The sequence below is a fragment of the Staphylococcus sp. 11511212 genome, assembly GCF_011394755.1.
Lineage (GTDB): Bacteria > Bacillota > Bacilli > Staphylococcales > Staphylococcaceae > Staphylococcus > Staphylococcus chromogenes.
On record NZ_JAANBQ010000003.1, the window covers coordinates 173,014 to 230,684 of the forward strand.

Genomic DNA, 57,671 nt, shown 5'->3' on the forward strand with positions numbered 1-57,671 from the left:
TGTTGTTGTTGCACCTAATGCTAAGCCACCTGTTGCTCGTATAATGGACTATGGTAAGTACAAATTTGAGCAACAAAAGAAAGAAAAAGAAATGAAAAAGAAACAAAAAATCATCAATGTTAAAGAGATTCGTTTAAGTCCAACAATTGAAGAACATGACTTCAATACAAAACTTAAAAATGGTCGCAAATTTTTATCTAAAGGTGATAAAGTTAAAGTTTCAATTCGTTTCAGAGGGCGTGCCATTACACATAAAGAAATCGGACAACGTGTTTTAGAAAAGTTCGCAGATGAATCTAAAGATGTTGCTACTGTGGAACAGAAGCCTAAAATGGAAGGCCGTCAAATGTTTCTTATGTTAGCCCCAATTAACGAAAAATAAACAACGATTAATAGGAGGAACTCACTATGCCTAAAATGAAAACTCATCGCGGAGCAGCGAAACGTGTTAAAAGAACTGGATCTGGTCAATTAAAACGTTCTAGAGCTTACACTTCTCACTTATTCGCAAACAAATCTACAAAACAAAAACGTCAATTACGTAAAGCATCATTAGTTTCTAAAAGCGATGCAAAACGTGTAAAACAATTATTAACATACGTTAAATAAGATATTTTAAATGGTATGAGCTGCATACCCCAGAGATAAAAGGAGGAATTTATTATGCCACGTGTTAAAGGTGGAACAGTAACAAGAGCGCGTCGTAAAAAAACGATTAAATTAGCAAAAGGTTACTTTGGTTCAAAAAGTACATTATATAAAGTAGCAAAACAACAAGTTATGAAATCAGGTCAATATTCATTCCGTGACCGTCGTCAAAGAAAACGTGATTTCCGTAAATTATGGATTACACGTATCAACGCTGCTGCACGTCAACATGACATGAGCTATTCTCGTTTAATGAACGGCTTAAAAGTAGCTGGTATCGATATTAACCGTAAAATGTTATCTGAAATTGCTATTTCAGACGACAAAGCTTTCGCTGAATTAGTTAACAAAGCAAAAGACGCTTTAAAATAATAATGACAATTAAACGCTTTTCACAGTGAAGAAGAATTCTTTACGTGAAAAGCGTTTTTGTACATAGTGTGAGTACGTCATACATAAAAATTCTTTCAGCTTAAGGGTTTCTTTGATACCATTAAGAAAACATGTTAAAAAGGAGAAAATGATGTCTAAATTTGATGAGCAAATTACTGTAGTAAAACGTCAAACACTTTTTGATGATGAAAAAAATGCATTCAATGGCTTCATTGCAAAACATAACCCTAAAAGTACAGAAATTTTCGAAGCCTTAAATGAATATGAGATAAAACGTCGAGGTGATATGGAAGAGGATCCTTCTTATAAGCAATTGATTTCTTATTGCTTGCTAGAAAATGAACTAGGGGAAATTCTAGTTTATGAACGTTTGTCAGGAGGGGGAGAAGCACGTTTACACGGACAAAGTTCTATTGGTGTGGGAGGACATATGAATGACGTTCCTCACGCTCAAAACATCTCATCGTTAATTACAGTGAATGCGAGTCGTGAACTTGAAGAAGAAGTGGGTCTCGTGGTGACTGACGCGAATGCATTAGAGCATATAGGATTTATTAATGATGACTCAAATGAAGTAGGGCAAGTGCACATTGGTGTTGTGTTTAAAATAAAAGTCAATTCGAATAAAATAGAGGCAAAAGAGACGGACACTTTAAAAATAGAATGGAAATCTTTAGATAAAATAAATGATTTTAACGAATTTGAATCATGGAGTGCTCTAATTTTAAAAGAAATGAAATAGGTGATCATGATGAGTGATATTATCCCGTTTCCTAAAAGAAGAGAGAAAATAGAACATGATATAGCCACTTATTTTGAACAAGAGCAATTTGAAAAGGTTTATGATTTATTTATAGAATATGAGAAACATTATGAATTAACACCTTCTCTTGCGATAAAAAAATGTCAAACTTTGTGGGAAGTGCAAGCTTACTTAGAACTTAAAGAAGAAGCGAACATACTTATGATACAAGGATATCAACCTTATGACACATTGATGATTTTTTACGTAAAAAGCTTGTTTCAATTACAGCAATATCGTGCAGTGGTCGATGTCATTGAGCAAGTAATTGATGAAGTCAAAGAGCATCAGACGCGATTGATTTTTCTACCTATCAAAGATGAAGCAAACGCTAAGCTCAACCAACGTTACGACTTTATGCAACATCAATTACAGAAATTTGTTCAACTCTCAACACAAGAGCAAGCAAAACTCATTTTAGATTTAATTGATGATCAAGCCTATCAATTTACAGAAACATTGGCATTTTATTTGAACTATGAAGCATTAAATTATCGGATTATCACATTAATTCTTGAATATTTAACATTTGCTCGTTATAATCAAACCGTTCGAATTGAAAAATTTGAAAATGAAATTGAAGTTAATCCATCTTCGTTATCGGGTGTTTCACACACGGACTTTAAAAATACGCTCATGCCTCGTGTCGTCGACAAATTAGAAAAAGATATGCCATCGTTAGTAAAAGAAGCGTACGTCCACTTAAATACGCATAATATTGCATTATATCCAATCGAACTTTCAACAATTGCATCTATTGAAGATTGGATAGAAGGTTATCACATCTATTTTAAATCGCTTATAGGTGAACCAATAGATTCTGAGCAAAACTATAGCGAAGTGGTGGATTTTATTAAAATGTTAAATACATAGGCGCTTGGGTTTATCCCCTTGCCAACCTATGCTATAATAAAGAAGTTGAAAAATTTTAATAGGATATCATGGAGGTTTATACACATGACAGCAACTTGGGAAAAGAAAGAAGGCAATGAAGGGTTATTACAAGTAACTGTTCCTGCTGAAGAAGTAGATAAAGCATTAGATCAAGCTTTTAAAAAAGTAGTAAAACAAATTAACGTACCTGGTTTCCGTACAGGGAAAGTACCACGTCCAATTTTTGAACAACGTTTTGGCGTTGAAGCTTTATACCAAGACGCAGTAGATATTTTACTACCTAAAGCATATAGTAATGCTGTAGAAGAAGCAGGTATCAACCCTGTTGATCAACCTGAAATTGAAGTCACTCAAATTGAAAAAGGGAAAGAATTTAAATTCGACGCAACAGTGACTGTTGAACCTGAAGTTGAATTAGGTGACTATAAAGGTTTAGAAATTGAAAAACAAGATACAGAATTAACAGACGAAGAGGTTGAAACAACAATCAACCAACGTCTAGAAGCTATGGCTGATATGGTCATCAAAGAAGATGGTAAAGTCGAAGAAGGCGATACTGTCAACCTTGACTTTGATGGTTATGTTGATGGCGAACAATTCGAAGGCGGCCAAGCTGATGGTTACGACTTAGAAATCGGTTCTGGTATGTTCATTCCTGGTTTCGAAGAACAACTTGTTGGTTTAAAAGTTGGCGAGGAAAAAGATGTTGAAGTCACATTCCCAGAAGAATACCACGCTGAAGAATTAGCAGGTAAACCAGCAACATTCAAAACGAAAATTAATGAAATCAAAACTAAAGAAGTTCCTGAATTAGACGATGAACTTGCAAACGAGTTAGATTCAGAAGCAAACACTGTAGATGAATACAAAGAAAACTTACGTAAACAACTTGCAGAATCAAAAGCGACTGAAGCTGAAAATGTTCAAAAAGAAGAAGCGATTACTAAAGCAACAGATAACGCTAAAGTAGATATTCCAGATGCAATGATTAAAACTGAAGAAGATCGTATGCTTCAAGAATTTGCGCAACGTTTACAACAACAAGGATTAAATCTTGAAACATATTTCCAAATCTCAGGTCAATCTGAAGAAGATTTACGCGGTCAAATGAAAGAAGACGCAGAACAACGTGTGAAAACGAACTTAACATTAGCTGCGATTGCAGATGCAGAAAACATTGAGGCATCTGATGAAGATGTTGAAAAAGAACTTGAAACCATGAGTTCACAATTTGGTATTTCTGTTGATGATATTAAGGCTACATTAGGAAATACGGATATTGTTAAAAATGATGTTCGTGTTAAAAAAGTCATCGATTTATTAGTCAATGAAGCTAAATTCGTGGAAGCAACGCAAAAAGAAGACGACGAAAAATAAGTCTTACAATTCGCTAATAAATCCAATAGCAATTAAATAAATGAACGTTGCGGGGTGAGTGATTGAAGCCAAGTTATGCACAAGGGTTTCACACTCACTCCTATCTTATTTTATGCAAATAACTTGAAAGTATTTCTGGTTGCGTAATAAAATGCATTTTAGTATAGTCATAGAAGAACAGGGGTGTAATCAATTATGTTTAAATTCAATGAAGATGAAGAAAACTTAAAATGTTCTTTCTGTGGTAAAGATCAAGACCAAGTCAAAAAGCTTGTAGCAGGTAGTGGCGTTTACATTTGTAACGAATGTATCGAACTTTGCTCTGAGATAGTTGAGGAAGAATTGAGTCACAACGAAGCAGAAGAACTTACTGAGTTACCTACACCAAAAGAAATAATGGAACAATTAAACAATTATGTAATTGGTCAAGATAAAGCTAAAAAATCATTAGCTGTTGCGGTTTATAATCACTATAAACGTGTAAAACAATTAGGGCCTAAAGATGATGATGTTGAATTGCAAAAAAGTAATGTTGCGTTAATTGGTCCAACAGGTAGTGGTAAAACATTATTAGCTCAAACTTTAGCGCGTACACTTAACGTGCCTTTCGCAATTGCTGATGCGACGAGCCTAACAGAAGCAGGTTATGTTGGGGAAGACGTTGAAAACATTCTATTACGTCTTATTCAGGCTGCTGATTTCGACATTGATAAAGCAGAAAAAGGAATTATTTATGTCGATGAAATCGATAAAATTGCACGAAAATCAGAAAATACGTCAATTACACGCGATGTTTCTGGTGAAGGTGTTCAACAAGCCTTGCTTAAGATTTTAGAAGGTACAACTGCAAGTGTACCGCCACAAGGTGGACGTAAACACCCAAACCAAGAATTTATCCAAATTGATACGACGAATATTTTATTCATTTTAGGTGGCGCCTTTGATGGTATCGAAGAAGTTATCAAACGTCGCCTCGGTGAAAAAGTGATTGGCTTCTCTAGTAGTGAAGCTTCAAATTATGACGATGCTTCATTGTTAGAACATATTCGTCCTGAAGATTTACAAACTTATGGGTTAATTCCAGAATTTATTGGACGTGTGCCAATTGTTGCAAATTTAGAGACTTTAGATGTTGAAGCATTGAAAAATATTTTAACGCAGCCTAAAAATGCACTTGTTAAACAATATACAAAAATGTTAGAACTTGATGATGTTGTACTTGAGTTCACTGAAGAAGCACTTGATGCCATTAGTAATAAAGCAATTGAGCGTAAAACAGGCGCTCGAGGACTTCGTTCAATCATTGAGGAAGCATTAATTGATATTATGTTTGATGTGCCTTCAACTGAAAATGTTGCAAAAGTCGTCATTACAGAAGAAACAATTATAAACGAAACTGAGCCTGATTTATATGATTCAGAAGGTCACTTACTTAACGATAAGAAAACTTCTGCATAAACAATAGGCATTAATATTGGCCTAAGCTGAATGTAACGATTCAACTTAGGCTTTTTTTATGAGGTGAAACAATGAATATCAATCCAAACAATGTAGAAATTTTAATTAGCGCTGTAAAACCCGAACAATATCCAGAATTAAATTTACCAGAGGTTGCTTTAAGTGGGCGTTCAAACGTAGGGAAATCTACATTCATTAATAGTATGATTGGTCGAAAAAATATGGCAAGAACATCACAACAACCTGGGAAAACGCAAACGTTAAACTTTTTTAATATTGATGAACAACTTATTTTTGTGGACGTGCCTGGGTATGGATACGCAAAAGTAAGTAAAAAGCAAAGAGAAGCTTTCGGAAAGATGATAGAAACCTATATCACCGAACGTGAACCTCTGAAACTCGTGATTCAATTAGTGGATTTAAGACATCCACCGACTGAAGATGATGTGTTAATGTACGATTTTCTAAAATACTATGAAATTCCAACGCTTATTATCGCAACAAAAGAAGATAAAATTCCTAAAGGTAAAGTACAAAAGCATATTAAAATTATTAAAGAAAAATTAGATCTCGAGGCTGGTGATCAAATTATCAGTTACTCTTCATTACAAAAAACAAAGCAAGACCTCATATGGAAGGCCATATCACAATATACTGAAAATTGAGTTTGACGAAATGTTGACATTCTTATAAACGCCACATAAATTTAGGCAGTTTTAATTAGAATGACTCTCATCTATGTTATAATTTGGGTATTGTAGAAATAACGGGGGCGTTATCATGTATATTATTTCTGTGAGTGTGAACCATCACACTGCGAACGTATCATTGAGAGAAAAATTAAGTTTTAATAACGCGGATATGGGGCGCGTACATGAAACGTTATTTGAAACAAAATCAATTTTAGAAAATGTGATTTTATCAACTTGTAATCGTACAGAAGTTTATGCGGTAGTTGATCAAATCCATACGGGTAGATATTATATTCAACGATTTTTAGCGCGAGAATTTAATTTTGATGTTGATGAAATTAAGCAAATTAGCGATGTGAAAGTTGAAAATGAGGCAGTTGAACATTTGTTTCGAGTAACATCCGGTCTAGATTCGATTGTTCTTGGGGAAACCCAAATCTTGGGTCAAATGAGAGATGCTTTCTTTACTGCACAACAAGCAGAAACAACAGGAATTATATTTAATGAATTATTTAAACAAGCGATTACATTTAGTAAAAAAGCACATCATGAAACAGATATTGCTGATCATGCGACAAGTGTCTCTTACGCCGCAGTCGAATTAGCTAAAAAAGTCTATGGAAAGCTACATCGTCGCAACGCCTTGGTCATTGGCGCAGGCGAAATGGCTGAACTTGCTATATTGAACTTAAAAGGGGCGGGTGTGAGTCAAATCACTGTATTGAATCGTACGGTTGAACGTGCGGAAGCCTTGGCTTCAAAACATGGCATTCAATCTTCATCATTGCGTAATTTATCCCACTTTTTACCGCAATCGGATATTGTGATTAGTTCAACAAGTGCTGAAGGATTTGTGATTACGAAAGAAATGATTGAGTTGAGCCATGATATTAATAAAAATGCGCAACAACTATTCATCGATATTGCTGTACCTAGAGATATTGAACCTATCGATAGTGTTAATGCAAATTTATTTATTTACGACGTCGATGATTTAAAAGGACTTGTTGATGCAAACATGAGAGAACGTGAAAAAGCAGCTGAGAAAATTGCTTCACTCATACCAGCAGAAATTGAAAAACATAACGAATGGGTGAAAATGTTAGGGGTTGTGCCAGTAATTCGTGCTTTACGTGAAAAAGCGATGACTATTCAGCAAGATACAATGGCTAGTCTTGATCGTAAATTGCCACATCTCACAGAACGTGAACGTAAAGTTATTTCTAAGCATACTAAAAGTATTATCAACCAAATGTTAAAAGATCCTATTAAACAAGCAAAAGAAATCAGTGACGATCACTATTCAGAAGAAAAATTAGCATTGTTTAAAACGATATTTGATTTAGATGTATCTACAGACTACAAAACAGAAGCAGCTGAGAAAAAGAAACTAAAATTAAAACAAAGATTTTTTCTACTCGATAATTAAAGAATGGTGATGCTATGGAAGAAGTTTTTTTAATTCGCTTCCACGAAGGAATCTTTATTATTTATTTGATAAGCGTTATTTGTTTAACATTAGATGTATTGCAAAAAAATAGTAAGTTTCAAAATATTGGTTTTTATACGTTAGGGTTAACGTGGGTGCTTCAAACGATTTCGCTTGTATTATATATCTTTTGGATGGGTCAACTCCCGCTAACATCTATTATTGAAAGCTTTTATATTCTAACATGGCTCATCCTGACGATTACATTTATATTTTCAGTTTTTAGAAGTTCAGAATTTATGATAGCATTTTTAAATCTTTTAGGATTTTTATTTATGGCTATTCATACTTTTCATCCAAATCAATTTAGACTTGATGGCACGCGCTTAAATGCTGTCAATGAATTACTCGTTTTTCACATTTCGTTTGCATTATTAAGCTATGTACTCTTCGCGATTGCATTTGTGAATGCGTTGCTTTATTTGATTCAGTTTCGCAATCTCAAAGAAAAGCGTTTTACTCAAGAATATTTTAGAATTGGAAGTGTCGCAACGCTTGAAAAAGGGGTCTTTTATAGCTCTTTTCTTGGTGCTATGCTACTTTTTGTAAGTCTCATTCTTGGGGTACAATGGGGACTTATATCAGTGGGTACCCCAATTTTTTACGATTTAAAAGTCATTTCGTCTTTATTGATTTTAATTTGTTATATTGTTTATATCACATCAAGATTATTGCGCAAGTTTTCGTCACTTGCGTTAATTTATGGTAACATTGCATTATTTTTCTGTTGTATGATTAATTTGATATTAGTCACTCAATTATCAAATTTTCACCAATGGACTGGTGTTTAAATCAGGGTTGGAGGATGAATTATGCGTAAATTAATAGTAGGTTCAAGACGTAGTCAATTGGCACTTACACAAAGCCAGCAATTTATTGATAAATTAAAGTCAGTTGACCCGTCCTTAGAAATCGAAATAAAGGAAATTGTAACGAAAGGAGATCAAATTGTTGATCGTCAATTGTCGAAAGTAGGAGGAAAAGGTTTATTTGTCAAAGAAATCCAAAATGAACTGTTTAATCATTCTATCGACTTTGCCATTCACTCATTAAAAGATGTCCCAAGTGAATTACCTTCAGGATTAACGATTGGTTGTATTCCTGACCGTGAACTTCCCTATGATGCCTATATCGCTAAAAATCATATACCGCTAGATAAGTTGGCAGCGGGGAGTATAGTTGGAACTAGCTCTCTTCGTCGAGGTGCACAAATATTAGCAAAATATCCGCATTTGGAAATTAAATGGATTCGAGGCAATATTGATACGCGATTGCGCAAATTGAAAGAAGAAAATTATGATGCTATTATTTTGGCTGCTGCGGGATTAAAGAGAATGGGTTGGTCTGACGATATCGTTACCACATATTTAGATGAACAACTTATGGTACCCGCTATCGGTCAAGGGGCATTAGGAATAGAATGTCGCGAAGAGGATCATGATTTATTAGAATTATTACATAAAGTCCATAACGCGTCTGTTGCGCAATGTGTGACTGCCGAACGTACATTTTTAAAAGAGATGGATGGAAGTTGCCAAGTTCCAATTGCAGGTTATGCACAAATGACGCCAGAGGGCAACATCCGCTTTAAAGGTTTAGTTATGTCTCCAGATGGCTCACAACGTTATGAAGATGAAAGAATAGGTTCAGATCCTGTTGATTTAGGCAAAAAAGTAAGTGAACATTTAAAAGCACAAGGTGCTGACGCAATTATAAAAGCTTTAAACGATTCTTATTGAGGTGTTTTAGATGAAGCCAATTGTATTGATGACACAAACCCATGAATATCAAGATCAACGTGTAGCGATTAAGCATGTACCTTTAATCGAAACTGTTGCGTTAGACTTTGATGACAAGGCGTTGTGTCCACATTATGATTGGCTTATTTTTACGTCTAAGAATGCGGTGAAATATTTTTATCCGTATTTAAAACTTATCAAATATGATCAACTCGCCGTAGTGGGCGTCAAAACAAAACAACTATGTGATAAGATGAAAATAGACGTAGATTTTTGTCCAACAGATTTTTCACAAGAGGGGCTATTCAACCAACACCCTTTTAAAAAGGGAGATCGTGTACTGATACCCTCAAGTCGTCAAGCAAGAACGTTCCTGCAAAATGCTTTAAAAGAAAGCGGCATACAAGTGACTAAAATTGATTTGTATGAAGTTCAACCCAAATATGAAAGCATTCAAGAGATTCTAGATACGATGATGCATCGACAAGTAGATGCCATCACCTTTGCGAGTTCCTCAGCAGCACATGCTTTTTTTGAGGTGAAACCACCACATAATGAAAATATCTATTTTGCTATTGGACAACAAACAGCGCAAACAATACGAAAGTTAGGTTATTCATGTTTTGTCGCAGAGGTCCAAACTCTTGAAAGTATGATTACTAAAATTGTTGAAAAGAGGTTTTATAATGATGGAATTTGATAGACATAGACGCCTACGCGTTTCACCAACTATGAGAGCAATGGTAAGAGAAACGCATTTAAGAAAAGAAGATTTAATTTATCCTATTTTTGTTGTAGAAAAAGATGACGTCAAAAAAGAAATTGCTTCTCTTCCAAATGTATACCAAATCAGTTTGAATTTACTTCACGAAGAGATAAAAGAGGCTTATGATTTAGGCATTAGATCATTTATTTTTTTCGGAATTCCAAATGAAAAAGATGAGTGCGGAACAGGTGCGTTTATCGATAATGGTGTCATTCAACAAGCGACGCGTATTGCTAAAAAATTATATGACGATATTCTCGTTATCGCAGATACTTGTTTATGTGAGTATACAGATCATGGCCATTGTGGTTTAATCGATGAACATACACATGATGTAGATAATGATAAAACATTACCATTACTTGTTAAAACTGCCATTTCTCAAGTAAAAGCAGGCGCTGATATTATTGCTCCAAGTAATATGATGGATGGCTTTGTGACTGAGATTAGACATGGATTAGATGAAGCCGGTTTCCAACACATTCCAATTATGAGTTATGGAATCAAATATGCTTCAAGTTTCTTTGGACCATTTCGAGATGCAGCTGAATCCACTCCTTCTTTTGGAGATAGAAAAACCTATCAAATGGACCCAGCGAATCGCTTAGAAGCATTACGCGAGTTAGAAAGTGATTTAAAAGAGGGTGCGGATATGATGATTGTTAAGCCTGCACTCAGTTATTTGGATATTATTAGAGATGTGCGTAATCATACTAACATTCCCGTGGTTGCCTATAATGTCAGTGGTGAATACAGTATGACTAAAGCAGCAGCTTTAAATGGTTGGATAGACGAAGAAAGAGTTGTTATGGAACAAATGATTTCTATGAAACGTGCAGGTGCAGATTTAATCATTACGTATTTCGCGAAAGATTTATGTAAATATATCGAGAATCAATAGGAGGCAAACGTTATGCGTTATAAAAAGTCTAGTGAAGCATTTGAAATTGCAGAAAAATTAATGCCTGGAGGTGTTAATAGTCCTGTCCGCGCGTTTAAAGCTGTCGACACACCGCCTCTATTTATGGAGCGTGGAGAAGGTAGTAAAATTTATGATATAGATGGAAATGAATATATCGATTATGTTTTGAGTTGGGGCCCCCTCATTTTAGGGCATCGCAATCCTAAAGTGATAGATGCCATTCATAGTGTAGTTGACAGAGGAACGAGCTTTGGGGCATCCACATTAGAGGAAAATCGTTTAGCGCAACTCGTGATTGATAGAGTGCCCTCTATTGAAAAAGTAAGAATGGTTTCTTCTGGTACAGAAGCCACATTAGATACGTTAAGACTTGCGCGTGGTTTCACAGGTAAAAATAAAATTATTAAATTTGAAGGGAATTACCATGGCCATAGTGACTCTTTATTAATTAAAGCAGGTTCAGGTGTAGCCACATTAGGATTACCTGATTCGCCTGGTGTTCCAGAAGGTACTGCAAAAAATACGATAACAGTCCCATATAATGATTTGGAAGCTGTTCAATATGCTTTTGATCAATTTGGTGATGATATTGCAGCTGTAATTGTTGAACCAGTTGCAGGAAATATGGGAGTTGTGCCGCCGGTTGAAGGGTTCTTACAAGGATTAAGAAAAATAACAACGGATAATCAGGCACTCCTTATTTTTGATGAAGTGATGACTGGATTTCGTGTGGGATATCACTGTGCACAGGGTTACTTTAACGTTACACCAGATTTAACATGCCTAGGAAAAGTGATTGGTGGCGGCTTACCTGTGGGTGCATTCGGAGGAAAGAAAGAGATTATGGATCATATTGCCCCAAGTGGGGAGATCTATCAAGCGGGTACATTGTCTGGAAATCCATTAGCGATGACAAGTGGTTATATGACATTAAGCCAATTAACACCAGAAAGCTATGACTATTTTAATACACTAGGCGATATGTTAGAAGAAGGATTAAAAGCGACGTTCAAAAAATATAATGTTCCAATAGTGATTAACCGTGCGGGATCGATGATAGGATTCTTTTTAAATGAAGGCCCAGTGACTAATTTTAAACAAGCCAATCAAAGCGATTTGACAATGTTTAGTCATATGTACCGCGAGTTAGCGAAAGAAGGTATCTTTTTACCACCTTCACAATTCGAAGGTATGTTCTTATCAACTTCACATACGAAAGAGGATATACAAAAGACTTTAGATGCATTTGATGTTGCACTAAGCCGCATTGTCTAAAGATATTTTACTGCCTTTTTTAACTTATTTAAGTTGCATGAAAATAGCCATCAAAATTTATCTAAGCGTAAATTTTGATGGCTTTCTAATGATAAGTGAGGGTGATCTCCTTTACATGGTTAATGAATGTGTTGTTATTTCAAGGAGTGATGGGGGTCTACTATGAATCATTTACTAAGAAACAATATCATCTTGTTTGCTTTAACATTAGTCTGTAGTTTTGTGCTTTATTCACTTCATATCATGTTACCTTGGATGTTTGGACCTATTATAGCAAGTATTATTGTTGTTCGTGTTTTTAAATTAGAGGTTAAATGGCCATGGATTTTAAGTGAATTGGGGCTCATTTTATTAGGTGTTCAAATTGGTAGCGGCTTTACTGTTAGCGTACTTAACGATATTAAAAATGAATGGTTGTCGATAATTTTAGTAACGATATTATTACTTGGCTTAGCATTACTCGTTTCGATTGGATTTAGACGTATCGCTCATGTTAACACAGAAACAGCGCTCTTAAGTGTCATACCAGGAGCATTAAGTCAAATGCTTGTGATGGCTGAAGAAAATAAAAAAGCAGATATTCTTGTCGTTAGTTTGACACAGACTTCACGTATTATATTTGTAGTGATTTTGGTACCACTCATATCTCTCGTTTTTAGGCAAGACACCAATTCAACACTAGAGGTTCACCAAAATTTAACAGAGGTCTTAAAACTACAAGACATCATAATCCTTATCATTGGGATTGCGCTTATTTATTTTTTGATGGCTTTGATCCATTTCCCAACAAAAATGTTACTCGCGCCTATTGTCGTTTTGATCATTTGGAATTTAATCACACAACATACTTTTACTCTAGATTATCCGATTATTGCTATTGCTCAAATGATATATATGATTCGCGTCGGCATTCAGATAGCACACTTAATCGAACGAATGAAAGGGCGTATTGCCTTAGCCATTGCATTTCAAAATATATTATTAATCTTAGGCACATTTTTGATGGTGTTATGTATTCATTTTATAAACAAGGCCTCTATTAATGAACTTTTTTTAAGTGCAGCGCCTGGAGGAATGAGTCAAATTGTGTTAGTAGCACTTGAAACCGGTGGAGATGTTGCAATGATTTCAAGTTATCACATCTTCAGAATATTTTTTATTTTATTTATTATTGCACCGTTAATCGCATATTATTTAAAATTTCGTGAACGTCGTCAACAACGTTTAGAAAAGCTACAAAAATAAAAAAAGGGGGACTGTGGTCTCCCTTTTTGATTGCTACCGGTTAGGACAGTCCACCAAATGGCTATTGTACATGCCACAGGCCTCCATAAATGAAAAGGCTGTGACAGGTCCAATAAATTGAAAACCATAAGATTTAAGGTCTTTAGAAAGCTGTTTAGCAGTGTCATTGACCGTAATGCGTTCTTCTGGTTTTTCGTATTTAAAATCTATCGGAACTCCATCAACGTAGGACCATAAAAAATCGCTAAAACTTCCATAAGTATTCTCAATGGCGATATAGCCGCGTGCTTGTGCGACAATCGCTTCTAATTTTTTACGGTGATGAATGATATTTGGAAACTGCATTAATGCATCAATATCTTTATCAGTCATTTTAGCGATTTGATGAGGATCAAATGCTTTAAACGCATGTCGATAAGCCTCTTTTTTCTTTAAAATGGTTAACCAAGACAGTCCGGCATGCTGTGATTCTAAAGCAAGTAGCTCAAACAAGGCTTGACTATCATATAAAGGCTTACCCCAAACGTGATCATGATAGTCCAAATAGATAGGATCGCGTGTACCAAATGCACATGGGTTCATAAAAATTACTCCTTTTATTGACTTCATTATGAATTCAGTATACTATAATAATGAATTAAATATCATATTGGGAAGAGTAAATAAGTCGCTTTTTTAAGAGAGTGCATGGCGCTGTGAATGCATAAAAGTCTTATCGAAGGTAGCCCACTTGAACTTTGATTGAACATTTTTAGTAGGTCAAAGCGTTTCGTGAGCGTTAATCATTAGAGTGCAATAGTTGTTGAACTATTGAAAATAGGTGGTACCACGGAACATCCGTCCTATATGAGGACAGATGTTCTTTTTTATGTTATCGGAGGGATTTTAATGGAAATGAAACCAAAATATAACCCGCAAGAAGTTGAAGCGGGACGTTATCAAAATTGGCTGGACAAATCACTATTTAAGCCAACTGAAGATCAGGATAAACCTACATATACAATTGTAATTCCACCACCAAATGTGACTGGGAAATTACATTTAGGTCATGCTTGGGACACGACATTACAAGATATTTTAACACGTATGAAAAGAATGCAAGGATACGATACTTTATATCTTCCTGGAATGGATCACGCAGGTATTGCAACGCAAGCTAAAGTAGAAGCCAAAATGAAAGAAGAGGGTATTTCTCGTCATGATATAGGGCGTGAAAAATTCCTAGAAAAGGCTTGGGAATGGAAAGAGGAATATGCAGATTTTATACGCCAACAATGGGCTAAATTAGGGCTTGGGCTTGATTACTCGAGAGAGCGATTCACACTTGACGAAGGTTTAAGCCAAGCTGTACGTAAAGTATTCGTAGATATGTACAATAAAGGATTAATTTACCGTGGAGAACGTATTATAAATTGGGATCCAGAAGCCCGTACAGCGCTTTCAGATATAGAGGTTGTCCATGAAGATGTAAATGGTAAGTTTTATCATTTTAAATACCCTTTTGCAGATGAAGCGGGCTATATTGAAATTGCAACGACACGTCCTGAAACGATGTTAGGAGATACAGCGATTGTTGTAAATCCTGAAGATGAACGTTATCAAGATGTCATTGGTAAAAAAGTTATTTTACCTCGAGTAGGTCGAGAATTGCCTATTATTGCAGATAATTATGTAGATAAAGAATTTGGTAGTGGTGCGATGAAAGTAACACCTGCACATGACCCGAATGACTTTGAAATAGGCAATCGTCACGAATTAGAACGTATTATAGTTATGAATGAATCTGGTCAGATGAACGAAAACGCTGGGGAATATGAAGGCTTAGATCGGTTCGAATGTCGTAAAAAACTAGTGAAAGATCTTGAAGCTGAAGGCCTTGTGATTAAAATTGAAGATCATGTTCATTCAGTAGGTCATTCAGAACGTACGGGAGCAGTTGTAGAACCTTATTTATCAACACAATGGTTTGTCAAAATGGAACCCTTAGCACAACAAGCGTTACAAAATCAAAAAGGTGAGGGACGTATTGATTTTATTCCAGCACGATTCGAAAAGACATTTAATCGTTGGATGGAAGAAATTCGCGATTGGACGATTTCAAGACAGTTATGGTGGGGCCATCAAATTCCTGCATGGTACCATAACGAAACAGGCGAAATATATGTTGGAGAGACAGCTCCTGAAGATAGTGAGAATTGGACGCAAGATGAAGATGTACTAGATACATGGTTCTCAAGTGCGCTTTGGCCATTTTCTACTTTAGGTTGGCCAAATGAATCTGCAAAAGATTACAAACGATACTATCCAACGAATGTATTGGTTACTGGCTACGACATTATTTTCTTCTGGGTTGCACGTATGATATTCCAAGGATTAGAATTTACAGGTCAAAAACCGTTTAATGACGTTTTACTTCATGGTTTAGTGCGTGCTGAAGATGGTAGAAAAATGAGTAAATCATTGGGTAATGGTGTTGACCCAATGGATGTCATTGATCAATATGGTGCAGACAGTTTAAGATTTTTCTTGGCGACAGGGTCTTCACCTGGTCATGATTTACGTTATTCGACAGAAAAAGTAGAGTCTGTTTGGAACTTTATTAATAAAATTTGGAATGCTGCGCGCTTTAGTTTAATGAATATTGGTGATGAATTTAAGTTCGAAGATATTGATCTGTCTAAAAACTTATCTGTTGCAGACCAATGGATTTTAACGCGTTTAAATGAAACAATTGAGACAGTCACTCAATTAAGTGATAAATATGAATTCGGCGAAGTCGGTAGAGTGCTTTACAATTTCATATGGGATGAGTTTTGTGACTGGTATATTGAGATGAGTAAAATTCCAATGAACGGCGAAGATGAAGCCCAAAAAGATGTTACGCGCTCTGTACTTAGCTATACATTAAATCGCATAATGAGATTGTTGCATCCTTTCATGCCATTTGTGACAGAACATATTTGGCTGAACTTACCACATGAAGGTGAGTCTATCGTGACAAGTGCATGGCCAGTGGCTGATGAAAACTTAATTTTTGATGATAGTAAACAAATCATGCAACAATTAGTTGAGATTATAAAATCGGTGCGTCAATCTCGTTTAGAAGTGAACACACCTTTATCAAAAGAAATTCCAATTAAGATCCAAGCTAAAAATGAAGCTACACGTGATTTACTCAATGAAAATCGTCATTATTTAGAACGTTTCTGTAATCCAAGTGAGCTTGAGATTGAAACTCAAGTGACGATTCCTGAAAAGGCAATGACTTCTGTTGTCACAGCTGGAGAAGTTGTGTTACCACTCGAAGGTCTCATTGATATGGATAAAGAAATTGAACGTTTAGAAAAAGAACTTGATAAATGGCAAAAAGAGCTTGATCGTGTTAATAAAAAATTAGCGAATGAAAACTTTGTGAATAAAGCACCAGAAAAGATTATTAATGAAGAACGTGCGAAACAAACGCAATATCAAGAAAAATTTGATGGCGTTAAATCAAGAATCGAACAATTAAAAGCTTAGGAGTTTAAAATATGAATTATCTAGATAGTTTATATTGGATTCACGAACGTACTAAATTTGGAATAAAACCCGGTGTGAAACGCATGGAGTGGATGTTAGCACGTTTAAATAATCCAGAGCGGAAGGTAAAAGCTATTCATGTTGGTGGAACTAATGGCAAAGGCTCTACAGTCGCGTATTTAAGATCAGCTTTAGTGAATAATGGTTATGAAGTGGGGACATTTACTTCTCCATATATCGAAACTTTTAATGAACGTATTAGTATTAATGGTGTCCCTATTTCTAATGAAGCTATAGTAGAACTTGTTGCTCGAGTAAAACCCGTCAGTGAAGCACTGGATGCTGAAACTGAGCTCGGTGTGGCGACTGAATTTGAAATCATTACAACCATGATGTATTTATACTTCGGTGAAATGCATCCCGTTGATTTTGTCATTGTGGAAGCGGGTCTTGGTGTAAAAAATGATTCGACAAATGTGATCCAACCTATATTAAGTATCCTGACAAGTATAGGTTTAGATCACACTGACATTTTAGGCAATTCTTATTTAGATATTGCTAAAGATAAAGGCGCTATTATTAAACCGAACACCCCATTTGTGTATGCTGTTAAAAATGAAGAAGCATTAAAATATTTAAGAGATCTTGCTACAGAATTAAATGCGCCAGCGATGGAATTTGATCGAGATATTCTCGTTGTTTCAGAAGACGATGAATTTACGTACCGATACAAAGACTATGAAATGGAAAATATCGCTCTTACAATGTTGGGAGAACATCAAAAAGAAAATGCATCACTAGCGATAACCGCACTCATCGAATTATATGAGCGACAAATTATAGATATTGATTTTAATAAGATGATTCAAGGTATTGAAAGTGTGCAATGGATAGGACGTATTGAAAAAGTTTCATCATCACCATTAATTATCATTGATGGGGCTCACAATAAAGAAAGTGTAGATGCGCTTGTCGATACAATGGGCCGTTATTATGCTTTGGATAAAGTGGATATTCTTTTTTCAGCGATTAAAGGTAAGCCTATTGGAAATATGTTAAACGCTTTTAATACGATTGCTAATCACTTTTATGTCACAGAGTTTGATTTTCCAAAAGCGTTACCGAAGCAAACGCTTTATGATGAAGTCGAATTTGAGAATAAGTCACTCATTGAGGATTATGTCTCTTTTATAAAAAATTATGATGGGGATGCATTACTCATTACAGGTAGCTTATATTTTATCAGTGAAGTAAAAGCGAAATTAGGTTACTAAAAAATTTATGTTTACAAGAAACGTGCTTATGAGCTATGGCTTTTATAATAAAGTCATTGCGATTGAGCACGTTTTATTTTTTATAAGGAATCTTAATAAGCATCTTTTCAAAAATAGTGATTAGGTATTAAACCCATTCGTCCGTATAATAATACCAAGGAGGTGTTTTATGTTTATCATGTGCTATTTGGGGAGTTGTATCATGAGTTTTCTACTGCAATTTTCAATTGGTGATCCACTTTCCAAATTCAGTATTTTTACTCGTTCAAAATGTAAACAATGTCAAAAAACATTACAGTGGTGGATGGTGTTACCGATTTGGAGCTATATTTTTTTAAGGGGGAAGTGCCATTACTGTCAAAAGGCAATTCCAAAGTATTTATGGGTCGGTGAATGTTTAGGAAGTGTTGTGAGTTTTTTTATTTTATCAAGACATTTTGAAATTTACTGGTTCTACCTCTATTTTCTAATATTAGTTTTTCTCTCTTTAGGTTTGATTGATATCCAATATTTTATTGTCCCTCATAGGTTGTTGGCGTTGCTACTATTATTGACGCTCGTATTGATGCCGCAATTTTTAAAATTTTCTTTGGTCAAATTACTTTTAATCAGCATACTCTTTTTAATAGGGATATTATTTCAACGTTTTATCGGTTTTGGTGATATTAAATTGTTTATTATAATAAGTTTCATTTTTCCTATGCATTTTTCAATTTATGTGATATGGCTCACTTTTCCAATTGCACTGCTGACATACCCCATATTTTATTTTGGATTTCATTATAAAAACACGATTCCCTTAGTCCCCTCAATTGTAATCGCATTTTCTATCGTTGCATATATGTATCCTGTACTTAATAGTTGGTTTGGAGGTTTATAATGCCAAGAATAAAAGATCTTTCTCCAGATGAAATGCCCAAAGAACGCTTATTACAAAATGGTGCTAAATCTTTATCGAATACTGAATTAATCGCCATATTAATTAATACAGGTAGTAAAGGTTATTCTAGTATCGATATCGCTTCAAGATTACTCTCTTACAGCCAAGGACTTCAATCTCTAAAAGATTTATCATTACAAGAGTTACTCTCATTTGATGGCATAGGTCAAAGCAAAAGTACTACCTTACTTGCGGCCTTTGAAATCGCGCACCGCATTAATGCACGTACGACTTCTACTCAATTAGTTCCCATAAAAAAACCTGATCAAATTGCTGAAATGCTTTATCATGAGTTAACGTCACAAAAACAAGAAAACTTCATTGTATTTGTTTTAAATACTAAACATCATATTTTGCATAAAGAAATTTTATTTAAGGGTACCTTGAATAGTGCAATCATCCATCCTAGAGAGGTATTTAAAATTGCATTAAAGCATTCTGCCCATGCAATCATCGTTGCTCATAATCATCCTTCTGGTGATCCAACACCATCTAAGGCAGATGTTGATACAACATTACGGTTAAAGTCATGTGGAGAGACAATGGGAATCCAATTATTAGATCATATTGTCGTAGGAGATCATAAGTTTGTTTCAATTATGGGAGAGATAGAAGAGAATATGTAAAAACGTTACACAACAAATAGCTGTGTAACGTTTTACATTAAAGTTGAAAATTTTCAGCAAGCAACATAAATAATTTATAACACAAATAAATAAATAGTACAAATATACCAGCTTTTATCAAAAAGCGAATGATGGAAACACTCACTCTAAATAGCAATACAACTAGTAGAATAATAAGAAATATGGAAATTATGCTCAACAGTTGTCACTCCTTTACTCTATCATACTGATTTTAGATAATAATTGCATCCGTCTTGCGCTCGTGATTAAATTAAGTCTGGGGAATGAGGCGTTAGATATAAGGTTTCGTATATAATAGATGTGATAAAGGAGGCAACCTATGAGAGCGATAATAAGTTTATTCAAAATAATAACTCTAATTTTTCTATTGGTTATATTATGCTATTTTGTATTTAAACATGTACCTGTTATTAAAGATGCTCATTGGAATCCTCTCAATGCCTATACACAAAAAAATGTAGATGAAGAAGGCTACAACATCCCTCCACAAGGTCAAAAATATGTGGCCGAGGATAATGAAATTCTGCGTAATGTCCCTCCAAATCAAGCTAGACAATTTTTTAATTGGATTGATAAATATGAGTTTATGCAAGTCAATGCATTTAGCAGAATGGGTTATGATAATGATTATTTAATTGCTGAACGAGATTCACAGTATATCATGTATAAGTTTGGAAGTAACAAAGTGAGAGTATATACGACAGAGCACGATTTATACTATGATTTAAATCAACTTGGCCATCAAATCAATATGCGTCCACTTCCATCTTTTCGGTAAATAAACATAATTTGAAATATCCTATCACATACGTTAGTCTATAGAGGTAAAAATTTTAAAAGGGTGAAGTCATATGTCTACTGAAAATAATGCGCAACAAAGTAATGAACAATTAAAAGCGCAGAAATTATTTGCACAATGGCGAAAAGACGAAACTTTATATAAAGAAGACGAAAAAAACTCCGAGAATCAGACGAAAAAAGATCATTAGTCTTTTCGTTTTCGCTGTGAACATCCATGAGGTTGGGACATAATTAATTTCGTGTATTTGATTGTTCCAAAAAGCCTCGCTTTTCTAGGCGCCTCACCTCTGCATGAAGACGTTACGAATGAAATGAGTTACGTATTCAGTACACCTATGAACATGGGTGAATAGGTGATCCATAGTTTAAGATTGAGATTATCTCAATCTTAAAATGGATTTTCGGTTTCGGCTAGATGCCTCAGAAGTCTCGGCTTAGGAATCAATCAAAATTACTATATTTATTCACAACTCTAAAGTTATAAGCTTTACTTTACCAATTCAATTTTATTGAATTAAGTTATACCAAAATAGCCATCCAAATTTATAATCAGGTAAATTTGGATGGCTTTCTAATTATTGGTAATCTTTATGTCCCAATCCCTTTTTTTATTGAGTGTTGCGTCGCTGTGATGGAAATTTATATAAAAATACAGCTGATACTTTATTTAAACCAGTGAGTGATATAAAATAATGAGTGTTATTTACAATTACATATTGAGGTGTTGAGGTTGTCCCATTTTTTTAAAAACAATAAGTTAATCGTTTTATTTTGTGCACTTATCATTTTTATTGCTTTGATAGGGTTATCTTTACGTTCGCACTCACAATCTATACCAGAACAATATGCGAGTGATACGATATCGTTCGGTCAACGTATTTTTACATATCCTGTACAAGTCGTTTCTGGGACTACACGTGCAATATTTCAAAACGATGCCAAACCCACTGAAAAAGAAAATCAATTAAAAGCTGATAATCAACGACTTCAATCAGAAAATAACAAACTGCGAAAAGAACTCAATGTCAGTGATATTTCTAAGTATGATCCTCTTGCTGTGAATGTCATTGCGCGTCATCCTGATCAATGGATTAATACGATTATTATTGATAAAGGAGAAAAAGCCGGGATTAAGGAAAATATGGCAGTACTTACATCAGATGGATTAATTGGCCGTGTTAGCAAAGTGAACGCTTTTTCTTCTCAAGTGAATTTAATTTCGACAAAAGGGCGTACGAATAGACTTTCAGTTCATATTCAAAATAAAGATGAAGAAGCATTCGGCTTAATCGATCATTATGATGAAAAAAATGATAGACTCATCATTTCAGATATTGATAATAGTCATAAAGTGAATGAAGGAGATAAAGTCATTACAAGTGGTCTAGGTGATCAATTACCTAAAGGGATCTATGTAGGTAAAGTTGAAAAAGTTCAAAATGATCAATACGGACTATCTAAACAAGTGGTTGTTAAGACAGGTGCAGATTTAAACCAAATAGGAACAGTATATGTGGCTAAGCGTGATCCTAAAACGATAAACCCTTCAGCAGGTGATGCCTCATGAAGCACGCTTTTCTATACTTTATCTTAGGAATTTTGTGCTTTTATGTAGACACATTGCTCACATTAATTTCACCGATTCATATATTTAGTCTTCATTTTGTATTCGTTCCTAGACTGACATTGATGTTTTTACTGCTCCTTACTTTTTACAGAAACTTATATACGGCACTTATATTAGGTGTCCTACTTGGTCTGATGACAGACATTTATTTTGGAGAAATTTATGGAGTTTATCTCATTACTTATTTACTATGTATCTTGATTGTCGAAAAGTTTTTTTCGTTATTTTATCGTGATCATGCGATTGTATTTTTAATCGTATTGTTATCAGTTATCGTGATTGACATTATCGTTGCCATCATCTATTCGATGGTAGGTTTGATACAGTTTAATTTTATTCAATTTATCCTTTTTCGAGTTCCTTCAACCTTGTTACTTAATGCTATCTTACTTATCTTTATCTTTTCTTATCTTGACCACCGTCAAAAAAAGAAAAGAGATATTGACATGAAAATTAAGTAATGGTATGATGCAGTAGTTGAGTAGTTTTAGCTACATACAACCGCTCAAATATAGGTTATAAGTACATTCGTCACCTATATATGGCGTGACTTAATTATAGGAGGTGCAAAGTATGTTTGCTATTATTGAAACAGGTGGAAAACAAATCAAAGTAGAAGAAGGCCAAGAAATTTACGTTGAAAAATTAAACGGCAATGAAGGCGATACTTTTACATTTGATAAAGTCTTATTCGTAGGTGGAGACAACATCACTGTTGGTGCCCCAACAATCGAAGGTGCAACAGTATCTGCGAAAATCAATAAACACGGTCGTGGTAAAAAAATCACTGTATTTACTTACCGTCGTCGTAAAGACTCAAAACGCAAAAAAGGTCACCGTCAACCATATACTAAGTTAACTATCGATAAAATCAGTTTATAATTATGATTAATGTCGATATCAAATTAAATGATGACGGACAGGTCACAGATGTGATAATGGATGGACATGCTGACTTTGCTGAGCACGGACAAGATATTGTGTGTGCAGGTGCCTCAGCTGTACTTTTTGGTAGTGTTAATGCTATTATTGGATTAACTTCTGAAAGACCTGATATAGATTATAGTGATGACGGAGGCTATTTTCATTTCCGTAGCGTAGATACATCTAATGAAAAAGCACAGTTAATCTTACAATCTATGTTAATCTCATTGCAAACGATTGAAGAAGAATATAAAGAATTCATTAAACTAAATTATAAGTGAGGTGTAACTCATGCTTAAATTAAACTTACAATTTTTCGCATCTAAAAAAGGGGTAAGTTCTACAAAAAACGGACGTGACTCTGAATCTAAACGTTTAGGTGCTAAACGTGCTGATGGTCAATATGTTACTGGTGGATCTATTTTATTCCGTCAACGTGGAACAAAAATTTACCCAGGTGAAAACGTAGGTCGTGGTGGCGATGATACATTATTCGCTAAAATCGATGGCGTTGTAAAATTTGAACGTAAAGGTCGCGACAAAAAACAAGTATCTGTATACGCAGTTGCTGAATAATTTGTCAATATACTCACACCAGAAGGTTACTTCTGGTGTTTCTTTTTTATCTAAGCTTTTTAAAAACCATTTTGATAATGTAAGATGGAAGAAAACATAGCTTGAATATATTGAGAGGAATACATAGAAATTTGTAAGCCAGTGGAACCTTATAAATAATCATGTGGTAAGTTTCACTTATCGCTTTATAGCTATGTAGGAAATGTATAAAATGAAAAAGAGGTGAAATCATGTTTGTCGATCAAGTAAAAATATTCTTAAAAGCAGGCGACGGTGGAAATGGTATTACTGCGTATCGTCGTGAGAAATATGTTCCCTTCGGTGGACCCGCTGGAGGAGATGGCGGTCGTGGGGCGTCTGTCGTTTTTGAAGTTGATGAAGGACTAAGAACATTAATGGACTTTAGATTTCAGCGCCATTTTAAAGCTAAAAAGGGTGAGAATGGCCAAAGCAGTAATATGCACGGGAAAAATGCACAAGATCTTATCCTCAAAGTCCCTCCAGGAACGATTGTTAAAGATGTCGAAACAGAGGAAACATTGGCGGATTTAGTAGAACATGGTCAACGTGCAACTATCGCTAAAGGTGGCCGTGGCGGACGAGGGAATTCTCGATTTGCGACCCCTAAAAATCCCGCACCAGATTTCAGCGAAAATGGTGAGCCAGGTGAAGAAATAGAAGTCACATTAGAACTTAAATTACTAGCTGACGTTGGTTTAGTAGGTTTTCCAAGTGTTGGTAAATCCACATTGTTGTCGATAGTATCTCAAGCTAAACCTAAAATTGGTGCCTATCACTTTACGACGATACAGCCAAATTTAGGCGTTGTTACTACGCCAGATCAACGAAGCTTCGTAATGGCAGACTTGCCAGGATTAATTGAAGGTGCATCTGAAGGAATCGGGCTAGGACATCAATTTTTACGTCATGTTGAACGAACAAAAGTAATTGTTCACGTTATCGATATGAGTGGTATGGAAGGCCGTGATCCTTACGAGGATTATTTAACAATAAATAAAGAAATGCGCGCTTATGAAGAAAAACTAGAAAAAAGACCACAAATTATCGTAGCGAATAAAATGGATATGCCAGAGGCTGAAGATCAACTTGAATTGTTCAAATCTCAATTGGAAGAAGACTATCCAATTATCGCTATTTCAGCATACACTCGTGAAAATATTGATCAGTTACTTTACGAAATTGCAAATACACTCGAATCAGTGAAAGACATCGATTTCAATGCAGAAGAAGATGATCCAGGCGTGAACCGTGTTGTTTATAAACATACGCCTTCACAAGATAAATTCACGATTTCACGAGATGATGATGGTGCGTACGTTGTGAGTGGAAATGCTATTGAACGACTCTTCAAAATGACTGATTTCAATAGTGACCCAGCAGTAAGACGATTTGCACGCCAAATGCGATCTATGGGTATTGATGATGCGTTACGTGAACGTGGTGCAGAAAACGGAGATATCGTACGTATTTTAGGCGGCGAGTTCGAATTTGTAGAATAATAGGAGCGAATCAGCATGAAATATCAATATTATTTAATTCGTGAAGATGTATTGCCCTATGTGGTATCTAAGGTACTACGTGTCAAAGAAGCGCTCAATGATAATCCTTCTCTCACTGTGCAAGAAGCTGTAAAAATACATGATTGTTCTAGAAGTGCTTTTTATAAATACCGTGATACAATATTTCCGTTGGATGAAGTGAAAAGTGCTTCCAAGGAATTTACAATTATTTTATTTGTGACGGATAAGGTAGGCACACTAGCTACAATTCTTGAAAAAATATCACAATTAAAATTATCCGTTTTAACGATTCATCAAAGTGTGCCAATAGATAAAAAAGCCTCTATTACTTTATCTTTAAATGCAAGTAAATCGGAAATGAATGTCTATGATATTATCAATTCGTTAAGACAAATGGAAAATGTATTTAATGTTGATATTATAGGGATGAATATGTAAGGAGAAGCCACTATGTATGCATATATAAAAGGGAAACTACAACATTTGTATCCTACACACGTCGTTATTGAAACATCAGGCGGCATTGCATTTGAAATCCAAACGCCTAATTCGTATCGGTTTCAAAGTCAGTTACATCAAGAAACGACAATATTTACAGCGCTTATTGTACGTGAAGATGCGCAACTTTTATATGGTTTTAGCGATTTAGAAGAAAAGGATATGTTTTTAAGTCTTATTAAAGTTACAGGGATTGGGCCTAAATCTGCACTTGCCATTTTAGCTGCAAGTACACCTAATCAAGTGAAACGTGCGATTGAAAATGAAAATGACGCCTATTTAACGCAATTTCCAGGTATCGGTAAAAAAACTGCCCGTCAAATTGTCCTTGATTTGAAAGGCAAAGTCGTTATAACTGAAGAAAGTGAAGAAATGCTTGTAACACATGAGATGCCTTCTAAACATGCACAAATTAAAGATGATGCTTTACTCGCATTAGAAGCGTTAGGTTATTCTAAACGAGAACTTACTAAAATCGATAAAAAAATGGCGAAAGAAAACTTTGAATCTGTTGACGAAGCAGTAAAATTTGGATTACAACATCTCATCTCTTAAAAGGGGGATTTCTATGGATGATAATCGAATGGTAGATGGTCATGAAAACACAGAGAAGCACGAATTTGAACTCTCGTTAAGGCCCGATCGCTTACGCCAATATATTGGACAATCTTCCATTAAATCTAACTTAGAAGTTTTTATCAAGGCGGCACAACTTAGAAAGGAACCACTAGATCATGTTTTATTGTTTGGGCCTCCTGGGTTAGGTAAAACAACACTTTCACATATCATCGCAAATGAAATGAATGTAAATTTAAGAACGGTGTCTGGTCCTTCGATAGAGCGTCCGGGAGATTTAGCAGCTATTTTAACTGGACTCCAACCAGGCGATGTATTATTTATTGATGAAATTCATCGTTTGAGTAGTGTCGTAGAAGAGGTACTTTATCCAGCAATGGAAGATTTTTTCCTAGATATCATCGTAGGTAAAGGGGAAGAAGCTAGAAGTATTCGTATCGACTTACCCCCATTTACATTGGTGGGTGCGACAACGCGTGCTGGAAGTTTAACAAGTCCACTACGGGATCGTTTCGGAGTCCATCTTAGATTAGAATACTACAAAACGCACGAGCTACAGCAAATCATTACACGTACTGCAGAAGTTCTAGGTACGACGATTGATACAGAAAGTGCGCTTGAAATTGCGAAAAGAAGTCGTGGAACTCCTCGAATTGCGAACCGACTTTTAAAACGGATACGAGATTTTCAACAAGTTAATGAAGATGATCAAATTTATATTGAAACAACGAAATATGCTTTAGATTTACTTCAAGTTGATGAAGAAGGTTTGGATTATATTGACCATAAAATGATGGCTTGTATTATCGAACAGTATCGAGGAGGCCCTGTGGGATTAGATACAATTGCAGTTTCTATCGGCGAAGAGCGTATTACGATTGAGGATGTTTATGAACCGTTTTTAATACAACAAGGTTTTATTGAACGTACGCCTCGAGGTCGTAAAGCGACGCCAAAAGCATACGCACATTTTAATTATCCTATTTAAGCGAGGGACCATTAAGCATGAATATAGAAGAATTTAATTACTATTTGCCAGAGGCGTTAATTGCGCAAACTCCTCTTAAAGATCGTGATACGAGTCGACTACTCTATTTAAACCGTCAGACAGGTGATGTAAAAGATTTACACTTTAAAGATGTTGTATCATTTTTTGAACCTGGCGATACTTTAGTTTTGAATGATACAAAAGTGATGCCTGCGCGCTTGTTCGGTGTTAAAACTGAGACAAATGCAAAAGTTGAAATGTTAATGTTAACGAATATTGAGGGTGACGATTGGGAAGTCCTTTTAAAACCGGCCAAACGTATTAAAGTCGGACAGTCTATTTCTTTTGGTAATGACAAAATAATAGCAACCTGTATCAAAGAATTAGACCAAGGGGGAAGAATTATGCGGCTCACCTATGAAGGGATTCTTCAAGAGCGTCTAGATGAATTAGGTGAAATGCCGCTACCGCCATATATTAAAGAGCGTTTAGATGATCAAGATCGTTATCAAACTGTGTATGCAAAAGCCTCAGGATCTGCAGCTGCACCAACTGCTGGCTTGCATTTTACGGATGAACTTTTAAATGAAGTGCAACAAAAAGGTGTTAATATCGCTTTTGTCACACTACATGTAGGATTAGGAACGTTTCGTCCTGTCAGTGTAGAAAATATAGATGATCACGAAATGCATAGCGAATATTACACAATGACACAAGAAACAGCAGACATTTTGAACACTACTAAAGCAAGTGGACATCGTATTATTTCTGTTGGAACGACTTCAACACGAACTTTAGAAACAATAATGAGAGATTTTGATACATTTAAAGCGACAAGTGGATGGACAAATATTTTTATTTATCCAGGCTTTGAATTTAAAGCAATAGATGGTTTGATTACTAATTTTCATCTCCCAAAATCCACATTAGTCATGCTCGTTTCAGCATTTAGTTCAAGACAATACGTGTTAAATGCCTATGCGCATGCAGTAGAATCAAAATATCGCTTTTTCAGCTTTGGGGATGCAATGATTATTATTTAATATAGAGAGGGTTTGACTATGCCAGCTGTAACATACGAACATATAAAAACGTGCAAGCAATCTGGGGCGCGACTTGGAATTGTTCACACACCACATGGTTCATTTGAAACGCCGATGTTTATGCCTGTAGGCACTAAAGCAACCGTAAAAACAATGAGTCCAGAAGAATTGAAACAAATGGAAGCCAAAATCATTTTAGGCAATACGTATCATTTATGGTTACAACCAGGTAATGATATTGTGAAAAAAGCGGGAGGCTTACACCAATTTATGAATTGGGATGGGCCTATTTTAACCGATTCAGGTGGTTTCCAAGTGTTTAGTCTTAGTGATTTAAGAAAAATCACTGAAGAAGGCGTGGAGTTTAGACATCACGCAAATGGTTCAAAACTATTTTTATCACCGGAAGATTCTATACGTATTCAAAATGATTTAGGATCAGATATTATTATGGCATTTGATGAATGTCCACCTATGCCAGCCGAATACAAATATGTCAAAGATTCAATTGAACGGACAACGCGATGGGCAGAACGCTGCAAAAAAGCGCACCAACGTCCAGAAGATCAAGCTTTGTTTGGCATTATTCAAGGTGGAGAATACAAAGATTTACGTCAACAAAGTGCAGAAGATCTCGTGAAACTCGATTTTCCTGGTTATGCAATAGGCGGATTATCTGTTGGGGAACCAAAACCTGTCATGTATGATATGGTAGAGCATACAGTTCAATTTATGCCCGAAAATAAACCGCGTTATTTAATGGGCGTCGGTTCACCTGATGCGTTGATTGAATGTAGTATCCGTGGAATGGATATGTTTGACTGTGTACTTCCAACACGTATCGCCCGTAATGGAACGTGTATGACTTCCGAAGGGCGCCTTGTTGTGAAAAACGCTAAGTTTAAAGATGACTTTCGACCACTTGATGAAAATTGTGACTGCTATACATGTAAAAACTATACGCGAGCCTATTTAAGACATTTAATTAAAGCAGATGAAACGTTCGGTATACGTTTAACTACTTATCATAACCTTCATTTTCTGCTAAAATTAATGGAGAACATTAGACAAGCAATTCGAGAAGACCGTCTTTTAGATTTTAAAGAAGAATTTTTCGAACAATATGGTCTTAATGTTAAAAATCCGAAAAATTTCTAGATAGGAGTTTATTTTATGTCTTCATTACTTAGTTTATTACCATTAATCCTACTCTTTGTGGTTATGTGGTTCTTTATGATTCGTCCGCAACAAAAGCGTGCGAAAGAACACCGTGAGATGGTGTCTCAGTTACAATCTGGACAACGTGTCACAACGATTGGTGGCATTAAAGGGACGGTTCGTGCTGTTGATGAAACGACAGCAGTTGTCATTGTGAATGGCAAAGGAACAGAAATGACATTTGAAAAACAAGCCATTAAACAAGTAGATCCATCGTAATTTAAAGGTTACAATGGCTAATTCGGGATGAGACATCGCTTTACGCAAAGTGGATGGTTCAATCCCGTTTTTTTATGGCATCAATATTAAACAAAATTGGGCAATTATTTGAAATTAAAAGATAAAAGGCGTACAGTTGTTAACTGGTTAAATATCAAAATCAGATACGATAGTTTTCTATTTTAAAATAGTTGGTTTTAAAAAATAACTGACTGTTGTTAAGGAAATGGCTTCAATAGGCCAAATTAGAAAAAAGCTGCGATTCTAATGACTAAATATTTAATTAATATTAAAGGATATTAAAATCACTTGCGCGCGTTACTACAACTAAAGTATGCTAGTTTTATAAGCTAAAAAGAGGTGTTTATGTGAAAAAAGTCAGTAGACTCATTGCATTTTTATTATTAGTCGTACTGCTGTTTGGTGGAATGGCGGCGACATATAAAAATGTGATTAAAGATGTTAATTTAGGACTTGATTTACAGGGCGGATTTGAAGTTTTGTATCAAGTAAAACCATTATCTGATGGTGATAAGATTGATAAAACCGCCGTACAATCTACCGCTAAAACGTTAGAACGCCGTGTCAACGTTTTAGGTGTCTCTGAACCGAAAATTCAAGTTGAAGATCAAAATCGAATTCGTGTACAACTTGCGGGTGTTAAAGACCAAGAACAAGCGCGAAAAATTTTATCTTCTCAAGCAAACTTAACAATTCGGGATTCTGAAGACAAAGTTAAACTTACAGGTAAAGATTTAGTTCAAGGTTCTGCTAAACAAGAGTTTAAACAAAATACAAACCAACCCGCTGTTACTTTTAAGTTGAAAGATAGTGATAAATTTAAAAAAGTAACAGAAGAAATTTCAAAAAAACCAGAAAATGTTATGGTCGTTTGGTTAGACTATCAAAAAGGAGATAGTTATCAAAAAGAAAAAACAAAAGAGAATCCAAAATATGTTTCTGCAGCTTCTGTAGATCAACCTATCAATTCTCCTAACGTAGAAATTTCTGGAGGATTTCAAGGTGAAAAAGGTGTCACTGAAGCGAAACAAATTGCCGACTTACTTAACTCAGGTTCTTTACCAGTTAAATTAGACGAAATTTATTCTACCTCTGTAGGTGCACAATTTGGTCAAGATGCGCTTCAAAAAACAATTTTCGCCTCTATTATTGGTATTAGTATTATTTATTTATTTATGTTGTTCTTCTATCGATTGCCAGGACTCATTGCAGTCATTACATTAACAACATACGTGTATTTAACACTAGTTGCTTTTAACTTTATTTCTGGGGTGCTCACGCTCCCTGGACTGGCTGCGTTGGTCCTTGGTGTCGGGATGGCAGTAGATGCCAATATTATCATGTACGAACGTATAAAAGACGAGTTACGTATAGGAAGAAATTTAAAGCAAGCCTATAAGAAAGCGAATAAGTCCTCATTTATAACGATTTTAGATGCCAATTTAACGACAGTATTAGCGGCTACCGTTCTTTTCTTCTTTGGTGAAAGCTCTGTTAAAGGTTTTGCCACAATGCTATTATTGGCCATCTTGATGAGTTTCGTAACAGCTGTATTTTTAACAAGAATATTATTATCGCTTATTGTTTATTCTAATTTCTTTAAAAAGAAATTATGGTGGTTCGGCGTTAAAAAATCTCAAATTCATAATATTAATGAGGGTAAAGATGTTTCTGAATTAACTACGCCTTATGACCGAATTGATTTTATGAAATTAGCAAAACCATTATTTGCATTAAGTGGACTGATTATTGCTACTGGTATTATCATATTGTTTATTTTCAAACTGAACTTAGGTATAGATTTTACCGCAGGAACACGTATTGATGCTGAAAGTAATCATGCATTAAAACAAGCCGATGTTGAGAAGAAAATGGACAGCATCGGATTAAAACCTGATCAATTATCTATCGGGGGCAATAATGATACTAAAGCTTCAATGCAATTTAAGCATGATTTATCGAAAGAAGAAGTTTCAAAAGTAAAATCTACAATTAAAGACGAGTTTGGCCATGAACCAACAGTCAATACAGTATCACCTGTGATTGGTCAAGAATTAGCCAAGAACGCTATGTTAGCTGTATTGCTCGCTTCAATCGGTATGATTATTTATATTTCACTCAGATTTGAGTGGCGTATGGGAATTTCATCAATTATTTCATTACTACACGATGCATTTATGATCATTGCAGTGTTTAGTCTTTTCAGACTTGAAGTTGATATTACATTTATTGCTGCAGTTTTAACGATTATTGGTTATTCAATTAATGATACTATTGTAACCTTTGACCGAGTTCGTGAAATGCTACGTAAAGTTAAAGTGATTACTAAAGAAGAGGAAATTGATTACATCGTCAATAGTGCGATACGTCAAACATTGACTCGTTCTATCAACACTGTATTAACAGTGGTCGTAGTGGTTGTAGCACTCTTAATATTTGGTGCATCAAGTATCTTTAACTTCTCACTTGCATTACTTATCGGTTTAGTTTCAGGTGTCTTTTCATCTATCTTCATTGCAGTACCGTTCTGGGGTATTTTGAAAAAACGAGAATTACGTAAATCCGATAATCATAAACTCGTGGTTTATAAACGTAAACGTACAAACGAAGAAAAAGTCATTGTGTAACTTTTAAATGTCCTTTCCTAATATTTCATTTTATATGAAAGTTAGGGAAGGGCTTTCTTTTTGAGGAAATTAAGTTCAGAGGGGAGATATAAAGCTCGCTAGCAATTAGAAAGCTATAGAATTTTAATCACTGTTAAATCCTGTGTCTACTTTAATGCAATATAAAAAATGAATACGAAGAATGAAGATGCTAGCATTTTTTTGTTATAATGTTTTTGATATGAAATGAGGCGGGGTTTTATGATTAGTTCTAAATTTAAATGGGTTTCTAGGTCTCCTCAAGGGGAGATTTCTAAAGAAACGCTTGAAAGTTTTAAAATTACATCTTTAATGAAAGTGATTTTGGAAAGTAAAGGGATTGTGTCACACGAGGAAATCGAGCAATTTTTAGCTCCTACACCTATAAGTCACGATTCGTCTTTACTTAGTGATATTGAAAAAGCGACACAACGTATTCATCAAGCGATTGAAGCAGAGGAACCAATTTTAGTTTATGGTGATTATGATGCTGATGGTGTCACGTCAACTACTATTTTAGTGCAGACGTTAGAAAAGATGGGAGCAATTGTAGGATGGTATATCCCCAATCGCTTTTCTGAAGGTTATGGACCAAGTGCTGAAGCCTTTAAACAAGCTTATGAGGAAGGCGTAAAACTCATCATCACTGTTGATAATGGAATACAAGGTCATGAAGAAATTGAAATGATTCAACAACTGGGTGTGGATGTGATTGTCACGGACCACCATGAAATAGGGGCAACATTGCCTAAAGCCTATGCTATTGTCCATCCTATGCATCCTGATTTCGAATATCCATTTCCGTATTTATGTGGTGCGGGTGTTGCTTTAAAAGTAGCTCAACATTTAACACCAGATATCCCAGATGAATTTTGGATTTATGCGATGATTGGGACAATTGCTGATTTAGTACCGATGATAGATGAAAATCGAAGCATTGTTAAAAGCGGCTTACGTTTGATGAATCGTGAGGTGCCTATTGCACTTAAAGCACTTTTAAATGAAGCGCGTTATGATGACGTGATTACTGAAGAAACAATTGGATTTACAATTGGCCCCCGCTTAAATGCGGTAGGACGTTTAGATGATGCACGATTAGCTGCGGAATTGCTAATGTGTCATGATGAAAATGAAGCATTATTTTTAGCAGAGCAAGTTGAACATTTTAATCAAGAACGAAAATCTATTGTTCAAACTGTGACTGAAGAGGCCTTAGTTATAGCAGATGCGCAAATAAAAGAAGGCGCCCAATTTTTAGTTTTATATAAAGAAGATTGGCATGAAGGGATTTTAGGTATTGTCGCTTCACGGATAGTTGAACAATATCAAAAGCCAACAATGATTTTGAATATTGATTATGACAAACAACATGCAAAAGGTTCGGCAAGAAGTATTTCTCAAGTATCCATGTTTGATATATTGTCTCAACAATCCCAACTGATTGAAAAATTTGGAGGGCATCATGCTGCAGCGGGTTTGACACTGACTATTGAGCAAGTTGAACCACTGAAAGAAGCTTTAAATGCATATATGAAAGCACAATTTACAGCGTCAGAGTTGCAACCTGAGAAAATCATCGATGCGCTCATTGATCAAGAGGATATTACTGTAGACAATATCAGTTCTCTTGAACGGTTACGTCCATTTGGCATGCAATTTGAACGACCGCTATTGCGTATTAATCAACTGACAATAAAAGAGGCTAAAGCGATAGGTCAACAAAAAAATCATTTAAAAATTTCCTTTAAAGAACAAAAGCTACAAGGACTATTTTGGAATGAAGGCCACCGCATCCATGAACTTATGCCAGATCAATCTTTGAATGTTATTGGCGAATTACAAATTAATGAGTGGAATGGGAATAGAACACCTCAATTTATTCTAAAGGATATGCATAGTCAGGGGCGTCAAATTTTAGATTATCGTAGTAAAAATAAACGTCTACCCAATATGATTGAGGACGCTAAAACATGCTTTCTAATACATCCAAATCGTGAAAAACAACATGATAATGAGTATTATTATGGCGAACCGATAACGCATTCATATGACAAGTGTGTATTACGTGACCTTCCTCTAACTATTGACGATTTTAAAGTATCATTACACAAAATTAAAGCCTCTCAAATTTATTTACAATTTTCGCATGATAAATCGATTTATTTTGAAGGATTTCCCAAAATGGAAACGTTTAAATTGTGCTATAAAACGCTATTACAAAAAGGGAAGTTTGATTTAGTACAAGAGGGTGTGTCATTGAGTCAATATTTAAACATTGAGCCACAGTTATTAAAATTTATACTAAAAGTCTTTCTTGATTTGCATTTTATTCGACAAAATGATGGTATAATTGAAATAAATACGACTGCTCCAAAACAAGAGATTACTTCTAGTCGAATATACCAAGGACGGTTGCATAGAATTGAAGTTGAAAAGCAGTTATTATATGCAGATTTTCCATCTATTAAAAATTGGATGGAAGATGAAATGCGCGAAGACAAATGAGGAGGAAAAGCATGGATTTAAAAAAATATGTCTCAGAGGTCCAAGATTGGCCTAAAAAGGGAGTAAATTTTAAAGATATTACAACAATAATGGATAATGGTGAGGCATATGGGTATGCGACTGATCAAATTGTAAAATATGCGAAAGAAAAGAATGTTGACATTGTTGTCGGCCCTGAAGCACGTGGCTTTATCATTGGATGTCCAGTTGCTTATGCCATGGGTATCGGTTTTGCCCCTGTTCGCAAAGAGGGTAAACTCCCTAGAGAAGTTATACGATATGAATATGATTTAGAATATGGTAGTAATGTTTTAACGATGCATGCTGATGCTATCAAACCAGGTCAACGTGTGTTGATTACAGATGATTTACTTGCAACAGGAGGCACAATTGAAGCGGCGATTCATTTAGTTGAAAAACAAGGCGGCATAGTGGCAGGAATTGCATTTATCATCGAATTAGCATATTTAAATGGTATCGAAAAAATAAAAGACTACGACGTAATGTGTTTAATTTCTTACGATGAATAAGTCATCATGATAAATGTGAGTTAAAACTTTGTTAACTTTTTTAGTGGGAGTGGGACTGAAATTATTTTAGATTTCGTAGTTCCACTCCTATATTAATTTGTAAAAATAGAATACAGTTCAATTCTTGATAATCATGTAGTATGATAGAAGTATTATTTAAAAGATTGGGGTGCCCTGTATGAATAACGAATATCCTTATAGTGCTGATGAAGTTTTATATAAAGCAAAAACGTATTTAGATAAGAGAGAATACGAGTACGTTTTAAAAAGTTATCAGATTGCCTATAAAGCACATGAAGGTCAATTTCGTAAAAATGGTTTACCTTATATTATGCATCCCATCCAAGTTGCAGGGATACTTACAGAAATGCGACTCGATGGACCAACCATTGTAGCGGGCTTTTTGCATGATGTTATTGAAGATACACCTTATACATTTGACGATGTTGTTGATATGTTCAATGAAGAAGTCGCAACAATTGTGGATGGTGTAACAAAATTAAAAAAAGTTAAATATCGTTCTAAAGAAGAGCAACAAGCAGAAAATCATCGTAAACTTTTCATTGCAATAGCTAAAGACGTACGCGTTATTTTAGTAAAATTAGCTGATCGTCTGCATAATATGCGTACACTTAGAGCAATGCCTAGAGAGAAACAAGTTCGTATTTCAAAGGAAACATTAGAAATCTATGCGCCTCTAGCGCATCGATTAGGGATTAACACGATTAAATGGGAACTTGAAGATATCGCATTGCGTTATATTGATAATGTTCAATACTTTAGAATTGTCAATTTAATGAGAAAAAAGCGTAGTGAACGTGAAGCTTATATCGATAACGCAATTGAAAATATAAGAAAAGAAATGAACATGATGCAAATTGAAGGAGATATAAGCGGTAGACCTAAACATATCTACAGTATTTATCGCAAAATGATGAAGCAAAAGAAGCAATTCGATCAAATTTTTGATCTTTTAGCAGTGCGCGTCATCGTTTCATCAATTAAAGATTGTTATGCAGTATTAGGTTTAGTTCATACACTTTGGAAACCTATGCCAGGCCGATTTAAAGATTATATCGCAATGCCTAAACAAAATATGTATCAATCATTACATACCACTGTCGTTGGACCTAATGGAGATCCTCTAGAAATTCAAATTCGTACATACGAAATGCATGAAATTGCAGAACATGGTGTGGCGGCGCATTGGGCATATAAAGAGGGGAAAAAAGTCGATAAAGATAGCGAAACTTACCATAAAAAATTGAACTGGCTAAAAGATATCGCTGAACAAGACCATACCTCTTCCGATGCACAAGAATTTATGGAATCTCTTAAATTTGATTTACAAAGCGATAAAGTGTATGCATTTACACCTGCGAGTGATGTAATTGAATTACCTTACGGCGCGGTTCCTATAGATTTCGCCTATGCGATTCATAGTGAAGTAGGTAATAAAATGATAGGTGCCAAAGTTAATGGCAAAATTGTGCCTATAGATTATGTACTTCAAACTGGTGACATTGTGGAAATTCGCACGAGTAAACATTCTTATGGCCCGAGTAGAGATTGGTTGAAAATAGTGCGTTCTTCAAGCGCTAAAAGTAAAATTAAAAGTTTCTTTAAAAAGCAGGATCGTTCTTCAAATATTGAAAAAGGGAAGTTCATGATTGAAGCAGAAATTAAAGAGCAAGGATTCAAAGTAGAAGAAGTCTTAACAGAGCGCAATTTGAAAGTGGTCAATGACAAATATAACTTTGCTAATGAAGATGATTTATACGCAGCCGTTGGATTTGGTGGTGTTACATCGAGTCAAATTGTTAATAAACTCACAGAGCGTATTCGAATTGAAAATAAGCAAAAAGCTTTGAATCAAGCACAATCAGTGACAAAGTCTGTTCCTATTAAAGATCATATCACGACAGACTCAGGCGTGTACGTGGAAGGATTAGATAATGTTTTAATCAAACTTTCAAAATGCTGTAACCCTATTCCAGGTGATAAAATCGTGGGCTATATTACGAAAGGACATGGCATTAAAGTCCATCGTACAGATTGTCCTAATATTCAAAACGAAACGGAAAGACTCATCGATGTGGAATGGGTGAAATCCAAAGATGCCTCTCAAAAGTATCAGGTGGATCTTGAAGTCACAGCCTATGATCGTAATGGTCTACTTAACGAAGTGTTACAAGCCGTTAATAGTACTTCAAGCAATCTCGTCAAAGTGTCCGGTCGATCAGACATAGATAAAAATGCAGTGATTAATCTGAGTATTATGGTTAAAAATGTAAATGAAGTATTTAAAGTTGCTGATAAAATAAAGCAACTCGGTGATGTTTATACCGTATCAAGAGTATGGAATTAGGAGTGCAAAGTATGAAAATCGTTGTTCAAAGAGTCAAATCTGCAGGTGTTCGCAACAAAAATATAGAACGCAATATCAACCAAGGATTTTGTCTTTTAGTAGGAGTGGGTGAGCATTCAACTGAAAAAGATGCTGAAGCCTTAGCCAAAAAAATAGCTAATGCTCGTTTATTTGAAGACGAATCCGGTAAACTCAACCTCAACATTCAACAAATTGAAGGTGAAATATTATCTATTTCCCAATTTACTTTATATGCTGATGTAAAAAAAGGAAATAGACCAGGGTTTTCAAAAGCAAAATCACCAGAGGAAGCGAATGCGCTTTATGAGTTGTTTAATCAATACTTGAAGACTTATAACTTAAATGTAGTCACAGGTGAATTTGGCACAGATATGTTAGTGGATATACAAAATGATGGACCTATCACAATCATCTATGAAAGTGAAGATGGCAAGATTTTATGAAACAATTTGAAAAATGGCTCCGCACTAAGAATATAGAACCTAAACGCTTTTATTTTGGTGCTATTTTAATAGCGTTAGTTTTTATATTGCTCGTGGTCATAAATGCAATAAAAGATGATGCGGATAATAAAATTTATTTGAAAGAAGATGCCGAAATTCGCACAGGTCCTAATGCAAGTTTTCCAGTGCTATTCAATGTACGTGAGGGTGACGCCTTTAATGTTATTGGCCGTGATGGCAAATGGGTTGAAGTAGCCTCATATGAGGGAAATCAAAAAGGTTGGATTGCAGGTTGGCATACTAATTTAGATTTTAAAGAAGATGAAAATCCAAATGCTAAACCACTAAAAGGTAAAACAATTGTGATTGATCCTGGTCACGGAGGCAGTGACCAAGGGGCCTCTAGTCAAATAGGTAAAAACACCTTGGAAAAAGATATGACTTTAAATACAAGTCTTGAACTTCAAAAGAAATTAGAAAAAGAAGGCGCAAAAGTAAAGTTAACCCGTTCGGATGACTCTTATGTTCGCTTGAAAGACCGGCAAGCTACTGGAGATGCTTTTATTAGCATTCATAACGATGCCCTTGAATCAAATAAGGCGAATGGCGCGACGGTTTATTGGTTCCATGAGCAACAAGAAATGCTTGCAGAAACTTTAAACGCGAGTATTCAAAGAAAAGGGATGTTATCTAATAGAGGGGTCCGTCAAGAGAATTTTCAAGTTCTCAGACAAACAGATACACCAGCTGTTTTATTGGAACTCGGCTATATTAGTAACCCTACAGATGAAGTCATGATTAAAGATAAAAATCATCGTCAAATTTTAGAAAATGCTATTGTGGAAGGCCTTAGTAATTATTTTTTAAGTTAATATCTTGAAAAGCGATTGAAAAAAAGGTATGATGAATACTGAATTTAATAATCACAACCGTTTGTATTCTTGAACGATAGTACAATTGTCATGTTTAGAGAGTTTATACTTGGCTGAAATATAGACCTTGCAAGTATTTATTGTGAACACAAGAAGAGGTGCTTTATGAGAATAAAGCCGGTTTGCTAACGTTATGAGCTATGAGAGTGAGTATTTCATTTATTTGATATACTTAAATTAGGGTGGCAACACGGCTAAAGTACGTCCCTTGTATGTGATTTCACATGCATGGGGCTTTTTTTATTGACTATAAAAAGGGAGGATACATGAATGATTAATATTCCTCGTGGAACTCAAGACATTTTACCTGAAGATTCACCAAAATGGCGTTATATAGAAACGAAATTACATCAATTAATGGAAGTTTATAATTACCAAGAAATTAGAACGCCAATATTCGAAAGTACGGATTTGTTTGCCAGAGGCGTAGGTGATTCGACGGACGTTGTTCAAAAAGAAATGTATACATTTAAAGACAAAGGTGATCGTAGCATTACGTTGCGTCCAGAAGGCACTGCTGCTACAGTGCGTAGCTATATTGAAAACAAAATGCAAGGTCTTCCGAATCAACCAGTCAAACTTTATTATAACGGGCCAATGTTTCGTTATGAAAGAAAACAAAAAGGGCGCTATCGTCAGTTTAATCAGTTTGGAATAGAAGCGATTGGTGCTGAAAATCCAAGTATTGATGCTGAGGTACTCGCATTAGTCATGCATATTTATCAATCATTTGGGCTTAAAAATTTGAAGCTTGTGATTAATAGTGTTGGTGATGCTGAGTCTCGAGTAGAATATCAAGAAGCATTAAGAGCGCATTTTAAACCTGCCATTCATACGTATTGTCAAGATTGTCAAAAGCGTATTGATACAAATCCAATGCGAATTTTAGATTGTAAAATTGACAAAGATAAACCCGAAATGAAAACAGCCCCTTCAATCACAGACTATCTGAATGATTATTCAAAAAATTATTTCGATGAAGTGAAAGGTCATTTGGATCGTCTAGGTATCCCATATGTGGTTGACCCAACACTTGTACGAGGTTTGGATTATTATACGCATACAGCCTTTGAATTAATGATAGACAGTGAGAATTATGATGGAGCCATCACTACATTATGTGGGGGCGGTCGTTATAACGGTTTGTTAGAGCTATTAGGAGGGCCAAAACAAACAGGTATAGGTTTTGCGCTTAGCATAGAACGTTTACTTATGGCTTTAGAGGAAGAGGGTATAGAACTTCCTCAATCTTCTCATTTAGACTTGTTTGTAGCGACTATGGGTGAGCGTGCAGATGATTATGCTGTTAAATTGTTAAATGATTTAAGACATCAAAATATACGTGTGGATAAAGATTATTTATCGCGTAAATTAAAAGGTCAAATGAAACAAGCCGATCGTCTCAATGCTATTTATACCATTGTATTAGGCGATCAAGAACTTGATTCAAACGAAGTTGCAATCAAACATATGCAAACAGGTGAAAATCACCATATTAAACTCAATGAAATTGCACAATTTATTAATGGAGGAAAAGAATAATGTCACAACGTACTACTTATTGTGGGCTTATTACAGAGTCTTATTTAGGTCAAGAAGTCACTTTAAAAGGGTGGGTTCATAACCGCCGCGATTTAGGAGGACTCATATTTGTTGATGTACGTGATAGAGAAGGCGTGGTTCAAGTTGTTTTTAACCCTGATTTTTCTAAAGAAGCATTAGCAATCGCAGAACGCATTCGTTCTGAATATGTTGTTGAAATTAAAGGAACAGTCACAAAACGTGATGAAGAAACAATTAACCCTAAAATAAAAACTGGGCAAGTTGAAGTTCAAGCATCTGAAATTACAATCATTAATAAATCTGAAACACCACCTTTTTCGATTAATGATGAAAACCTTAATGTTGATGAAAATATTCGATTAAAATATCGCTATTTAGATTTGCGTCGTGAACAATTTGCGCAAACTTTTAAGTTACGTCATCATACAACACAGGCGATTCGTCGTTATTTAGATGATTCAGGATTTTATGATATCGAGACACCAGTACTAACAAAATCAACACCTGAGGGTGCCCGCGACTACCTTGTACCTTCTCGTGTCCATGAAGGCGAATTTTATGCCTTGCCTCAATCACCACAATTGTTTAAACAATTACTTATGATGAGTGGCTTTGACAAATATTACCAAATCGTAAAATGTTTCCGCGACGAGGATTTACGTGCGGATCGTCAACCTGAATTTACACAGGTCGATATAGAGATGAGCTTTGTTGAACAAGAAGATGTCATTCAACTTGGTGAACAAATGTTAAAATCAGTGATGAAAGACGTTAAAGGGATTGCTATTGAGGAAGCTTTCCCTCGTATGACTTATGCTGAAGCGATGGAACGTTATGGTTCAGATAAACCTGATACACGTTTTGGTATGGAATTAATTGACGTGTCTGAATTAGGCCAAGTGATGGATTTCAAAGTCTTTAAAGGCGCAGTGGAAAATGGTGGCCAAGTGAAAGCCATCGTTGTAGAAGATGGAGCTGATAAATATACACGTAAAGATATTGATGGACTCACTGAATTCGTTAATATTTATGGAGCTAAAGGTCTTGCATGGGTAAAAGTGGTTGAAGACGGATTAAATGGACCGATTGCACGTTTCTTCGATGAGACGCATGTTGATAAACTTCAATCTTTGACACAAGCAAAAGCGGGTGACCTCGTGTTATTTGTTGCTGACTCCAAGGAGGTTGTCGCACAAAGTTTAGGTGCACTACGTGTGAAATTAGCTAAAGAGTTAAATTTATTAGATCCAAATCAATTCAACTTCTTATGGGTGACAGACTGGCCACTTCTTGAATATGATGAAGAGTCACACCGATACGTTGCAGCTCATCATCCATTTACGTCGCCAAAGCCAGAAGATTTAGATCGTTTAGAAAGTGCACCAGAAACAGTTCAAGCTCAAGCGTATGACATTGTTCTTAACGGCTTTGAACTCGGCGGAGGTTCTATTCGTATCCATGATGGTGAAATTCAATCTAAAATGTTTAAAGCTTTAGGCTTTAGTGAAGAGAGCGCACAAGAACAATTCGGTTTCTTATTAGATGCTTTTAAATTTGGTGCACCTCCACATGGCGGTATCGCAATAGGTCTTGACCGCTTAGTAATGTTACTAACAGGCGCATCAAATCTTCGTGACACGATTGCCTTCCCTAAAACAGCATCTGCAACTGATTTATTAACAGATGCTCCGAGCGAAGTTTCAGAAAAACAACTTGATGAGTTATCTCTTCGCATTAAACATTAAACGTTTATGACTTGATAAAAAGTATAAATGTGATATAGTTAAAGCATAAGATAGTCGTCTGTAGTGTTCGTAAGTTCGCTTTATGTATTTTGACCTAACACTCTTTGATCAGGGAGTCCAATAGGTTTTCTTGCAGCGCACACGCCTCTCTAGGAGGACGTGCAAAACAAGAAACAGGACACCCACCTGTATATAGCAGGCCAAAATGATCAAGCACTTTCAACTACGGCATAACGGATTCTATCGGTACGCAAGACTTTAAGTCTTGCGTATTTTTATGTTCTGAAACAGATTAAAGGAGTCAATTATGAAACATCAATTTTCTAGAAATGAATTAGCTATAGGCCAAGAAGGTTTAAAATTATTAGAAAATACAACAGTTGCTGTTTTAGGTGTCGGTGGTGTAGGGTCATTTGCTGCTGAAGCGCTAGCGCGAACAAATATCGGTCATATTATTTTAATCGATAAAGACGATGTCGATATTACGAATGTCAACCGTCAAATTCATGCTTTAACAACTACCATTGGACAAAGTAAAGTGGGGTTAATGGAAGAACGGATTAAATTAATAAATCCAAATTGCAAAGTAACGCCCTTGCATATGTTTTATACTGAAGAAACTTATGAGCAACTATTTGAAGATTACAATATTGATTATATTATCGATGCAAGTGATACCATTATATATAAAGTTCATTTGATGGAACAATGTTTGCAAAGAGGCATAAAAATTATTTCTAGTATGGGGGCAGCAAATAAAATTGACCCAACACGTTTTCAAATTGCTGATATTTCGAAAACACATACAGATCCTATCGCTAGAGTCATTCGAAACAAATTAAAAAGAAAAGGAATTTATAAAGGAATACCCGTGGTATTTTCCGATGAAAGTCCAATAGTGATTCGAGAAGATGTGAAAGCCATCGTGGGTGATGCAAATGGACAAAACCGAAAAGCACAAATGCCCCCGTCTTCTAATGCATTTGTCCCAAGCGTTGTAGGCCTAATACTTGCAAGCTATGTTTGTAATGATATTACACGAGATATTCCATTAACACGAATTAAAGACAAATAAAAAATGCCGTAATAAGCTCCATCTTTTTGGAGATATTACGGCATTTCCTTATGTGTTCTTTAGATTATCATATACTGCTTTAAATTGTTGTTCAGCTTTTGATGTCAATTTAGGTTGATAATAGCGTTTATTTTTTAGTTTGTCTGGCAAGTATTGTTGCGCCACATATCCATTTTCATAATTATGGGGATACTTGTATCCTGTAGCACGTCCCAATTCTTTTGCGCCACTATAATGACCATCTTTGAGGTGATCGGGAATTTGTCCTGCGTTACCTTTGCGAATGTCTGATAACGCAGCATCGATAGATTGAATTGCTGTGTTAGATTTCGGGGAGAGACAGAGTTCGATAACGGCTTGACTTAATGGAATTCTTGCTTCTGGAAAGCCTAACCGTTCTGCTGACTCTATCGCAGCGAGTGTACGTTGTCCTGCAGCTGGTGAAGCTAAGCTGATATCTTCATAACTAATCACTAACAAACGTCTTGCAATTGTTGGCAAATCACCTGCTTGAATCAAGCGCGCTAAATAGTGTAAAGCTGCGTCAACATCACTGCCTCGTATTGATTTTTGGAAAGCACTCATCACGTCGTAATGCATATCGCCATCTTTATCGCTTAAAAATGCACCACGTTGTAAACAATCCTCTGCATCTTGAATTGTGATATGAGGAGGCGTTTCGGATGCGCTTAAAACCGCAAGTTCTAATGCATTTAAAGCGCTACGAACATCTCCTTGACTTTGGGTTGCAAAATATTCAAAAGCTTCGTCTGTAATTGTGGCAGTATACGATTTTAAGCCATTTTCCTCATCATTTAAAGCATTCCGTAAAGCTTTTTTTATATCCTCAGTTTCTAAGGGAAATAATTCAAAAATTTGTGCACGTGAACGGATGGCAGGGTTAATCGCATGATAAGGGTTTGAAGTTGTCGCACCAATGAGTACGATTTTACCGTTTTCTAAGTGAGGCAACAAGAAATCTTGTTTAGCTTTATCTAATCGATGAATTTCATCTAATAATAAGATCACTTGACCTGACATTTTTGCCTCGTCAACAATCATTTGCATGTCCTTTTTAGTATTCGTGACAGCATTTAATTGTCTGAATTTAAAAGCGGTGCTCCCTGCAATCGCTTGTGCAATACTCGTCTTTCCTATGCCAGGGGGACCATAAAAAATCATTGAGGATAATCGTTTGGCATTGACCATTCTCCTAATAATTCCTTTTTCACCAACGAGGTGTGATTGCCCTATCACATCATCAATGGTTTGCGGTCTCATACGGGATGCGAGTGGTTCAGTATTCATAGTAACCCTCCATGTCTAGAAAAACTATACAAATTTAAGCAAATGACCTTGCTCTTATTTGTACTCTTATAACAATAGTATTATACTAATATAAATAATGATAAATTGTAAGTAAATTGGATATCAATAAGTGAGGTATAAACATGAAAATTTCAACTAAAGGTAGATACGGCCTAACTTTGATGATTGCTTTGGCAAAGCGTCATGGAACAGGATGCGTGTCACTGAAAACAATCGCAGAAGAAAATAATTTAAGCGATTTATATTTAGAACAACTTGTTGGTCCTTTAAGAAATGCTGGTCTCATTCGTAGTGTCCGAGGTGCTAAAGGAGGATATGAATTAAAAATGCCAGCAGATGAAATTACTGCCGGTGATATCATTCGTCTTTTAGAAGGACCATTAACGATTGTTGAACGCATTGAATCAGAATCACCCGCGCAACAACAATTATGGTTGAGAATGCGAGATGCAGTTAAAGATGTTCTAGATCAAACGACTTTACAATCTTTAGCAGATTATCAAGAAAATGATAAACTTGAAGGGTATATGTTTTACATTTAAGTTTTGTTTAGATACAACAATGACATTTAAATTGTATGGCATTGTTGTATTTTTTTAGGAGGAATGCAAAATGGAAAAAGTGATATTAAATGACGGATTTCAAATTGATCAACTTGGGTTTGGCACATACAAATTAAATGGTGTTAAAGGGAGCCAAGCGATTCAATCTGCCTTACAAGTAGGCTATCGCGTTCTAGATACAGCTTATAATTATGAAAATGAAGGGGCAGTTGGCAAAGCTATCGAAAAGAGTCAAATTCCCCGTGAAGACATAACTATTATCTCTAAACTACCAGGGCGTTACCAAGCCTACGATGATGTATTTCAAACTATCCAAGAAAGTATCTACCGTTTAGGGGTAGATTACATTGATGTTTATCTCATTCATTGGCCTAATCCGAAACAAGGGACTTACGAAGAAGCCTGGAAGGCAATGATTGCCGCACAAAAAGCCGGTCTCATTCGAACGATAGGTGTTTGTAATTTTTTACCTGAATACATTCACAAATTAAAGGAAGAAACAGGTGTGCTTCCAGCAATCAATCAAATAGAGCTCCATCCTTACTTTAATCAGGAAGAAATGATTCAATTCCATAAAGAGAACCAAATTTTAACGCAAGCTTGGAGTCCGATTGGGAGAGACAATGGCATTTTAGAAGATGATGTATTAAAACAGCTTGCCCAAAAATATCAAAAGTCCGTAGCGCAACTTGTTTTAAGATGGCATATTCAACGCGGCGTGATGCCTATACCGAAAGCGACAAAATATGTAAGACAGCATGAAAATATCGACATATTTGATTTTCAACTTTCAGAAGAGGACATTTCAAAAATTAATCAACTTTCAAGAAAAGATGGTCGTCGTAAGGGACAAGATCCTGCGGTTTACGAAGAATTTTAAAACTTTTCCTCTGTTACAATTATGCTCTATTTTATGTTTATTCTAAAAGGACTTGGGTATTAATAAACTATCTCGAACTAGGAGGTATTCATTGTGGATAAAAAACAAGGTGAAGAATATTTAAACAAAGCGAAAGATGCTTACGACAAGTATCAAGATAGTCAAAATAATGAAAACAAAGATGAAAAAGGCGGATTAGCAGATAAAGCTAAAGACGCATTTAACAAACTTTCTGGCGACAATAAATAAAAACTAAAATAAAAACAATGGGATGTTCTGTCCCATTGTTTTTTTATGTTGTCGTATTAATCTGTTGTATCACTTCTTGTAAATATTGATATGAGCGATGTTGAAGTTGTTCATCATAAATATAACTTACTGCCATAATTTCATTGATTTCCCCATAAAATTGAATGAAATCGTTAATTTTTTGTTTAACTGTTTTTTTATCTCCTACTAATGAATCGTTAATTCTTTGGGTAGCCATCGCTACTTCTCTCGGTGACAAAATAGTATCTAGGCTATCGACAGGGGGTTGCATTTTTTGCATACGGCCATTTAAAATGCTTGCAAATACTTGCGCTTGTGTCGTAGCAAGATACATTGCCTCATCATTTGTATCTGCGACGATTGCATTTAAACATACAATGATATAGGGTTCATCTAGATATGCCGAAGGTTCAAAGAGTTCTCTATATATCGCAAGCGCTTCTTTCATTTGTTGAGGTGCGAAATGTCCTGCAAAGACATAGGGTAAACCCTGACGTGCAGCCACATGAGCAGAATCAGTTGAGGAACCCAATACATATAAAGGCACCTTTTTATTTATTGCAGGTATCGCTTTGACATATCCTTGATTGGTTTCAGGTCCAAAATATTGTTGAAGCTGTTTTATTTCTTCTGGAAATTGATAGACTCCATCGTGTTTATCTCTTCTTAAAGCATTTGCTGTAGCCATATCAGTCCCTGGAGCACGACCTAAACCCAAATCTACACGATCTCCATATAATAAGTTTAAAGTTCCAAATTGTTCAGCAACCACAAGGGGAGCATGATTTGGAAGCATGATACCTCCTGACCCAATGCGCATTTGTTTCGTAGCGTTTAAACAATGTTGAATTAATACTACCGTCGCTGAACTGACTAAATTTGGAGCATTGTGATGTTCAGCAATCCAATATCTTTCGAAGTTTAAAGATTCTAAGTGTTGCGCGAGCGAAGTCATCTGTTGGACAGCCTCTTTTTCAGTTGACCCTTCACGTATAGGTACTAAATTTAACGCTGAATACTGTAACTGTTTTGACATGATAACACTTCCTTTAAATTCACTATATCAAAACACATCCGTAATACACATTAATGTGCTTATAATTCTAATTTTTGTAAAAATTCCTCTTTTCTATAGAAAGTGATATGCTTAAATTAAGCTTAAAACTGCATATAGATTCCTAGTGTGAGGCACTAGAAATTTAATGGTACAAGTGCTAAAATAGGAACATTGAAATTGAGAAAGGAATGTCGAATGATGGGTGTATATGCTGATTACGCTGCGACGACGCCAGTAAAGCCAGAAGTTGTAGAAGCAATGACAAATATATATCAAACACATTACGGAAACCCTTCGTCTATACATACGCAAGGCCGTGATGCTAGACGTTTTTTAGATGAAGCAAGACGTACAGTGGCGCAATGCCTTAATGCGAATCCTAACGAAATTATTTTTACAAGTGGTGCGACTGAATCTAATAATACCGCAATTAAAGGGATGGCTTATGCTAATATTTCTAAAGGAAAGCATCTGATTACAACTAAAATTGAACATCATTCTGTCTTACATGTCTTTGAATTTTTAGAATCTCAAGGATTTGAAGTGACTTACTTAAATGTAAATGAAGAGGGGCTTGTAGATTTAGATGCACTCAAAGAGGCAATGCGACCTGATACAACTTTAGTTTCAATTATGTTAGTGAACAACGAAGTAGGCACTGTCCAACAAGTTTATGATATACAGGAAATTTTGAGTGATTATTCAGCGTTATTTCATATGGATGCAGTACAAGCTATTGGTCATTTACCTGTTGATGTCAAAGATTTACAAGTAGATGCCTTAAGCTTAACAGCACATAAATTTGGTGGCCCTAAAGGAGTAGGCGCATTATATGTCAAAAATGGGACACAAATCCAATATACACAAATGGGTGGAGAACAAGAAACAAAGCGACGCGCGGGTACTGAAAATGTTGCACAGATTGTAGGCTTAGCGACTGCAATGAAGTTGGCTGAAAACAACCGAGATGAAAATCAAATTTACATTACACGTTTAAAAGAAATCTTGCTCGTCAATTTGCAAGAGCGGGCGATACCTTTTGAGTACAATGGCTCAATGATTGAAAGCTCAAATCATATTGTGAATTTATACTTTCCATTTGTAGATGTAGAAACGTTACTTACATTGTTAGATATTGCAGGAATATATGTCTCTTCTGGTTCAGCTTGTACGGCAGGATCAACAATTCCGTCTCATGTCTTATCTGCGATGTATGGAGAAGAAAATCCTAAAGTCAATCATTCAATAAGAATTAGTCTAAATGAAAATGTCACTGAAAGAGAAATTCAAACGATTGTCGTCGAACTGCAAAAAATATATTTGAAATTTAAGGAGGAATCACTTTGAGTAATGAAAACACACGTGTCGTTGTTGGAATGTCAGGAGGTGTAGACAGTTCTGTAACTGCACAATTGTTAAAAGAACAAGGTTATGACGTCATTGGGATTTTTATGAAAAACTGGGACGATACGGATGAAAACGGCGTATGTACAGCAACAGAAGATTATAATGATGTCATCACGGTATGTAATCAAATAGGAATCCCTTATTATGCTGTTAATTTTGAACAAGCCTATTGGGATAAAGTATTTACCTATTTTTTAGATGAGTACAAAAAAGGGCGCACACCTAATCCAGATGTAATGTGCAACAAAGAAATTAAATTTAAAGCCTTCTTAGAACATGCTTTAAAATTAGGTGCAGACTATGTGGCTACAGGTCATTATGCAAGAGTAAGAAGAGACGACCAAGGCCATGTGGAAATGTTACGTGGGGTGGATAATAACAAAGACCAAACGTATTTCTTAAATCAACTTACACATGCGCAATTGCAAAAAGTGATGTTTCCAATTGGTGATATAGAGAAATCACAAGTCCGTGAAATTGCAGCAAAGCATAATTTAGCCACTGCCAAAAAGAAAGATTCAACAGGAATTTGTTTTATAGGTGAACGAAATTTTAAAGACTTTTTATCTCAATACTTACCTGCACAATCGGGTGAAATGCGCACTTTGAATGGTGAGCTCAAAGGAAAACATGCGGGATTAATGTATTATACTATTGGCCAACGTCATGGTTTAGGTATTGGTGGCGATGGTGATCCTTGGTTTGTCGTAGGTAAAAATTTAAAAGAAAATGTGTTGTATGTAGAGCAAGGATTTCATCACGAAGCACTTTATAGCGACTATTTAATTGCTTCAGATGTTTCCTTTGTAAACCCTACAGACTTAGCAGAACCCCTGAAATGTACTGCAAAATTTAGATATCGTCAAAAAGATACAGGTGTTACAGTTTCACGCGTAGATGATCATTCAATCAAAGTTACGTTTGATGAACCTGTTCGAGCGATTACTCCAGGCCAAGCTGTCGTGTTTTATGATGGCGAAGTTTGTCTTGGTGGGGCAACGATTGACGACGTTTATAAACAGTCTGGTAAATTGAGTTATATTATTTAATGTGTCAAAAAAGGAGTCAAAAATGAGACAAACAGAAATACATCAATTGATTCAACAAGGTCAATTTGAGAAAGCCCTACAAGCTTGTTTTAATAACATTGAAGCACATCCTGACCAAGTGGAAAACTATATTAATTCCGGTATTTTACTTTCTGAGGCTGGAGAAATTGAAAAAGCAGAAAAATTTTTTCAACGCGCATTGACACTTAATCCTGATAATGGCGTTATTTATTACAATTTTGCCAATGTTTATTTTAACGAAGGACGTTTTCAAGAAGCCATCAAATTATATCAAACAGCGATTCAAAAAGGATTAGAAAATAAAGATATTAATTATATGATTGGAATGTCTTTCCATCAATTAGACGCAAAAAAACAAGCTTTACCGTATTTAATGAGAGCTGCAGAACTTGATAAAGATTTCAAAGACTTAGACGTACAGTTCCAATATGGATTACTATTATGTGAATTAGAAATGTTTCAAGAAGCGATGCCAATATTAAAACAAATATTGAAAAAAGATGGAAAACATGCAGACGCACAATATAATCTGACACTGGCAAAATATATGGTTAATGAAAATGTTGAAGAAGCAATACAAGGATTTTCTTTAGCAACTGAAATGGACCCAAAACATATGTTAAGCCATCACGCATTAAAAACGTTTAAAATGATTCAATCTGAAGAGGAGGCATAATCGTGGAAAACCCAACACTATTTGAGCAGTCGTATGTTAAAGGAAACATTGATGTCATTTTATTTCAAAATAACGACAATTATTACACAGTGCTCAAAGTTGAAGTTGAGGATTCTAATGAGGACTTTGATACGACGGCGACGATAGTTGGGTTTTTTCCAAATATTGTTGAAGGTGAAACTTATACGTTCAAGGGGCAAATCACTGATCACCCTAAGTATGGGAAACAACTAAAAGCTGAAACTTTCCAGAAAGTGCTTCCGCAAACGAGAGAAGCGGTAATTCAATATTTATCAAGTGAACTTTTCAAGGGCGTTGGTAAAAAAACTGCAGAATCCATTGTAGATACGTTAGGTGAAAATGCAATTCAGTCGATTCTTAAAGATGCATCTGTTCTTGAAAAGGTGCCCAAATTGTCAAAAACAAAGCAATCGCAAATCGCAGACCAAGTATTTCAAAATCAAGAAAGCGAACAAATTATGGTGCGTCTGAATGAATTAGGGTTTGGTGCAAAACTTGCGATGGATATTTACAAGTTTTATAAAAGTGATACTTTAGACATTCTCAATCAAAATCCCTACCAACTTGTTTATGATATACGAGGCGTGGGCTTTCAAAAAGCAGACCAATTGGCAAATCAAATGGGCATTTCAGAACTTCACCCCAATCGCTTAAAAGCAGGCATTCAATTTGTCGTTGAAGAAACCTGTATTAAACAGGGACACACGTACTTGCCTAAGGAAACTTTAGTGACTGAGTCATTGCAACTTCTTTCAAAAAATAGTCAGGTGCCTATCGAAACAACTTTAATTGAAGAAGTATTGACTCAGCTTGTAGAAGAAAACCGTCTCGTTGATGATCAAGAAAATATTGCAATTCCTAGCCTTTATTATTCAGAATTAAAGAGTGCTCAAAATATTTATAAAATGATGCAACAACAACTACACCTCGAAGTGTTTGATCAATCGGATATTCAGATGCATATTGGTGAAATCGAGCAAACAAATAGTGTGTCATATGCCGAGGCACAAAAAGAGGCGTTAGAAGCCGCTATGAAGCATCAAATAATGATTTTGACAGGTGGGCCTGGTACAGGTAAAACCACTGTAATAAAAGGGATTGTTTATCTGTATGCTGCTTTACACGGGATTTCTTTAGATTACGATGACTATACGGAAGAGGATTATCCTATTGTTTTAGCAGCTCCGACAGGCCGTGCTTCGAAACGATTACACGATGCGACTGGCTTGGAGGCTATGACCATTCACCGTCTTATTGGTTGGAATCAAGAAACCAAACCTGAAGATATATTGGATAATGAAATTTCTGCCAAACTTATTATTATAGATGAAATGTCAATGGTAGATACTTGGTTGTTTCACCAATTTATGGCAGCAGTTCCTAATGATGCACAAGTTGTTTTGGTAGGTGATGAAGATCAACTCCCATCTGTTGGGCCTGGGCAAGTGTTTAAAGATTTAATTGCCTCAAAAACACTCCCACGTATCAATTTAACAGAAGTTTATCGTCAGCAGGATGGTTCAAGTATCATTGCGCTTGCGCATCGTATGAAATCAGGTCAATCTGTTGATATTACTGAACGGTTTCATGATCGTTCATTTATCCCTTGTCATGTCGATCAAATACCAGAAGTGGTACGTAAAGTGGTAACAAATGCAGTTTCAAAAGGCTATGATATGTCTGATATACAAGTATTAGCTCCAATGTACCGAGGAAATGCAGGGATTCATCGATTGAATAAAGTGCTTCAAGAAATACTGAACCCTTTGGATACATCTGAGCAACGCGAAATTCAGTTTGGTGATGTCTTGTTTCGAAAAGGCGATAAGGTATTACAACTTGTCAATCGTCCGAATGACAATGTATTTAATGGCGACATCGGAGTTATTGTAGGTGTTTTTTGGGCTAAGGAAAATGCGCTAAACAAAGACGTCGTTGTCGTGGACTATGAAGGCAATGAAATTACTTATTTAAAATCAGATTTAACCGAGTTGACACATGCCTATTGCACATCAATTCATAAAGCACAAGGTTCAGAATTCCCGATAGTCATTATGCCTATTGTCAAACAATATTATAGAATGTTGCAAAAACCCATTTTATATACGGGTCTCACACGTGCGAAGCAATCATTAGTGTTTTTAGGAGACGCGGATGCATTTAATCTCGGATTAAAAACAGAAGGCCAAGTAAGATTAACTCGTGAAAAAAGCTTTTTAGAACAATACTTTTCTACAGAAGAAGTACAAAATGAAAATGTTGAACTTACAGAAGCCACTATGTTTCAAATTAATCCTATGATTAATATGGAGAATGTGACGCCTTACGATTTTTTAGAAATTGACAACGCTGAAAAGGCTTAATATAATAGACTTAATTCAATATATAACTGAGTAGATGGCTAATTCATTTCACAGAGACGTACTATTGCTGAGATGTACGAATGAATCCATTGAACGCTACTATATATTTATAACGTGAATAGCATTAAAGTGATGATAATTTTTATCATAACTAGGGTGGTACCGCGAGACATTCGTCCCTTTTGAGAGACGAATGTCTTTATTTTGTTTAGGAGTTGATTTGAGATGAAAACATTAAAAGCTAGTGAAATACGTCAAATGTTTATTGACTTTTTTGTTGAAAAAGAACATATGGTAGAACCGTCAGCACCTCTTGTGCCTATTGATGACGATTCATTATTATGGATTAATTCAGGTGTCGCAACATTAAAGAAATATTTCGATGGACGTGAAGTACCAAAAAAACCAAGAATTGTAAATGCACAAAAATCCATACGAACAAACGATATCGAAAATGTTGGGTTTACAGCGCGTCACCATACTTTTTTTGAAATGTTAGGCAACTTTTCCATTGGAGATTATTTCAAACGTGAGGCCGTTGCTTTCGCTTGGGAATTCTTAACGAGCGAAAGATGGATGGCAATGGAAACTGATCGTCTTTACGTTACAATTCATCCTGAAGACACTGAAGCCTATCAATTATGGCATGATGAAATTGGATTAAGCGAAGATCGCATTATACGTATTGAAGGTAACTTTTGGGATATTGGGGAAGGACCTTCTGGACCTAATACTGAAATTTTTTATGATCGTGGCGAAGACTATGGTAAAGATGATCCAGCTGAAGAGATGTACCCTGGTGGGGAAAATGAACGCTATTTAGAAGTATGGAATTTAGTTTTCAGTGAATATAATCATAATAAAGACCATTCTTACACACCCCTACCAAGTAAAAACATTGATACGGGCATGGGTCTTGAACGTATGGCCTCCATTTCACAAAATGTGCGTACCAATTATGAGACCGACCTATTCATGCCGATTATGAAAGAAGTTGAACAAATTTCTGGTCAACGTTATTTAGAAAATCCAACACATGATGTTGCCTTTAAAGTGATTGCCGACCACATTAGAACAATTGCTTTTGCTATATCTGATGGTGCATTACCAGCGAATGAAGGCCGAGGCTATGTCTTACGCCGTTTACTTCGTCGTGCTGTACGTTTTAGCCAAACATTAAATATTAATGAACCCTTTTTATACCGTTTAGTTGATATCGTAGCTACTATTATGGAACCTTATTATCCAAATGTTAAAGAAAACGAAGCGTTTATTGCACGTGTTGTTAAATCAGAAGAAGAACGGTTTCATGAAACTTTAGAAGAAGGGTTGACAATTTTAAATCAACTTATTGAAAAAGCAAAAGATTCAAATCGTGTAATTGACGGCTCTGATGCATTTAAACTCTATGACACTTATGGTTTTCCAATTGAATTAACAGAAGAAATCACACGTGATTCAGGTTTAACTATCGATATGGAAAGCTTTAATACTCATATGGATGCACAACGAGAACGTGCAAGAAAAGCAAGACAAAATAGTCAATCTATGCAAGTACAAAACGATGTGCTTAAGTCTATTCATACAGAAAGTATTTTTGTCGGCTATGATACATTACAATCTGAAAGTACCCTCACAGATATCCTTTTAAATGGTGAGCGTACAAATGAAGCAAACGCGGAAGAAACAATTCATTTTGTTATGGACAAGACTCCATTTTATGCTGTAAGTGGGGGACAAATTGCTGATAAAGGGACAATCACAAATGACCATTTTGAAATAGAAGTTACAGAAGTTATTAAAGCGCCTAATGGTCAACACTTGCATACAGGCTATATTAAATTTGGACAGGTAAGCGAAGGGGCACAAGTTCACGCTTCAGTTGATGCAAATGCGCGTAAAGCCATTATGAAAAATCACAGTGCAACCCACTTACTCCATGCTGCATTAAAACAAGTTCTTGGCTCACACGTTAATCAAGCAGGATCATTGGTCGACAGTCATCACTTACGTTTTGATTTTTCACACATCGCACCAATGACTAATGAAGAACTACAACTTGTAGAGCAACGCGTAAATGAAGAAATTTGGCAAAGTGTCAATGTAGAAATCAAAGAAATGGGCATTGACGATGCTAAAAAAGAAGGCGCAATGGCATTATTTGGAGAAAAATATGGTGATATTGTACGTGTCGTTGATATGGGACCTTTTTCTAAGGAACTTTGCGGGGGTACACATGTTAAAAACACTTCTGAAATAGGACTATTTAAAATCACAAGTGAATCTGGAACAGGTGCAGGCGTAAGACGTATAGAAGCTGTAACAGGTCAACAAGCCTTTTTATATTTAGAAAAATATTTAGAACGCTTTAACCAAATAAAAGACAGTGTAAAAGCCAAATCAGATGTTCAAGTTTATGAGAAAGTGACTCAACTGCAAGAACACGAAAAATCTTTACAACAAACGTTAGAACTTAAAAATAAAGAAATCAATCACTTGAAAATGGGTAATTTAGAAGATAAAGTAGAATTAATTAATGATATCCCGGTATTAATCAGTGAAGTAAATGTCGACAATGCTAAAGCCATACGCTCAACTATGGATGATTTTAAATCACGCCTACAAGAAACAGTTATCATTTTAGCAAGCGAAGTCGACGGTAAAGTTTCATTAATTGCTACTGTACCAAAATCATTGACTGGTAAAATCAAAGCAGGGGACATTATTAAAGAAATGGCGCCTATTGTAGGAGGTAAAGGTGGTGGACGCCCAGATATGGCTCAAGGTGGCGGCACTGAACCTGAAAAGATAACAACTGCATTACAATTCATTAAAGACTATATTAAAACAATATAAAAAACAGTATGTTCGTGTAAAATAAGAGTGTAATACAATATGGTTTAAGGAGTGTTTTGAGATGGAAAACTTTGACAAAACGATGAAATTCAACTATGAAGACATCCCTAAAGAAAATGTCGAATACGTATTGAATAACGTATATCACACTTTAGAGGAACGTGGATACAACGCAGTAAACCAAATTGTAGGTTATCTACTATCAGGAGACCCTGCCTATATTCCTCGTCACAATGAAGCACGAAACCAAATAAGACATATTGATCGCGATGATATTATGGAAGAACTTGTCTCTTTTTATCTAAAAAATCATCAAAAGGATTCAAATGCTTAAACATAAAATCATCGGTCTTGATGTTGGAAGTAAAACAGTAGGTGTCGCCATTAGTGATTTGATGGGATGGACAGCACAAGGTTTAGATACACTCCATATTAACGAACAGGAAAACCAGCTCGGATTGGAGAGCTTGATTCAAATTATTCAAAAAGAAAACGTCGGAACTGTTGTAATCGGTTTACCTAAAAATATGAATAATTCTATTGGATTTCGCGGTGAAGCTTCTATTAAATATAAAGAAGCCCTTCAACAAGCGTTACCTTCACTTGAAATTATCATGTGGGATGAAAGACTAAGTACAATGGCAGCAGAAAGATCGCTTTTAGAAGCTGACGTCTCAAGAGCAAAACGTAGAAAAGTCATTGACAAAATGGCCGCAGTATTTATCTTACAAGGATATTTAGATTCTTTAAATTAAGGAGAGCGCATATTATGACAAATGAAAAAAACCACGAAATTGAGATTAAAAATGACGAGGAGTTACTTACTCTTTTCGATGAAGAAGGTAACGAAGTCTTATATCGTAAAATGCTTGAATTTTATCACCCTGGATTTGATAAAAACTATGTTATTCTTGCTGAAGAAGGCGCACAAGCTGACGATGAGGATTTAATCGAATTAATTCCTATGATTAACCAACCCGATGAGACAGGCGAAGGTGGAAAATTTTTACCTGTTGAAACAGATGAAGAATGGGATATGATTGAAGAAGTCGTAAACACAAATCTTGATGAAGTTGAAGAATAACAAAGTGCATGTATATGACAAACTAAGAAGCTAGGGCGAAGGTCCTAGCTTCTTATATGTCAAAAATGCTTGTATTAGAGGTTACTAACCCAAGATTTTCTTTAGCGAATTGAATTAAAATGCCACTTAATCAAAATTTTTGAAGATGAAGATATA

General features: G+C 35.5%; 56 protein-coding genes, 1 other RNA gene and 2 other annotated features (1 of these 59 running past the window's edge). Of the genes, 54 read left to right on the top strand and 3 right to left on the bottom strand.

Annotated features, from left to right (window positions below; genetic code table 11):
* The 15 genes from infC to G8Y84_RS02315 form a co-directional block, all read left to right on the top strand.
* A protein-coding gene (gene infC, locus G8Y84_RS02245) for a translation initiation factor IF-3 (RefSeq protein ID WP_165806223.1) crosses the window boundary here: on the top strand, positions 1-382 show its 3' portion. Its footprint begins 146 nt before the window's first position; only the last 382 of its 528 coding nucleotides appear in the window; its start codon lies beyond the left edge, outside the window; its stop codon occupies positions 380-382.
* A 26-nt stretch (positions 383-408) separates the two neighbouring features.
* Entirely contained in the window at positions 409-609 is a 201-nt protein-coding gene (rpmI, locus tag G8Y84_RS02250) for a 50S ribosomal protein L35 (protein ID WP_014613694.1), read from the top strand.
* Between the two features lie 54 nt (positions 610-663).
* Complete coding sequence (gene rplT, locus G8Y84_RS02255; protein WP_037574297.1) at positions 664-1,020, top strand: 50S ribosomal protein L20; 357 nt, start codon at positions 664-666, stop codon at positions 1,018-1,020.
* Positions 1,021-1,171: 151 nt separating this feature from the next.
* A complete protein-coding gene (locus G8Y84_RS02260) occupies positions 1,172-1,783 on the top strand; it encodes an NUDIX domain-containing protein (protein WP_037574294.1) in 612 nt (203 codons plus the stop codon).
* A gap of 9 nt (positions 1,784-1,792) precedes the next feature.
* On the top strand, positions 1,793-2,716 hold the full coding sequence (locus tag G8Y84_RS02265; RefSeq protein WP_037574290.1) for a hypothetical protein: 924 nt from the start codon (positions 1,793-1,795) through the stop codon (positions 2,714-2,716).
* An 84-nt stretch (positions 2,717-2,800) separates the two neighbouring features.
* Positions 2,801-4,114, top strand: a complete 1,314-nt coding sequence (gene tig, locus G8Y84_RS02270; RefSeq protein WP_165806090.1) for a trigger factor — start codon at positions 2,801-2,803, stop codon at positions 4,112-4,114.
* A 195-nt stretch (positions 4,115-4,309) separates the two neighbouring features.
* Positions 4,310-5,572, top strand: a complete 1,263-nt coding sequence (gene clpX / locus G8Y84_RS02275) for an ATP-dependent Clp protease ATP-binding subunit ClpX (protein WP_037574285.1) — start codon at positions 4,310-4,312, stop codon at positions 5,570-5,572.
* A 71-nt stretch (positions 5,573-5,643) separates the two neighbouring features.
* Complete coding sequence (gene yihA, locus G8Y84_RS02280) at positions 5,644-6,237, top strand: ribosome biogenesis GTP-binding protein YihA/YsxC (protein ID WP_037574282.1); 594 nt, start codon at positions 5,644-5,646, stop codon at positions 6,235-6,237.
* 115 nt (positions 6,238-6,352) lie between these two features.
* On the top strand, positions 6,353-7,693 hold the full coding sequence (hemA, locus tag G8Y84_RS02285) for a glutamyl-tRNA reductase (RefSeq protein WP_037574280.1): 1,341 nt from the start codon (positions 6,353-6,355) through the stop codon (positions 7,691-7,693).
* A gap of 14 nt (positions 7,694-7,707) precedes the next feature.
* Positions 7,708-8,544, top strand: coding sequence for a cytochrome C assembly family protein (locus G8Y84_RS02290; protein WP_037574277.1), 837 nt, complete (start codon positions 7,708-7,710; stop codon positions 8,542-8,544).
* A 21-nt stretch (positions 8,545-8,565) separates the two neighbouring features.
* Entirely contained in the window at positions 8,566-9,492 is a 927-nt protein-coding gene (hemC, locus tag G8Y84_RS02295) for a hydroxymethylbilane synthase (protein WP_103159054.1), read from the top strand.
* A 10-nt stretch (positions 9,493-9,502) separates the two neighbouring features.
* A complete protein-coding gene (locus G8Y84_RS02300) occupies positions 9,503-10,192 on the top strand; it encodes a uroporphyrinogen-III synthase (RefSeq protein WP_165806091.1) in 690 nt (229 codons plus the stop codon).
* Positions 10,182-11,159 carry a porphobilinogen synthase gene (gene hemB, locus G8Y84_RS02305; RefSeq protein ID WP_037574625.1) on the top strand — a complete coding sequence of 326 codons (978 nt, stop codon included), beginning with the start codon at positions 10,182-10,184 and terminating at the stop codon, positions 11,157-11,159. The genes G8Y84_RS02300 and hemB overlap by 11 nt, the downstream gene beginning before the upstream one ends.
* Positions 11,160-11,171: 12 nt before the next feature.
* Positions 11,172-12,455, top strand: a complete 1,284-nt coding sequence (gene hemL, locus G8Y84_RS02310; RefSeq protein WP_037574268.1) for a glutamate-1-semialdehyde 2,1-aminomutase — start codon at positions 11,172-11,174, stop codon at positions 12,453-12,455.
* Positions 12,456-12,617: 162 nt separating this feature from the next.
* Entirely contained in the window at positions 12,618-13,700 is a 1,083-nt protein-coding gene (locus G8Y84_RS02315) for an AbrB family transcriptional regulator (RefSeq protein ID WP_107368014.1), read from the top strand.
* 33 nt (positions 13,701-13,733) lie between these two features.
* Here G8Y84_RS02315 and G8Y84_RS02320 read toward each other — a convergent pair whose 3' ends face one another.
* Complete coding sequence (locus G8Y84_RS02320) at positions 13,734-14,282, bottom strand: DNA-3-methyladenine glycosylase I (protein ID WP_037574262.1); 549 nt, start codon at positions 14,280-14,282, stop codon at positions 13,734-13,736.
* A gap of 56 nt (positions 14,283-14,338) precedes the next feature.
* Positions 14,339-14,548, top strand: a binding site (T-box leader).
* A 40-nt stretch (positions 14,549-14,588) separates the two neighbouring features.
* On the opposite strand from G8Y84_RS02320, the gene G8Y84_RS02325 reads away from it, so the two are divergent.
* The 28 genes from G8Y84_RS02325 to G8Y84_RS02460 all read left to right on the top strand — a co-directional run bounded on the left by G8Y84_RS02325 (position 14,589) and on the right by G8Y84_RS02460 (position 43,939).
* Positions 14,589-17,219 carry a valine--tRNA ligase gene (locus tag G8Y84_RS02325; protein ID WP_105965410.1) on the top strand — a complete coding sequence of 877 codons (2,631 nt, stop codon included), beginning with the start codon at positions 14,589-14,591 and terminating at the stop codon, positions 17,217-17,219.
* An 11-nt stretch (positions 17,220-17,230) separates the two neighbouring features.
* A complete protein-coding gene (locus G8Y84_RS02330) occupies positions 17,231-18,493 on the top strand; it encodes a bifunctional folylpolyglutamate synthase/dihydrofolate synthase (RefSeq protein WP_037574258.1) in 1,263 nt (420 codons plus the stop codon).
* Positions 18,494-18,671: 178 nt separating this feature from the next.
* A complete protein-coding gene (locus G8Y84_RS02335; protein ID WP_255201405.1) occupies positions 18,672-19,373 on the top strand; it encodes a prepilin peptidase in 702 nt (233 codons plus the stop codon).
* Positions 19,373-20,059: a RadC family protein gene (gene radC / locus G8Y84_RS02340; protein WP_037574251.1), complete on the top strand. Its 687-nt coding sequence runs from the start codon at positions 19,373-19,375 to the stop codon at positions 20,057-20,059. Before G8Y84_RS02335 ends, radC begins: the two co-directional genes overlap by 1 nt.
* A 340-nt stretch (positions 20,060-20,399) precedes the next feature.
* On the top strand, positions 20,400-20,858 hold the full coding sequence (locus G8Y84_RS02345) for a DUF4930 family protein (protein WP_105965411.1): 459 nt from the start codon (positions 20,400-20,402) through the stop codon (positions 20,856-20,858).
* Between the two features lie 73 nt (positions 20,859-20,931).
* Positions 20,932-21,069: a hypothetical protein gene (locus tag G8Y84_RS02350; protein WP_165806092.1), complete on the top strand. Its 138-nt coding sequence runs from the start codon at positions 20,932-20,934 to the stop codon at positions 21,067-21,069.
* Between the two features lie 542 nt (positions 21,070-21,611).
* Positions 21,612-22,448 carry a rod shape-determining protein MreC gene (gene mreC, locus G8Y84_RS02355; protein WP_105965412.1) on the top strand — a complete coding sequence of 279 codons (837 nt, stop codon included), beginning with the start codon at positions 21,612-21,614 and terminating at the stop codon, positions 22,446-22,448.
* Positions 22,445-22,969 carry a rod shape-determining protein MreD gene (gene mreD, locus G8Y84_RS02360; RefSeq protein ID WP_037574242.1) on the top strand — a complete coding sequence of 175 codons (525 nt, stop codon included), beginning with the start codon at positions 22,445-22,447 and terminating at the stop codon, positions 22,967-22,969. The genes mreC and mreD overlap by 4 nt, the downstream gene beginning before the upstream one ends.
* A gap of 28 nt (positions 22,970-22,997) precedes the next feature.
* Positions 22,998-23,070, top strand: a sequence feature (ribosomal protein L21 leader region).
* An 11-nt stretch (positions 23,071-23,081) separates the two neighbouring features.
* The gene (gene rplU, locus G8Y84_RS02365) at positions 23,082-23,390 is read left to right on the top strand and encodes a 50S ribosomal protein L21 (protein ID WP_037574239.1); all 309 of its coding nucleotides are present in this window, start codon (positions 23,082-23,084) and stop codon (positions 23,388-23,390) included.
* Between the two features lie 2 nt (positions 23,391-23,392).
* On the top strand, positions 23,393-23,713 hold the full coding sequence (locus G8Y84_RS02370; protein WP_037574236.1) for a ribosomal-processing cysteine protease Prp: 321 nt from the start codon (positions 23,393-23,395) through the stop codon (positions 23,711-23,713).
* A gap of 10 nt (positions 23,714-23,723) precedes the next feature.
* Positions 23,724-24,008: a 50S ribosomal protein L27 gene (rpmA, locus tag G8Y84_RS02375; protein ID WP_037574233.1), complete on the top strand. Its 285-nt coding sequence runs from the start codon at positions 23,724-23,726 to the stop codon at positions 24,006-24,008.
* Between the two features lie 230 nt (positions 24,009-24,238).
* Complete coding sequence (obgE, locus tag G8Y84_RS02380) at positions 24,239-25,528, top strand: GTPase ObgE (RefSeq protein ID WP_037574230.1); 1,290 nt, start codon at positions 24,239-24,241, stop codon at positions 25,526-25,528.
* A gap of 15 nt (positions 25,529-25,543) precedes the next feature.
* Positions 25,544-25,987, top strand: a complete 444-nt coding sequence (locus G8Y84_RS02385) for an ACT domain-containing protein (RefSeq protein ID WP_037574227.1) — start codon at positions 25,544-25,546, stop codon at positions 25,985-25,987.
* Between the two features lie 12 nt (positions 25,988-25,999).
* Positions 26,000-26,602 (top strand): Holliday junction branch migration protein RuvA, encoded by a 603-nt coding sequence (ruvA, locus tag G8Y84_RS02390; protein WP_037574224.1) that lies wholly within the window; start codon positions 26,000-26,002, stop codon positions 26,600-26,602.
* Positions 26,603-26,615: 13 nt separating this feature from the next.
* On the top strand, positions 26,616-27,611 hold the full coding sequence (gene ruvB / locus G8Y84_RS02395) for a Holliday junction branch migration DNA helicase RuvB (RefSeq protein ID WP_165806093.1): 996 nt from the start codon (positions 26,616-26,618) through the stop codon (positions 27,609-27,611).
* Between the two features lie 17 nt (positions 27,612-27,628).
* The gene (gene queA, locus G8Y84_RS02400) at positions 27,629-28,654 is read left to right on the top strand and encodes a tRNA preQ1(34) S-adenosylmethionine ribosyltransferase-isomerase QueA (RefSeq protein WP_037574217.1); all 1,026 of its coding nucleotides are present in this window, start codon (positions 27,629-27,631) and stop codon (positions 28,652-28,654) included.
* Between the two features lie 18 nt (positions 28,655-28,672).
* The gene (tgt, locus tag G8Y84_RS02405) at positions 28,673-29,812 is read left to right on the top strand and encodes a tRNA guanosine(34) transglycosylase Tgt (protein ID WP_037574214.1); all 1,140 of its coding nucleotides are present in this window, start codon (positions 28,673-28,675) and stop codon (positions 29,810-29,812) included.
* Between the two features lie 15 nt (positions 29,813-29,827).
* Positions 29,828-30,091 (top strand): preprotein translocase subunit YajC, encoded by a 264-nt coding sequence (gene yajC, locus G8Y84_RS02410; RefSeq protein WP_037574211.1) that lies wholly within the window; start codon positions 29,828-29,830, stop codon positions 30,089-30,091.
* A 368-nt stretch (positions 30,092-30,459) separates the two neighbouring features.
* The gene (secDF, locus tag G8Y84_RS02415) at positions 30,460-32,739 is read left to right on the top strand and encodes a protein translocase subunit SecDF (RefSeq protein WP_037574208.1); all 2,280 of its coding nucleotides are present in this window, start codon (positions 30,460-30,462) and stop codon (positions 32,737-32,739) included.
* Between the two features lie 240 nt (positions 32,740-32,979).
* Positions 32,980-35,262 (top strand): single-stranded-DNA-specific exonuclease RecJ, encoded by a 2,283-nt coding sequence (gene recJ / locus G8Y84_RS02420; RefSeq protein ID WP_037574205.1) that lies wholly within the window; start codon positions 32,980-32,982, stop codon positions 35,260-35,262.
* Positions 35,263-35,273: 11 nt separating this feature from the next.
* Positions 35,274-35,792 carry an adenine phosphoribosyltransferase gene (locus tag G8Y84_RS02425; RefSeq protein ID WP_037574204.1) on the top strand — a complete coding sequence of 173 codons (519 nt, stop codon included), beginning with the start codon at positions 35,274-35,276 and terminating at the stop codon, positions 35,790-35,792.
* Between the two features lie 178 nt (positions 35,793-35,970).
* Complete coding sequence (locus tag G8Y84_RS02430) at positions 35,971-38,160, top strand: RelA/SpoT family protein (protein ID WP_037574201.1); 2,190 nt, start codon at positions 35,971-35,973, stop codon at positions 38,158-38,160.
* 11 nt (positions 38,161-38,171) lie between these two features.
* On the top strand, positions 38,172-38,624 hold the full coding sequence (gene dtd / locus G8Y84_RS02435) for a D-aminoacyl-tRNA deacylase (RefSeq protein ID WP_037574198.1): 453 nt from the start codon (positions 38,172-38,174) through the stop codon (positions 38,622-38,624).
* Positions 38,621-39,496 (top strand): N-acetylmuramoyl-L-alanine amidase family protein, encoded by an 876-nt coding sequence (locus G8Y84_RS02440; RefSeq protein WP_165806094.1) that lies wholly within the window; start codon positions 38,621-38,623, stop codon positions 39,494-39,496. The genes dtd and G8Y84_RS02440 overlap by 4 nt, the downstream gene beginning before the upstream one ends.
* 330 nt (positions 39,497-39,826) lie before the next feature.
* A complete protein-coding gene (gene hisS / locus G8Y84_RS02445) occupies positions 39,827-41,098 on the top strand; it encodes a histidine--tRNA ligase (RefSeq protein WP_037574192.1) in 1,272 nt (423 codons plus the stop codon).
* Complete coding sequence (gene aspS, locus G8Y84_RS02450) at positions 41,098-42,864, top strand: aspartate--tRNA ligase (RefSeq protein ID WP_105962849.1); 1,767 nt, start codon at positions 41,098-41,100, stop codon at positions 42,862-42,864. The genes hisS and aspS overlap by 1 nt, the downstream gene beginning before the upstream one ends.
* A 52-nt stretch (positions 42,865-42,916) precedes the next feature.
* A non-coding RNA gene (gene ssrS / locus G8Y84_RS02455) (6S RNA) lies at positions 42,917-43,108 on the top strand.
* 63 nt (positions 43,109-43,171) lie between these two features.
* Complete coding sequence (locus G8Y84_RS02460; RefSeq protein WP_037574186.1) at positions 43,172-43,939, top strand: tRNA threonylcarbamoyladenosine dehydratase; 768 nt, start codon at positions 43,172-43,174, stop codon at positions 43,937-43,939.
* Positions 43,940-43,987: 48 nt separating this feature from the next.
* On the opposite strand, the gene G8Y84_RS02465 is transcribed toward G8Y84_RS02460, so the two are convergent.
* Positions 43,988-45,247, bottom strand: coding sequence for a replication-associated recombination protein A (locus G8Y84_RS02465; protein WP_037574183.1), 1,260 nt, complete (start codon positions 45,245-45,247; stop codon positions 43,988-43,990).
* Positions 45,248-45,390: 143 nt separating this feature from the next.
* Between G8Y84_RS02465 and cymR the strand changes: the two genes are divergently transcribed.
* The 3 genes from cymR to G8Y84_RS02480 all read left to right on the top strand — a co-directional run bounded on the left by cymR (position 45,391) and on the right by G8Y84_RS02480 (position 46,960).
* Positions 45,391-45,810: a cysteine metabolism transcriptional regulator CymR gene (gene cymR, locus G8Y84_RS02470; RefSeq protein WP_037574180.1), complete on the top strand. Its 420-nt coding sequence runs from the start codon at positions 45,391-45,393 to the stop codon at positions 45,808-45,810.
* 70 nt (positions 45,811-45,880) lie between these two features.
* Entirely contained in the window at positions 45,881-46,711 is an 831-nt protein-coding gene (locus G8Y84_RS02475) for an aldo/keto reductase (protein ID WP_037574178.1), read from the top strand.
* A gap of 93 nt (positions 46,712-46,804) precedes the next feature.
* A complete protein-coding gene (locus G8Y84_RS02480; RefSeq protein WP_165806095.1) occupies positions 46,805-46,960 on the top strand; it encodes a hypothetical protein in 156 nt (51 codons plus the stop codon).
* Between the two features lie 43 nt (positions 46,961-47,003).
* On the opposite strand, the gene G8Y84_RS02485 is transcribed toward G8Y84_RS02480, so the two are convergent.
* Positions 47,004-48,017: an LLM class flavin-dependent oxidoreductase gene (locus G8Y84_RS02485; RefSeq protein WP_037574175.1), complete on the bottom strand. Its 1,014-nt coding sequence runs from the start codon at positions 48,015-48,017 to the stop codon at positions 47,004-47,006.
* A gap of 219 nt (positions 48,018-48,236) precedes the next feature.
* Here G8Y84_RS02485 and G8Y84_RS02490 point away from each other — a divergent pair, with 219 nt between their 5' ends.
* The 8 genes from G8Y84_RS02490 (at position 48,237) to G8Y84_RS02525 (ending at position 57,515) form a co-directional block, all read left to right on the top strand.
* Positions 48,237-49,385, top strand: coding sequence for a cysteine desulfurase family protein (locus G8Y84_RS02490; RefSeq protein WP_037574172.1), 1,149 nt, complete (start codon positions 48,237-48,239; stop codon positions 49,383-49,385).
* Entirely contained in the window at positions 49,382-50,494 is a 1,113-nt protein-coding gene (gene mnmA, locus G8Y84_RS02495; RefSeq protein WP_037574167.1) for a tRNA 2-thiouridine(34) synthase MnmA, read from the top strand. Before G8Y84_RS02490 ends, mnmA begins: the two co-directional genes overlap by 4 nt.
* 22 nt (positions 50,495-50,516) lie before the next feature.
* Positions 50,517-51,191, top strand: a complete 675-nt coding sequence (locus G8Y84_RS02500; protein ID WP_037574164.1) for a tetratricopeptide repeat protein — start codon at positions 50,517-50,519, stop codon at positions 51,189-51,191.
* Positions 51,192-51,193: 2 nt separating this feature from the next.
* Positions 51,194-53,575 carry an SF1B family DNA helicase RecD2 gene (gene recD2 / locus G8Y84_RS02505; RefSeq protein WP_037574162.1) on the top strand — a complete coding sequence of 794 codons (2,382 nt, stop codon included), beginning with the start codon at positions 51,194-51,196 and terminating at the stop codon, positions 53,573-53,575.
* Between the two features lie 225 nt (positions 53,576-53,800).
* Positions 53,801-56,431, top strand: coding sequence for an alanine--tRNA ligase (gene alaS / locus G8Y84_RS02510; RefSeq protein ID WP_037574159.1), 2,631 nt, complete (start codon positions 53,801-53,803; stop codon positions 56,429-56,431).
* Positions 56,432-56,492: 61 nt separating this feature from the next.
* Positions 56,493-56,765: an IreB family regulatory phosphoprotein gene (locus G8Y84_RS02515; RefSeq protein ID WP_037574156.1), complete on the top strand. Its 273-nt coding sequence runs from the start codon at positions 56,493-56,495 to the stop codon at positions 56,763-56,765.
* Positions 56,758-57,186 carry a Holliday junction resolvase RuvX gene (ruvX, locus tag G8Y84_RS02520; RefSeq protein ID WP_037574153.1) on the top strand — a complete coding sequence of 143 codons (429 nt, stop codon included), beginning with the start codon at positions 56,758-56,760 and terminating at the stop codon, positions 57,184-57,186. Before G8Y84_RS02515 ends, ruvX begins: the two co-directional genes overlap by 8 nt.
* A gap of 14 nt (positions 57,187-57,200) precedes the next feature.
* Complete coding sequence (locus G8Y84_RS02525; protein ID WP_037574148.1) at positions 57,201-57,515, top strand: DUF1292 domain-containing protein; 315 nt, start codon at positions 57,201-57,203, stop codon at positions 57,513-57,515.
* Positions 57,516-57,671: the final 156 nt, after the last annotated feature.

Bases quoted from the DNA above. Each gene is read 5' to 3' on its own strand.
- G8Y84_RS02385 (WP_037574227.1), top strand. From the start codon at position 25,544: ATGAAATATCAATATTATTTAATTCGTGAAGATGTATTGCCCTATGTG.
- G8Y84_RS02335 (WP_255201405.1), top strand. From the start codon at position 18,672: ATGTGCTATTTGGGGAGTTGTATCATGAGTTTTCTACTGCAATTTTCA.
- G8Y84_RS02330 (WP_037574258.1), top strand. From the start codon at position 17,231: ATGAATTATCTAGATAGTTTATATTGGATTCACGAACGTACTAAATTT.
- G8Y84_RS02465 (WP_037574183.1), bottom strand. From the start codon at position 45,247: ATGAATACTGAACCACTCGCATCCCGTATGAGACCGCAAACCATTGAT.
- hemA (WP_037574280.1), top strand. From the start codon at position 6,353: ATGTATATTATTTCTGTGAGTGTGAACCATCACACTGCGAACGTATCA.
- ruvX (WP_037574153.1), top strand. From the start codon at position 56,758: ATGCTTAAACATAAAATCATCGGTCTTGATGTTGGAAGTAAAACAGTA.
- G8Y84_RS02440 (WP_165806094.1), top strand. From the start codon at position 38,621: ATGAAACAATTTGAAAAATGGCTCCGCACTAAGAATATAGAACCTAAA.
- rpmA (WP_037574233.1), top strand. From the start codon at position 23,724: ATGCTTAAATTAAACTTACAATTTTTCGCATCTAAAAAAGGGGTAAGT.
- G8Y84_RS02525 (WP_037574148.1), top strand. From the start codon at position 57,201: ATGACAAATGAAAAAAACCACGAAATTGAGATTAAAAATGACGAGGAG.
- mreD (WP_037574242.1), top strand. From the start codon at position 22,445: ATGAAGCACGCTTTTCTATACTTTATCTTAGGAATTTTGTGCTTTTAT.
- alaS (WP_037574159.1), top strand. From the start codon at position 53,801: ATGAAAACATTAAAAGCTAGTGAAATACGTCAAATGTTTATTGACTTT.
- G8Y84_RS02325 (WP_105965410.1), top strand. From the start codon at position 14,589: ATGGAAATGAAACCAAAATATAACCCGCAAGAAGTTGAAGCGGGACGT.
- G8Y84_RS02425 (WP_037574204.1), top strand. From the start codon at position 35,274: ATGGATTTAAAAAAATATGTCTCAGAGGTCCAAGATTGGCCTAAAAAG.
- ruvB (WP_165806093.1), top strand. From the start codon at position 26,616: ATGGATGATAATCGAATGGTAGATGGTCATGAAAACACAGAGAAGCAC.
- G8Y84_RS02485 (WP_037574175.1), bottom strand. From the start codon at position 48,017: ATGTCAAAACAGTTACAGTATTCAGCGTTAAATTTAGTACCTATACGT.
- G8Y84_RS02370 (WP_037574236.1), top strand. From the start codon at position 23,393: ATGATTAATGTCGATATCAAATTAAATGATGACGGACAGGTCACAGAT.
- G8Y84_RS02490 (WP_037574172.1), top strand. From the start codon at position 48,237: ATGGGTGTATATGCTGATTACGCTGCGACGACGCCAGTAAAGCCAGAA.
- hemC (WP_103159054.1), top strand. From the start codon at position 8,566: ATGCGTAAATTAATAGTAGGTTCAAGACGTAGTCAATTGGCACTTACA.
- aspS (WP_105962849.1), top strand. From the start codon at position 41,098: ATGTCACAACGTACTACTTATTGTGGGCTTATTACAGAGTCTTATTTA.
- queA (WP_037574217.1), top strand. From the start codon at position 27,629: ATGAATATAGAAGAATTTAATTACTATTTGCCAGAGGCGTTAATTGCG.
- yajC (WP_037574211.1), top strand. From the start codon at position 29,828: ATGTCTTCATTACTTAGTTTATTACCATTAATCCTACTCTTTGTGGTT.
- G8Y84_RS02265 (WP_037574290.1), top strand. From the start codon at position 1,793: ATGAGTGATATTATCCCGTTTCCTAAAAGAAGAGAGAAAATAGAACAT.
- rpmI (WP_014613694.1), top strand. From the start codon at position 409: ATGCCTAAAATGAAAACTCATCGCGGAGCAGCGAAACGTGTTAAAAGA.
- rplT (WP_037574297.1), top strand. From the start codon at position 664: ATGCCACGTGTTAAAGGTGGAACAGTAACAAGAGCGCGTCGTAAAAAA.
- G8Y84_RS02320 (WP_037574262.1), bottom strand. From the start codon at position 14,282: ATGAACCCATGTGCATTTGGTACACGCGATCCTATCTATTTGGACTAT.
- yihA (WP_037574282.1), top strand. From the start codon at position 5,644: ATGAATATCAATCCAAACAATGTAGAAATTTTAATTAGCGCTGTAAAA.
- G8Y84_RS02515 (WP_037574156.1), top strand. From the start codon at position 56,493: ATGGAAAACTTTGACAAAACGATGAAATTCAACTATGAAGACATCCCT.
- cymR (WP_037574180.1), top strand. From the start codon at position 45,391: ATGAAAATTTCAACTAAAGGTAGATACGGCCTAACTTTGATGATTGCT.
- recJ (WP_037574205.1), top strand. From the start codon at position 32,980: ATGATTAGTTCTAAATTTAAATGGGTTTCTAGGTCTCCTCAAGGGGAG.
- G8Y84_RS02430 (WP_037574201.1), top strand. From the start codon at position 35,971: ATGAATAACGAATATCCTTATAGTGCTGATGAAGTTTTATATAAAGCA.
- G8Y84_RS02350 (WP_165806092.1), top strand. From the start codon at position 20,932: ATGTCTACTGAAAATAATGCGCAACAAAGTAATGAACAATTAAAAGCG.
- dtd (WP_037574198.1), top strand. From the start codon at position 38,172: ATGAAAATCGTTGTTCAAAGAGTCAAATCTGCAGGTGTTCGCAACAAA.
- tig (WP_165806090.1), top strand. From the start codon at position 2,801: ATGACAGCAACTTGGGAAAAGAAAGAAGGCAATGAAGGGTTATTACAA.
- G8Y84_RS02260 (WP_037574294.1), top strand. From the start codon at position 1,172: ATGTCTAAATTTGATGAGCAAATTACTGTAGTAAAACGTCAAACACTT.
- ruvA (WP_037574224.1), top strand. From the start codon at position 26,000: ATGTATGCATATATAAAAGGGAAACTACAACATTTGTATCCTACACAC.
- hemL (WP_037574268.1), top strand. From the start codon at position 11,172: ATGCGTTATAAAAAGTCTAGTGAAGCATTTGAAATTGCAGAAAAATTA.
- G8Y84_RS02315 (WP_107368014.1), top strand. From the start codon at position 12,618: ATGAATCATTTACTAAGAAACAATATCATCTTGTTTGCTTTAACATTA.
- clpX (WP_037574285.1), top strand. From the start codon at position 4,310: ATGTTTAAATTCAATGAAGATGAAGAAAACTTAAAATGTTCTTTCTGT.
- radC (WP_037574251.1), top strand. From the start codon at position 19,373: ATGCCAAGAATAAAAGATCTTTCTCCAGATGAAATGCCCAAAGAACGC.
- G8Y84_RS02300 (WP_165806091.1), top strand. From the start codon at position 9,503: ATGAAGCCAATTGTATTGATGACACAAACCCATGAATATCAAGATCAA.
- G8Y84_RS02345 (WP_105965411.1), top strand. From the start codon at position 20,400: ATGAGAGCGATAATAAGTTTATTCAAAATAATAACTCTAATTTTTCTA.
- tgt (WP_037574214.1), top strand. From the start codon at position 28,673: ATGCCAGCTGTAACATACGAACATATAAAAACGTGCAAGCAATCTGGG.
- rplU (WP_037574239.1), top strand. From the start codon at position 23,082: ATGTTTGCTATTATTGAAACAGGTGGAAAACAAATCAAAGTAGAAGAA.
- G8Y84_RS02500 (WP_037574164.1), top strand. From the start codon at position 50,517: ATGAGACAAACAGAAATACATCAATTGATTCAACAAGGTCAATTTGAG.
- hisS (WP_037574192.1), top strand. From the start codon at position 39,827: ATGATTAATATTCCTCGTGGAACTCAAGACATTTTACCTGAAGATTCA.
- G8Y84_RS02460 (WP_037574186.1), top strand. From the start codon at position 43,172: ATGAAACATCAATTTTCTAGAAATGAATTAGCTATAGGCCAAGAAGGT.
- hemB (WP_037574625.1), top strand. From the start codon at position 10,182: ATGGAATTTGATAGACATAGACGCCTACGCGTTTCACCAACTATGAGA.
- obgE (WP_037574230.1), top strand. From the start codon at position 24,239: ATGTTTGTCGATCAAGTAAAAATATTCTTAAAAGCAGGCGACGGTGGA.
- G8Y84_RS02290 (WP_037574277.1), top strand. From the start codon at position 7,708: ATGGAAGAAGTTTTTTTAATTCGCTTCCACGAAGGAATCTTTATTATT.
- G8Y84_RS02475 (WP_037574178.1), top strand. From the start codon at position 45,881: ATGGAAAAAGTGATATTAAATGACGGATTTCAAATTGATCAACTTGGG.